The following is a 57,671-nucleotide window of genomic DNA, read 5'->3' as shown; positions in this document are numbered from 1 at the left end:
CAGCAGCTGCGCGGCGCGCTGGCGCTGCTGCCACAGCGGGGTGCGCTTGCCGGGGCTGCGGCGGGGCAGCAGCAGGGCGCGACCGGCGCACTCGCGGAACCGGGAGGCGAACAGCGCCGAGCCGCCGACCTGGTCGGTGACCAGCTGCTCGACCTCGCCCGGGTCGAACAGCGCGGCATCGGCCCCGACCGGCGCCTCGTCGGCCGAGGGCGCGTCAGCTGACGGGAAGTCGAGGAGGTCGGCGTCCGGCAGGCGCAGCACGATGCCGTCGTCGCCGTGCATCACCTGCGGGTCCAGGCCGTGCCGCTCGCGCAGCCGGGCGCCCAGCGCCAGCGCCCACGGGGCGTGCACCTGGGCGCCGAAGGGGGAGTGGATGACGATCCGCCAGTCGCCCAGCTCGTCGCGGAAGCGCTCGACCACGATGGTGCGGTCGTCGGGCAGGTGGCCGGCGGCCTGGCGTTGCTCGGCCAGGTAGCCGAGCAGGTTGTCGGCCGCCCAGGTGTCCAGGCCGGCGCCGGTCAGCCGCTCGCGGGCTTCGGGCTCGGGCAGCGCGCCCAGCTCGCGGACGAAGGCGCCCAGCGCCCGGCCCAGCTCCAGCGGGCGGCCCAGCGAGTCGCCCTTCCAGAACGGCAGCCGCCCCGGCACCCCGGGGGCCGGGGTGACCAGCACCTTGTCGTGGGTGATCTCCTGGATCCGCCAGGAGCTGGTGCCCAGGGTGAAGACGTCGCCGACCCGGGACTCGTAGACCATCTCCTCGTCCAGCTCGCCGACCCGGCCGCCGCCCTTCTTCGCCGCCTTCTCGTCAGCCGCCGCGGAGCCGGCGATGAAGACGCCGAACAGGCCGCGGTCGGGGATGGTGCCGCCGGAGGTGACGGCCAGGCGCTGGGCACCGGGACGGCCGGTCACGGTGCCGGCCACCCGGTCCCAGACGAGCCGGGGGCGCAGCTCGGCGAAGGCGTCCGAGGGGTAGCGGCCGGCCAGCATGTCCAGCACCGAGTCGAAGGCGGACTGCGGCAGCGAGGCGAAGGGGGCGGCCCGGCGGACCAGGGCGAGGAGTTCGGTGACGTCCCAGCTGTCCAGGGCGCAGATCGCCACCAGCTGCTGGGCCAGTACGTCCAGCGGGTTGCGGGGGACGCGCAGCGCCTCGATCCGCCCGGCCCGCATCCGCTCGGTGACCACCGCGGACTGCACCAGGTCGCCGCGGTACTTGGGGAAGACCACACCGGTGGAGACCGCGCCCACCTGGTGCCCGGCCCGGCCGACCCGCTGCAGGCCGGAGGCGACCGAGGGCGGCGACTCGACCTGCACCACCAGGTCGACCGCGCCCATGTCGATGCCCAGCTCCAGGCTGGAGGTGGCCACCACCGCGGGCAGCCGGCCGGCCTTCAGCTCCTCCTCCACCAGGGCGCGCTGCTCCTTGGAGACCGAGCCGTGGTGCGCCCGGGCCAGCACCGGCGGGGCGCCGCCGGCCGCGCCCGAGCCGCCCATCAGCTCGGCGGGGCCGTGCGCCTCGGGCAGCGGGGCGCCGGTGGCCCGCTCGTGGGCGATCTCGTTCAGCCGGTTGCACAGCCGCTCGGCCAGCCGCCGGGAGTTGGCGAAGACGATGGTCGAGCGGTGGGCCTGGACCAGGTCGACGATCCGCTCCTCGACGTGCGGCCAGATCGAGGCGGAGCGCGCCGGGTCCTCGGGGTTGGGGGTGGCGGACAGCTCGCCGAGGTCGGCCACCGGGACCACCACCGACAGGTCGAACTCCTTGGCGGCCGGCGGCTGCACCACGGCCGCGCCGCGCTGCGGGGAGAGGTAGCGCGCCACCTCCTCGACCGGGCGGACGGTGGCCGACAGGCCGATCCGGCGGGCCGGGCGCTCCAGCAGCTCGTCCAGCCGCTCCAGGCTGAGTGCCAGGTGGGCGCCGCGCTTGGTGCCGGCCACCGCGTGCACCTCGTCCAGGATCACCGTGTCGACGCCGCGCAGCGCCTCCCGGGAGGCGCTGGTGAGCAGCAGGAAGAGTGACTCCGGGGTGGTGATCAGGATGTCCGGCGGGTGGCTCTGGAACTTGCGGCGCTCGGCGGCCGGGGTGTCGCCGGAGCGGATGCCCACCTGCACCTCGGGCTCGGGCAGGCCGAGGCGGACCGCGGCCTGGCGCAGGCCGGTCAGCGGGGCCCGCAGGTTGCGCTCCACGTCGACCGCGAGGGCCTTCAGCGGCGAGACGTAGAGCACCCGCAGCCGCTTGCGCGGCTCGGCGGGCGGCGGGGTGGTGGCCAGCCGGTCCAGGGCGGACAGGAAGGCGGCCAGCGTCTTGCCGGATCCGGTGGGGGCGACCACCAGCACGTCGTTCTGCTCGCGGATGGCGGCCCAGGCACCGGCCTGGGCGCTGGTGGGGCCGTCGAAGGCGGCCTCGAACCAGGCGCGGGTGGCCGGGGCGAAGCCGGCCATCGGGTCGGTGGGGAGTTGTGGGTCCGCCATGCACCCATGGTGCCGGGTGGGGCTGACAGCGCGCGGGGAGCCCGGGCGGTGGATGCGACCGGATGGCGGTGGGCGGTTCCTTATAAATGGTCAAATAGGACATTTCGCTCATAGTGTGAGGCCTTGTTGTCCCTGAACGGTCCCCCCGGGAGCGGAGGAGCGCGATGGCCGACGTCCGGCTGGTCTCCCGCCGGCGCCACCGCGGCCTGGTGCTGCGCGGCGCGCCCGCCGCGCTGGCGGCGGCGCTGCTGCTGGGCGGCGCGCTGCCGTACATGGCGGACGGGCCGCGCAGCTACCTCAGCTACCTGGTGCTGGCCCAGCGCACCGACGCGCAGGGCGTCGCGGTGGCGGACGCGGCGGTGCGCTCGGCCGGCGGGCAGGTGGTCCAGGAGTACCCGCAGGTCGGCATGGTGCTGGCGTACGCCGCCGACGGCGCCTTCGCCGCCCGGGTGCGCGCCCGGGCCGGGATCGCGGCGGCCGGCGCCACCCGCACCGCCAGGGTGCCGGGGCCGCCGCGCTCGCTGGACGGGGCGGGGGACTTCCGCCACGGGTCCGGGGACGCGGCGCAGCGGATGGAGGGGGACGCTACGCCGACCGTGCCGGATCCCGGGGAGCGGGCGGGCTGGAACCTGGTGATGATGGGCGCCGCGGCCACGGCCGGCTCGGGCGGGGCGCTGCCGGAGCCGGCGCCCACCACGCCGGTGCAGGCCGCCCGGCCGGAGTCGGCGCTGCGTCAGGTGCTGGTCGCGGTGCTCGACTCGGGGGTCGACGACACCCACCCCGACCTGCGCGACGCGGTCTCCCCGGCCGACTCGGTCTCCTGCGCCGACGGACGCCCGGATGCCCGCTCGGGCGCCTGGCGGCCGGACGCCTCGGTGGCCGAGAGCGGCCACGGCACCCACGTGGCCGGGCTGATCGGCGCCGGGCGGGACGGCCACGGGGTGGTCGGGGTGGCGCCCGGGGTGCGGATCGCGGCGGTGCGCCTGCTCGGGCCGCTCGGGCAGTACTACCCGGAGAACATCGTCTGCGGGCTGCTCTGGGCGGCCGACCGCGGGGCGGTGGCGGTCAACGACAGCTACTTCGCCGATCCGTGGAAGTACAACTGCCCGGAGGACGCGGACCAGGCCGCGATGATCCAGGCGGTCGGCCGGGCGGTGGCCTACGCCCAGCGGCGCGCGCTGGTGGTCGCCTCGGCGGGCAACGACGGACAGGACCTGATGGGCCCGCGCGCCGACCAGCGCAGTCCCAACGACCGGCTCACCGGCTCCGGGGACGACCGGCACCTGGGCCCGGAGTGCATCCGGCTGCCCGGCGAGCTGCCCGGGGTGGTCTCGGTCAGCGCGGTGACCCGGTTGGGCGCGCTGGCCGGCTACTCCAACTACGGCGACGGCCGGATCACGGTGGCCGCGCCCGGCGGCGACCCGGACGGCGGGCCGGACGAGGCGATCGTCTCGGACTGGCCGGGCGGTCGGTACGCGGCGCTGGCCGGCACCTCGATGAGCGCCGCGCACGTGACCGGCGCGATCGCGGTGGCGGCCGCGCTGCACCCGGGCTGGGGTCCGGACCAGCTGCGCGGGCTGCTGCTGGAGCAGGCGCACGCCAACTGCCTGGTCGGCGCCGGGCTCTGCCGCAACCGGGCCGGCTACGGCGCCGGGATCGTCGCGCTGCCGCACTGATCCGGCCGGGGCCGGTGCGGGTGCGGGGGATACTTGGGCGCATGAGGCTGACCGAGTTCTGGCGACTGATGGACGAGCACTTCGGCACCGGGTACGCGGAGTCCTTCGCCCGCGACCACGTGATGAGCGAGCTCGGCAGCCGCACCGTGCACCAGGCGCTGGAGGCCGGCTGGGAGGCCAAGGACGTGTGGCGGGTGGTCTGCCAGGTGATGGGCGTGCCGGCCCGGCTGCGCTGAGGCCCCCGGCCGAGCCGATTCGACCGGGCTCGGGGTCGAACACTGAATCGAACTGGTGTTCCCTATACTGGTTTCCCGGTGAGTTTTCCACAGGCGCAGCCCGTCCGGGGCCGATTGTCGGTGGGACGCGCTAGCGTCGACGACGATGAAGCGCACAGCACAGAACCCGAGGGTGGAAGCCATGGCAGCAGGTACGGACCGCGAGAAGGCTCTTGAGACCGCGCTCGCCCAGATCGAGCGGCAGTTCGGCAAGGGCTCGGTGATGCGCCTGGGCGACCAGGCCCGTGCCCCGATCGACGTGATCCCCACCGGATCCACCGCGCTGGACGTGGCCCTGGGCGTCGGCGGGCTGCCGCGCGGCCGGGTGATCGAGATCTACGGCCCCGAGTCCTCCGGCAAGACCACGCTGACCCTGCACGCGGCCGCCAGCGCGCAGAAGCTCGGCGGCACCGTGGCCTTCGTCGACGCCGAGCACGCCCTCGACCCGGAGTACGCCCGCAAGCTCGGGGTGGACACCGACGCGCTGCTGGTCTCCCAGCCGGACACCGGCGAGCAGGCGCTGGAGATCACCGACATGCTGATCCGCTCCGGCGCGATCGACCTGATCATCATCGACTCGGTCGCCGCCCTGGTGCCGCGCGCCGAGATCGAGGGCGAGATGGGCGACTCGCACGTGGGTCTGCAGGCCCGGCTGATGAGCCAGGCGCTGCGCAAGATCGCCGGTGCGCTGAACCAGTCGAACACCACCGCGATCTTCATCAACCAGCTGCGCGAGAAGATCGGCGTGATGTTCGGCTCCCCCGAGACCACCACCGGTGGCCGGGCGCTGAAGTTCTACGCCTCGGTCCGCCTGGACATCCGCCGGATCGAGACCCTCAAGGACGGCACCGAGGCGGTCGGCAACCGCACCCGGGTCAAGGTGGTCAAGAACAAGGTGGCCGCCCCGTTCAAGCAGGCCGAGTTCGACATCCTCTACGGCCACGGGATCAGCTGGGAGGGCGGCCTGATCGACATGGGTGTCGAGCACGGCATCGTCCGCAAGGCCGGTGCCTGGTACACCTACGAGGGCGACCAGCTGGGCCAGGGCAAGGAGAACGCCCGCAACTTCCTGCGCGACAACCCGGCGCTGGCCGAGGAGATCGAGAAGCGGATCAAGGTCAAGATGGGCGTGCTGCCCGACCCGGACGCGGCCGTCGAGGGCGCCCCGGCCGCCGAGCCGGCAGCGGAGGGCGCGGCCAAGCCGATCACCGCCACCGCCGCCAAGTCCGCGGCCAAGAAGACGGCGGCGGCCAAGGCCTGATCCGGCGATGCGGCAGATGCGGGAGCCGGGTGCGGGGGAGCGCCCGGACTGGGTGGTCGAGGCCAAGGGCGAGGAGGAGGGGGAGCGCCCGGACTGGGTGGTGGACGGGCCGCGCGCCCCCGAGCGACTGGTCGCGCCGGTCGCGGAGCGGCCTGTCCGGACCGACCGTCCGGCGCGAGCCGACCGTCCGGTGCGGATAGAGCTTCCGGCGCGGGCCGCGCGCGCGGAGCGGCCGGCCCGCGCCGTTGCTGCCGACCGTCTGCAGGCCAAGCCCGTTGACCACCCGTCAGCGGCGCCCGGCGGAGACTGGGTGGCCGAGGCGGAGGCCGAGCTGGCCGCGGCCGCCCGCCCGCGCCGCGGCCGCCGCTCCCGGTCCGAACCGCGGCCCCCGGGCGAGCGCCGTGCACCCCGGGCCGCCGAGGCCGAGGGCGATCCCGCCGCCCGGGCCCGGGACATCTGCCTGCGCCTGCTGACCGGCACCCCCCGCACCCGCAAGCAGCTGGCCGACGCGCTGCGCAAGCGGGAGATCCCCGAAGAGGTGGCCGAGGAGGTGCTGTCCCGCTTCGAGGAGGTCGGCCTGATCGACGACGCCGCCTTCGCGGCCGCCTGGGTGGAGTCCCGCCACCACGGGCGCGGGCTGGCCCGCCGGGCACTGGCCCAGGAGCTGCGCACCCGCGGCGTCTCCGGCGCCCTGGTGGAGGAGGCGGTGGCCCAGCTCGACCCGGAGGACGAGGCCGCCGCCGCCCGCACCCTGGTCGAGCGCAAGCTGCGCGCCACCGCCGGTCTGGAACGCCAGGCCCGGCTGCGCCGCCTGGTCGGCATGCTGGCCCGCCGCGGCTACGCCGAGGGCCTGGCCTTCCGGGTGGTCCGCGAGGCGCTGGACGCCGAGGGCGAGAGCGCCGAGGAACTGGACGCCTGGGCCCTCGACGAGGAGTGACGCGGCGTCAGTCAGGGGCTGCCTCGGGTCGGCCGCGATCGGCCGACGGTGCGTCAGGCCTACCGCTCGGCGCCCGCCAGCGGTACGGGGCCGCCACGGGCCCGGGCGGCGAGCTCCTGCAGGTCCTCGGCCCGCGCCCCCTGGGTGACCCCGACCAGGTGGCCGTCCGGGCGGACCAGCAGCACGGTGTGCGCCCCGGCGCCCGGGTACTCCTCGGTGACCAGCACCTCGGCCGGCACCGGCAGCGCCGCCGCCACCTCCGCCAGCCGCGGCATCAGCCCGGCCCCCAGCCAGCGCTCCGCTGACCAGACCGTGGTGCCCGGCGCCACCAGCAGCAGCAGGAAGGTCGAGCCCAACCGGGCGTACAGCCGGTCCGGGGTCCCGTCGGTGGTGAGCACCGGCAGGTCGGGCACCAGCACTCCCGGGGCGGTGGCCGGCAGGCTCTCGGTCAGCGCGGTGCCGCGTCCGGCCCCGCGCTGGGTGGGCACGCCGGAGGGCGCCGCCGGGTAGGCCGGCGCCCCGCCGAACCGCCCGGTCCCGAGCAGCCCGTCGGTCAGCATCGGCGCGTGCTTGCGGAACGAGCCGGTGAGCAGCGAGCGCCGGGTGTGCGCCCAGCCGCGCAGCGGCCGCAGCAGCGGCATCGCCTGGTCCACCGCGCGCAGCCGGGCGCCCACCGCGCCGCGCCGTTCCGCCTCGTAGCCGTCCAGCAGCGAGCCGTCCAGCAGCGAGCCGCCCGGCTGCGGACCGCCGGAGTGCAGATGCCAGGCGCAGGCCAGCCGCCAGGCCAGGTTGTCCACGTCGCGCAGCCCGTCCACCAGGTTCTGCATGCCGAGCGCGCCGTGCAGGTGGGCCGCGTCGCCGGCCAGGAAGCAGCGCCCGCTGCGGAACCGGGCCGCCAGGCGATGCTGCGCGGTGTGGTCGGCGGCGGCCAGCAGTTCGTAGCGCGGCAGCTGGCCGCACCAGCCGGTCAGCGTCGACTTCACCCGGGTGACCAGGGTGTCGCCGGTGACCAGACCGGGCCAGGTGGCGTGCGGGTCGGCCGGGGCGTCGGCGGCCGGCCGGCTCGGCGGCAGCCGCCAGTCCAGCCGCCACAGCCCGTCCGGCAGCGGGCGGGCCGAGGCCTCCCGGTCGCCGCGCCACGGCGGTTCGCGGTGCAGCCGGGCCTCGCCCGCAAACGGCAGGTCCACCCGGACGGTGGCGATGGCGTGCCGGTCCACCGCCGGCCGCCCGGGGAAGCGGATCCCCAGCAGCTTGCGGACCGAGGAGCGGGCGCCGTCGCAGCCCACCAGGTGGCTGGCCCGCCACCAGGTGTCCGAGCCGTCCTGCGAGTGCCGACTGCGCACGCCGACCCCGTCGCGGTCCTGGTCGATCTCCTCCACCCGGGCATGCGGCACCAGCTGGACCAGGGCGGTCGCGGTGGCCGCGTCCCGCAGCCCGCGCTGCAGCCGGTGCTGCGGCAGGTGGAGCACCGGGTGGTCGGCCAGGTCCAGTTGGAGCACCTCCTGGCGCCGCCGCCAGACGCTCAGCCGCTCCCAGCGGGCCGCGTCGGAGGCGGCCCGCGGGTAGCCGAGCCGCTCCAGGAAGGCGGCGGTCTCGGTGCCGATCACGGTGGAGCGCGGTCCCTCGGGGCAGACCCCGCTGCCCTGGTCGAGCACGATGCTCGGCACCTCGTGCCGGGCCAGTGCCAGGGCCATCGCCAGCCCGACCGGACCGGCGCCGACCACGATCACCGGGTCCACGGCGGCCCTCCGTCCCGGGACTCGCGGTGGATCGGCAGTGGGCCGGCGTCGGTGGGGGCGTGGCAGGTCCCGGGTGGTGTCACGAAGAGCAATGCAACAGGTGACCTGGGTGTCCGTCAAGCAGCGGCCGGTGTGCGCCGGTTCGAGCCGCGGCGGCCGCGCGACTCGATCCAGCGGGCGAGCGCGGTCAGTGCGAGGCACAGCAGGATGTAGATCGGCGCGATCACCATGATCACCGGGATGTAGGGGTAGCCGTGCGGGGTGCTGGTGTTGTTGGCGATCAGCTTCCCGATGTAGAGCAGCTCGGTGTAGGTGATCAGGAAGCCCAGCGAGGTGTCCTTGAGGGTGACCACCAACTGGCCGATCATGGCCGGCAGCATCGAGCGGACGGCCTGCGGCAGCAGGATGGTCAGCATCACCTGGCTCTTGCGCAGGCCCAGCGCGTAGGCGGCCTCGTGCTGGCCGCGCGGCACGGCCTGGATCCCGCTGCGGATGATCTCGGCCTGCACCGCCCCGTTGTACAGGGTCAGGCCGAGCACCAGGGCGTACATCGGCTGGGCGCTGAACACCGCCTGGTAGAGCGCGAAGATCATCACCAGCAGCGACATCGCCCGGAAGAACTCGATCAGGGCGGTGGCCGGCCAGCGCAGCCAGCGGTGGTCGGAGAGCCGGCCGGTGGCCAGCAGCGCGCCCCACAGCAGGGAGAAGAGGGCTGCCAGGCCGAAGGCGGTCAGGGTGTCGCGCACCCCGTCCAGGATCCGCTGCTGCACGGTGGTGTACTCGAACGGCGCCCACATCGCCGGGTCGAACTGACCGTTCGAGGCCAGCGCGTCGTAGACGTACCAGCCCAGGCCGGCCAGCACGGCCGCGGCCAGCACGCCGAACAGCTGGTAGCGCCGCCGGGTGCGCGGACCGGGGACCTCGTACAGGACGCTCGCCTGCATGCTCCTCGTGCTCCCGGTGCTCATGCCCCCACCGCCAGCCGGCGCTCGAGGCCGCGGAACAGCAGGCCGACCGTCGCGCTGATGCACAGGTAGGCGAGCGCGATCCAGAAGAAGATGGCGAAGATGGCGTATCCCTGTTCGGAGAGCGTCTGCTGGACGGAGTAGAGCTCGGCCACGTTGAACGCGCCGGCGATCGCCGAGTTGCGCGGCAGCGCGATGAAGACGCTGCTCAGCGGTCCGAGCACGGCCCGGCCCGCCTGCGGCAGCACCACCAGGGTGAGGGTCTGACCGAAGGTCATCCCGAGGCTGCGGGCCGCCTCGGCCTGCCCGATCGGCACCGTGTTGATGCCCGCGCGCAGCACCTCGCAGACGAAGCTGCCGGTGTAGCAGCCCAGCGCCAGCATCGCGCAGACGAAGGCCGACAGGTGGACGTCCACCCGGGGCAGCCCGAAGGTGACCGCGAAGAACAGCAGGGTCAGCGGGGTGTTGCGGAACACCCCGACCCAGCCGGTGCCGAAGGCCCGCAGCACCGGTACCGGGGAGACCCGGCAGGCCGCCAGCAGGGTGCCCAGCACGAGGGCGAGCAGCGCGCTCGCTCCGCTGAGCAGCACGGTCTGCACGAACCCGTGCCAGAACAGCGAGAGGTTGTTCCCCTCGAACGGTATGCCCATGCCGGCGGCTCCCAGGGTGATCAGTGACGTCGGGTCAGGACCGGGCTCAGTAGCGGTCGAGGGCGGGCGGCTGCGGCGCGGCGGAGCCGGACTTGGCGAGGGTGGCGTCGTACGCCTTCTTCCAGTCGCCGTTGGTCTCGTGCGCCTGGAGCGCGTCGTTGACCGCGTCGCGCAGCACCTTGTCGTCCTTGTTCAGGCCGACGCCGTACTTCTCGGTGGAGAACGGCTTGCCGACCACCTTGAGCTGGCCCTCGTTCTTGGCCGCGTAGCCCTTGAGGATCGCGTCGTCGGTGGTGACCGCGTCGATGTCCTTGGAGAGCAGCTTGTCGACGCAGTTGGAGTAGTTGCCGAAGGTGGAGACGTCGGCGCCGTAGGTCTTGATCCGGTCGACCGAGGTGGAGCCGGTGGCGGTGCAGACCTTCTTGCCCTTGACCGAGTCCGGGCCGGTGATGTCGGTGTTGTCCTGGCGCACCAGCAGGTCCTGGCCGGCGATGTAGTACGGGCCGGCGAACGAGACCTGGGCCTTGCGCTTGTCGTTGATGCTGTAGGTGCCGACGTAGTAGTCGATCTGACCGCCCGCCAGCGCGGTCTCCCGGTTGGCCGAGTCGATGGTCTTGAACTCGATCTGGCTCTCCGAGAAGCCCAGGTCGGCGGCGACCATCTTGGCGATCTCGATGTCGAAGCCGGTGCGGGTGCCCGCGGCCACGTCCTCGAAGCCGAGGAAGGGCTGGTCGGCCTTGGCGCCGATGATCAGCTTGCCGCGCTTCTTGGCGGCGGCGACGGTCGGCGAGCCGTCCAGCTTGGCGTCGGCCTTCACCGGGTAGGCGGCGGGCTTGGCCGAGCCGGTGTCGGTGGCGGCGTTCGGCGAGCCGCTCTTGCCGCAGGCAGCGGTGGCGGCCAGGGCCAGAACGGCCAGCACGGCGGCGGGGGTACGGCGGATGCGCATGGCGGGAGATCTCCTAGCGGGAATCTGAGCAGGCGTCAGCGGGGCCGCGGCCGAACGGTGGCCGGGCATGACAGTGCGTCGGGAATGCGGCGGCGGGAAGCCGGAAGTCAGTGGTGGAGGATCTTGGAGAGGAAGTCCTTGGCCCGCTCGCTGCGCGGGTTGGTGAAGAACTCCTCGGGGGTGTTCTCCTCGACGATCCTTCCGTCAGCCAGGAAGAGCACCCGGTTGGCGGCGGAGCGCGCGAAGCCCATCTCGTGGGTGACCACCACCATGGTCATCCCCTCGGCGGCCAGGGCGCGCATCACGTCCAGCACCTCGGTGATCATCTCCGGGTCGAGCGCGGAGGTCGGCTCGTCGAACAGCAGCACCTTGGGGTCCATCGCCAGCGCGCGGGCGATCGCCACCCGCTGCTGCTGGCCGCCGGAGAGCTGGGCCGGGTACTTGTCGGCGTGCGCGGCCATGCCGACCCGCTCCAGCAGCGACCGGGCCTTGGTCTCGGCCTCGGCCCGGGCGGTGCGGCGCACCTTGACCTGGCCGAGCACCACGTTCTCCAGCACGGTCTTGTGCGCGAAGAGGTTGAAGGACTGGAAGACCATCCCGACCTCGGCCCGCAGTCGGGCCAGCTCGCGGCCCTCGGCGGGCAGCGGGCTGCCGGCCACGGTGATCGAGCCGGAGTCGATGGTCTCCAGGCGGTTCACGGTGCGGCAGAGCGTCGACTTGCCCGAGCCGGACGGCCCGATCAGCACCACGACCTCGCCCTGGTGGACCGTCAGGTCGATGTCCTGGAGCACGTGGTGGGCGCCGAAGGACTTGTTGACCCCGCTCAGCACCACCAGCGGGGTGGCCGGACGCTCCGTGGTCGTCTCGGTCATGATCGGCCCTGCCCCCAATGGTCGCGACCGGGGAGAACGACTCCCCCCGGTGTCGGTGCGCTGCGTGGAACTGCGGCCGCCACGTGGGCGGCGGATGCGTCGGGGGCTGGGCCGGCGGAGCTCGCAGCCCCCGACGAAATTTGACCCTAGGTTGGTTGACCGGGCTGCGTCAGTGCATCTGAGCAGAACTTGAGCATCACGAAAGGGCCACGCGCGCCGGGTCGGGCCGGTCCGGGCTGGCCTGGGCGGCCGGGCGTGGGGGAGGATGGCCGCTCCGTCGGGGCCGCCTGCCCCGGCCGGTACCCGATCCAGGAAGGTCTGCCATGCGGCTGCTGCTCGTCGAGGACGACGACCGGGTGGCGGCGGCGCTGGTCGCCGTGCTCGGCCGGCACGGCTTCCAGGTCCGGCACGCGCGCAGCGGGCACGAGGCGCTGGACGCCCTGGTGCCGGACGGCAGCGACCCCTACCGGGTGGTGCTGCTGGACCTGGGCCTGCCGGACCGCGACGGCTTCGAGGTGTGCAGCCGGATCCGGGCCGGATCCGGGGTCCCGGTGATCATGGTGACCGCGCGGGCCGACATCCGGTCCCGGATCCACGGCCTCAACCTGGGCGCCGACGACTACGTGACCAAGCCCTACGACATGGGCGAGCTGCTGGCCCGGATCCACGCGGTGGCCCGGCGCTTCCAGCCGGACCGGGCCGGCGCCGAGCCGGCCGGACCGCAGGCCGCCGGCACCCAGGGCGCGCTGGAGTCCTGGGGGATCAGCATCGACCGGGAGCGCCGCCGGGTCAGCGTGGAGGGGCGGGACGTGCCGCTCACCCGCAAGGAGTTCGACCTGCTGGCGCTGCTGGCGCAGAGCCCGGGGGTGGTCTACCGGCGCGAGCAGATCTTCAGCGAGGTCTGGCGCAGCGGCTGGGAGGGCAACGGCCGCACCCTGGAGGTGCACATCGGCTCGCTGCGCACCAAGCTCGCGCTGCCCGGGCTGGTCGAGGCGGTGCGCGGGGTCGGCTACCGGCTGATCCCGCAGTCCCCCGACCAGCAGCCGCAGGTCCCGGACGCCGCGCGGGCACCGCACCCGCAGGGGAGCGCCGAGTAGGCATGCGTACCCGCCTGCTGGGCATCCTGCTCGCCCTGATGCTCGGAGTGCTGGCCGCCCTCGGCGTGCCGCTGGCCGGTTCGATGGCGGCCGGCGAGCAGAGCCGGGTGGTGATCGACCGGATGGACGACGTCGCCCGGTTCGCCCAGGAGCTGCCCACCCAGGGGCTGCCCTCCGCCGGCGACGGCGTGGACCCCCCGCAACTGCGGGCACTGAAGGCCGAAGTGGCCCGCTACCAGGACCTGTACGGGGTGCGCACCGGCCTCTTCCTGCCCGACGAGACCCCGCTCGCGGTGGCACCGGCCGGCTGGCAGCTGCCCAACTCTGGCCCGGCCGGCCAGGCCGTGCAGGAGGCCAAGGACGGCCGGCGCAGCCACAACCCGCCGCAGGTCTGGCCGTGGACCCCCGAGCGCACGCTGACCATCGCCTCCCCGGTGGTGCGCGACGGCGACGTGGTGGCCGTGGTGGTCACCGAGTCGCCCACCGGCCCGCTGCGGGCCCGGATCCTGCGCCGCTGGCTCTGGCTGGCGGCCGGCGAGTCGGTGGCGATGGCCGCCGCCGTGCTGCTCGCGGTCCGCCTCACCGAGTGGGTGCTGCGCCCGGTGCGCACCCTGGACCGGGCCACCCACGACATCGCCACCGGCCGGATGAACGCCCGGGTCGCCTCCGTCGGCGGTCCGCCCGAACTGCGTCGGCTGGCCGACTCGTTCAACGAGATGGCGGACCACGTGGTGATCGTCCTGGACCAGCAGCGGGCGTTCGTGGCGGACGCCTCGCACCAGCTGCGCAACCCGCTCTCCGCGCTGCTGCTGCGGGTCGAACTGCTCGGCCTGGAACTGCCCGAGGGCCACGAGACCGAGCTGGCCCAGGTACGCGAGGAGGGCACCCGGCTGGCCCGGGTGCTGGACGACCTGCTGGGCCTGGCCACCGCCGAGGGCAGCCGCCCCGAGCCGGAGCCGGTGGACCTGACCGCCCTGGTGCTGGCCCGGGCGGACGCCTGGCGCCCGGTGGCCCGCCAGCGCGGCATCCGGCTGTCCTGCGGCGCGGTGACCCAGCTGAAGGCCTGGACCGACCCGATCGGCTTCGGCAGCGCGCTGGACGCGGTGCTGGACAACGCGCTCAAGTTCAGCCCGTCCGGCGGCACGGTCGCCCTCACCCTGCACAGCAGCCGGCAGGAGGCGATGGTCACGGTGACCGACGACGGCCCCGGGCTGACCGAGGAGGAGCTGGCCCGGGCCGGCGACCGGTTCTGGCGCAGCCCGCGGCACCAGAACGTGGACGGCTCGGGCCTGGGACTGTCGATCGCCCGCACCCTGCTGCTGGCCGGCGGCGGCTCGCTGGAGTTCGCCCCGGCCGACCCGCACGGCCTGGCGGTCACCCTCAGCGCCCCGCGCCAGCAGCGGAGCTGACGACGGGTCGGTCCCGCCAGGGCCCTAGGGTTTGAGCGAGCGGTAGTAGCGGCGGGCGCCCTCGTGCAGCGGCAGCGGGTCGGTGTACACGGCGGTGCGCAGGTCCACCCGCTGGGCGGCGTGCACCTGGCGGCCGATCCAGTCGCGGCTGTCGATCACCGCCCGGGTCAGCCCCTCGACCAGCCGCTGGTCCACGTCGTCGCGGGTGATCAGCAGGTTGGGCACCGCCATGGTGAGCACCGCCGGGTTGTCGGCGTAGATCGAGGCGGGCAGCACCGCGGTGCGGTAGGCGGCGGTGTCGGCGAACTGGCGGTGCAGCGCGTCGGTCAGGTCGCCCAGCGGCACGATCCGCAGCGGCACCCGCTCGGAGAGCGAGGTCAGCGCGGTGGTCGGCAGGCCGCCGGACCAGAAGAAGGCGTCCAGGTCGCCCTTGGCGAGCGCGTCGCCCTCGTCGCCGACGCCGAGCAGGCGGGGCTTGATCCCGCGGTCCGGGTCGATCCCGGCCACCGTGAGCAGCTCCCGGGTGATCAGGTTCACCCCGGACTTCTGCTGGCCCACGCCCACCCGCAGGCCGGCCAGGTCGGAGACCTTCTGGATCGGGGAGCCGGCCGGGACCACCAGTTGCAGGTAGTCGTCGTAGAGCCGGGCTATCGCGCGCAGCCGGCCCTTGGCCGGGCTGGTGAAGTCGGCCACCGCGTCGGCGGTCGCGATGGCGAAGTCGTCCTGGCCGGCGGTCACCCGCTCCAGGTTGTCCACCGAGCCCTGCGAGCCGTCCAGCCGCAGCTCGACCCCCGGCATCGAGGTCTGCAGCGCCTGTTGCAGCAGATTGCCGTACCGGTCGTAGACCCCGTTGGGCACGCCGGTGGCGAAGCCGCGCACGCCCTTGGGGTAGGAGGCGGTGCCGCCGCCGGCCAGCCACCAGCCGCCCAGGGCGCCGGCCACCAGCAGCAGGGCTGCCAGGGCGGGCCAGAGGCGGCGGGCGGAGGTCCAGGTCATGCGGGGGATCCTGCCAGGCCAAGCCGCCGAGCGGGAGGGGCGGGCGCCAAACCGTTGTCCGCGCTGGCCTTACCCTTGCTCCTGTGGGTATGGGAGAGAGCTTGCGAACTTACAAGGTCGTCACGCACGGCTGCCAGATGAACGTGCACGACTCCGAGCGGCTGGCCGGGCTGCTGGAGGATGCCGGGTACGTCAAGGCGGACCAGGGCGGCGACCCGGACCTGGTGGTGTTCAACACCTGCGCGGTCCGGGAGAACGCCGACAACAAGCTGTACGGCAACCTGGGCCAGCTGGCTCCCGCCAAGTCCCGCCACAAGGAGATGCAGATCGCCGTCGGCGGCTGCCTGGCCCAGAAGGACCGCGACACCATCGTGCGCAAGGCGCCGTGGGTCGACGTGGTCTTCGGCACCCACAACATCGGCCACCTGCCGGCGCTGCTGGAGCGGGCCCGGATCGAGCAGCGGGCCCAGGTGGAGATCCTGGAGTCGCTGGAGACCTTCCCCTCCACGCTGCCCACCCGCCGCGAGTCCGCCTACGCGGCCTGGGTGGCGATCTCGGTCGGCTGCAACAACACCTGCACCTTCTGCATCGTCCCGGCGCTGCGCGGCAAGGAGGAGGACCGCCGCCCCGGCGACGTGCTCGCCGAGGTCGAGGCGCTGGTCGGCGAGGGGGTCATCGAGGTCACCCTGCTGGGCCAGAACGTCAACGCCTACGGCTCCGACCTCGGCGACCGCGAGGCCTTCTCCAAGCTGCTGCGCGCCTGCGGCCAGATCGAGGGCCTGGAGCGGGTCCGCTTCACCTCCCCGCACCCGCGCGACTTCACCGACGACGTGATCGCGGCGATGGCCGAGACCCCGAACGTGATGCACCAGCTGCACATGCCGCTGCAGTCCGGCTCGGACACCGTGCTGCGCGCGATGAAGCGCTCCTACCGGCAGGAGCGGTTCCTGGGGATCATCAAGAAGGTGCGCGAGGCGATGCCGGACGCGGCCATCTCCACCGACATCATCGTGGGCTTCCCGGGCGAGACCGACGAGGACTTCGAGCAGACCATGCACGTGGTCCGCGAGGCCCGGTTCACCAACGCCTTCACCTTCCAGTACTCCAAGCGCCCCGGCACCCCGGCGGCGGAGATGGCGGACCAGGTGCCCAAGGCCGTGGTCCAGGAGCGCTACGACCGGCTGATCGCGCTGCAGGAGGAGATCTCCTGGGCGGAGAACAAGAAGCAGGTCGGCCGCCGGCTGGAGATCCTGGTCGCCGAGGGCGAGGGCAAGAAGGACGACCGCACCGACCGGCTCTCCGGCCGGGCTCCGGACAACCGCCTGGTCCACTTCACCCGGCCGAGCGAGCCGGTGCGCCCCGGTGACGTGGTCACGGTGGAGATCAGCTACGCCGCCCCGCACCACCTGCTGGCCGAGGGGCCGACGCTCGGCGTGCGCCGCACCCGGGCGGGCGACGCCTGGGAGAAGCGCACCGCCGCACCCGCGGCCGAGCCGGCTGGGGGCGCCTCCCGGCCGAAGGCGGGGGGAGTGATGCTGGGCCTGCCCTCGATCGGCGCCCCGGCTCCCTCGCCGGCGCCGGTCGGCAACGGCTGCGGCTGCGACTGACCCGAACGGGCCGAAGGCGGCGGCTAGAGTGATCCACATGCTGGTCGCCGCTGCCGTCTGCCCCTGTCCGCCCCTGCTGGTGCCCGAGGTCGCCGCCGGCGCGACCGGTGAGCTGGACGGCCTGCGCGCCGCCTGCGCCGGGGCGATCGGTGCGCTGCTGGCCGCCGGACCCGAGCTGCTCGTGCTGGTCGGCGACGGCCCCCAGGCCGAGGTGTGGATCGAGGGCGGGCTGGGCGGCTTCCACCGCTACGGCGTGCCGCGCGCGGTGCGGCTGCCGGCCGGCGGGATCGAGGGGCCCGAGCTCAGCCCGGCCCTGAGCGTCGGCGCCTGGCTGCTCGAGCAGTCCGGGACCGCCCTGCCCACCCACGCCTGTGCGGTGCCGGCCGACGCACCGGTGGACCGGATGCTGGGCCTGGGCGAGGGGCTGGCGCAACTGGCCGACCGGGTCGGGCTGCTGGTGCTCGGCGACGGCAGCGCACGCCGCTCGGTCAAGGCGCCCGGCTACCTGGACGAGCGGGCCGAGCCCTTCGACGCCGACCTGGCCCGGGCGCTCGGCACGGCGGACACCGGGGCACTGGCGGCCCTGGACCCGGCGCGCTGCGCCGAGCTGCTGGTGGCGGGGCGGGCGCCCTGGCAGGTGCTGGCGGGCGCGGCCCGCGGCGCCGGGCTGACCGGCACGCTGCACTACGACGAGGCGCCGTACGGCGTCGGGTACTTCGTGGCCTCCTGGAACTGACGGCGCGGCGGCGGCCGGGCCGCCGCCGCGCCGCCGCGGGCTCAGCCCTCCTTCGGACCGTCCTCGCCCTGCGGTGCCTGGTCCGGCTTGTCGGCGAAGCCGTCCACCGCGCCCTTGGCCTTCTCGGTACCGCTGCTGATCTTGTCGCTGTACTTGCCCTTGGTGGCCTTGTCGATCGCGTCGCCGGCCTTGTCGACCAGCTCGTCGATCTTCTCGTTGTGCTGGCCGGCCAGCGCGCTCGCCTTCCCCTTGAGGTCGGTGGCGAGCTCCTCGGCCTTGCCCTTCAGGTTGTCCATCAGACCCATGGGTTCGTCTCCTGTGTCGGGCCGCTCGGGTCGGCTCGCGGACTGGGTGTCCTCGGCGGGTTCCGCCTGCTGCGCGACGGCCGCGACCGCCGCCAGCAGTTCGGCGACGTCCGCCAGGCCCTCGGGCAGCGCTCCCGCTGCCGGTGCGGCGGGAGCGTCCTCGGGAGCCGTCCGGGCCCCGGGGACGCCGGGCGCGGCCTCCGGGGCCTCGGCCCCGAGTACCTCGGTGGCGGCCAGGACCGCGACCGCGCCGCCCTGGCCGGCCGCGGCCGACCCGTCGCCCCGGTCGGCCGCCACCGCGGGGGCCGGCACCGCGGCGGTGGCGGGCGCGGTCGTCGTGGTGGCGGTCTCCCGACGGCGGAACCAACTGAAAACACCCATATTTTCTCCCAAAGCTACGCGGTCTGCGGTGGACCCGGCCGCATCCGCGACCGCCAACCGGGCAACGAACCAGGTGGGGGCGGGTCACGTCGCTCGTTCGAGTGGGGGATGGATCTTTGCGAGACTTAGCGGGTGAGCAGCACTGACTCCTTCGTCCCCGTGGTCTCGGTGGTGGGCGCCACCGCCGCCGGCAAGTCCGACCTGGCCGTGGCCATCGCGCGCGAGCTGGGCGGCGAGGTGATCAACACCGACTCGATGCAGCTCTACCGCGGCATGGACATCGGCACCGCGAAGCTGACCGAGGCCGAGCGCGGCGGGATCCCGCACCACCTGCTGGACGTCTGGGCGGTCACCGAGACCGCCAGCGTGGCCGAGTACCAGCGGCTGGCCAGGGCCGAGATGGACCGGCTGATCGCGGCCGGCCGGCCGCCGGTGCTGGTCGGCGGCTCCGGGCTGTACGTGCGGGCGGCGATCGACGAGATGGAGTTCCCGGGCACCGACCCCGAGCTGCGGGCCCGGCTCGAGGCCGAGCTGGCACAGGCCGGACCGGCCGTGCTGCACGCCCGGCTGGCCGCCGCGGACCCGGCCGCCGCGGCCGCGATCCTGGCCGGCAACGGGCGCCGGATCGTGCGTGCGCTGGAGGTGATCGAGCTGACCGGTCGGCCGTTCACCGCCAACCTGCCGAGCAACACCGCGGTCTACCCGGCGGTCCAGATCGGGGTGGCGCTGCCCCGGCCGGAGCTGGACGAGCGGATCACCCTGCGGGTGGACCGGATGTGGCAGGCCGGGCTGCTGGACGAGGTGCGGGAGCTGGAGGGGCGGGGGTTGCGCGAGGGGCTGACGGCCAGTCGGGCGCTCGGCTACCAGCAGGTGCTGGCGCACTTCGCGGGGGAGTGCACCGAAGAGGAGGCTCGCGCCGAGACGGTGCGCGCCACCAAGCGGTTCGCGCGCCGGCAGGAGTCCTGGTTCCGCCGGGACGCGCGGATCCACTGGCTGGACCGGCCGGCCGGCGCCGACCCCGCCGAGCTGCTGGAACGCTCGCTGGAACTGGTCCACCGTCAGTTCTGACGGACCGCTTTCGGCCGCTGCTGCAGCCGGTTCCGGCCATCGGACGGTGCAGCTTCCCAAGCACCTGCAAGTGCACGGCACACCCGCGGTCACGGCCGGATCACGTCCTGGCCACGGATCACTTGGCTACCCGCGTTACGCGCTGTGAGGGCGTTGGGACATGCCATCATCGTGGCAAGAGGGAACGGTCGCGCGGGCCGGACCCACCGTTCGCGGGCGGCGATCGTCCGTGTCGAACCGTCAGGGGAGGCCGCGTGTCCACGGGTCCTGGCCCTGAGACCGAAGAGTTCCCCCGCCATGCCCTGGCCGAGGACGCCTTCACCCTGCCCTCCCTGCTGCCCCCGGGGGAGCTGCTGGTGCCGCTCGACCCGGACGCCCCGCTCGGCCTGCCGGTGGACCCGGTGGTGCTGGAGCGCGAGATCCGTCCGCTGCGGCGGCTGCGCTGGTGGCAGCTGCTCCCGATAGTGGCGATCGGCGTGGTCGGCTCGCTGATGTTCGCCTTCCCGCTCGCCTTCGGCCCGGTGAACGGCGGCTCGATGGTGGCCATGCTCGGCCTGCTGCTCACCTCCGCCTCGGTCGGCTGGGGCGCGATGGCCGCCCGCCGGGCCGGCTACGCCTGGCCCGGGCTGCCCCGGCGCGACTCGGGCCGCCCGGCCCGCTGGCAGGCGATCGCGCTCTACACCCTGATCGCCTGCGCCGCCTTCGGCCTGGCCGTCCTGCGGGTGGTCCGGCTGCGCGGCTGAGCGCCGCCGGTCAGTACCATCGGCAGCGTGAGCAGCGCACCCATTCCCTTCCTCAAGGGCCACGGCACCGAGAACGACTTCGTGATCATCCCCGATCTGGACGGCCTGCTGGAGCTCTCCGCGGCCCAGGTGGCCAAGCTCTGCGACCGCCGGGCCGGGATCGGCGGCGACGGCCTGCTGCGGGTGGTGCGGTCGGCCAAGGACCCGGCCGCCGTGGGGCTGGCCGACCGCGCCGAGTGGTTCATGGACTACCGCAACTCCGACGGCAGCATCGCCGAGATGTGCGGCAACGGGGTGCGGGTCTTCGCCCGCTACCTGGTGCACGCCGGGCTGGTCGAGCCGGGCCCGCTGGCCGTGGCCACCCGGGCCGGGGTGCGGCTGGTGGAGATCGCCGAGCCGGACGCGGACGGGGCCCCGGGCGAGGTCACGGTGGACATGGGCCGGGCGCTGCTGCCGGGCCCGGACGGCATCGAGGTCGCGGTGGACGAGCACCGCTGGCCGGCCCGCAACGTCAACATGGGCAACCCGCACGCGGTGGCCTTCGTCGCCGACCTGGACCAGGCCGGCAGCCTGTTCACCGCTCCCCTGGTGACCCCGCCGACCGCCTACCCGGACGGCGTGAACGTCGAGTTCGTGGTGGACCGCGGCGAGCGCCACGTGGCGATGCGGGTGCACGAGCGCGGTTCGGGCGAGACCCGCTCCTGCGGCACCGGCGCCTGCGCGGTGGCGGTGGCCGCGGCCCGCCGGGACGGGGTGGACCCGGCGGTGACCGGCGCACCGGTGAGCTACACGGTGGACGTGCCGGGCGGCCGGCTGGTGATCACCGAGTACCCGGACGGCCGGGTGACCAAGACCGGCACGGCCGTGATCGTGGCGCACGGCGAGCTGGAGCCGGGCTGGCTCTGACGGCCCGTCGGCCGCTGCGGCCCCGCTGACGGGGTGTCAGCGGGGCCGCCCTCTTTCCCCGTTCCTCCCGGCGGCGAATCCGCCCGTTCGAGTGATCCCTTGCACAGAGCGGAAGCGGGGCCTCGCGGAACGTGGTCTGCTCGGTAGCATGGACCACCGGGGCAGTCGCAGCTCCGGTGCTCGCTGCCGGAGGTTGCCATGACCGTCGAGACCGGCCGGCCCCCCGGCCAACGCCCTGACCAGCCCGCTTCGGAGTCGCCCGGGCGCCGCCTGCTGGGCCGGGCCGCGCTGGGCCGGGCCGGGCGGGCCGCCCTGCTGGCCACCGGCCGGCCCCCGGTGCCGGATGCGATCGAACCGATCGTCCAGGTGCACCGCCGTCACCACCCGCAGGCCGACCTGGCGTTGCTCGGCCGCGCCTACCGGCTGGCCGAGGCCAGCCACCGCGGCCAGAAGCGCAAGAGCGGCGAGCCGTACATCACCCACCCGCTGGCGGTGACGCTGATCCTCGCCCAGCTCGGCGCCGAGACCACCACCTTGGTGGCCGCCCTGCTGCACGACACCGTCGAGGACACCGAGGTGACGCTGGACCAGGTCGCCGCGGACTTCGGCCCCGAGGTCGCCTACCTGGTGGACGGGGTGACCAAGCTGGAGAAGGTGGACTTCGGCGCCGCGGCGGAGGCCGAAACGTTCCGCAAGATGCTGGTCGCCACCGGGGACGACGTCCGGGTGATGGTGATCAAGCTGGCCGACCGGCTGCACAACATGCGCACCATCCGGCACATGAAGCCGGCCAGCCGGCTGCGGATCGCCAAGGTCACCCGGGACGTGCTGATCCCGCTGGCCGAGCGGCTGGGCATTCAGGTGGTGAAGACCGAGCTGGAGGACATCGTCTTCGCCACCCTGCACCCCGAGGAGTACGCGCGCACCCGGGCTCTGATCACCGCTCAGGAGGCGACCGGCCAGGAGCCGTTCACCGCCTTCGCCGAGCTGCTGGCCCGTCAGCTGGCCGAGTCCGGGGTGGCCGCCGAGGTCACCGCCCGGCCGCGGCACTGCGTCTCGGTCCACCGCGAGCTGCTGCGCCGCGGCCGGGGCGGGCGCCCCGGCGAACTGCACCCGGTGGACCTGGCCCGGCTGCTGGTGGTGGTGGAGGAGCCGGCCGACTGCTACGCGGTCCTCGGCGAGCTGCACACCTGCTGGACCCCGCTGCCCGGCGAGTTCAAGGACTTCGTGGCGGCCCCCAAGTTCAACCTGTACCAGTCGCTGCACACCGCCGTCACGGTGGACGGCGTGGTCTTCGAGGTGCTGGTGCGCACCCCTCGGATGCACCGGGTGGCCGAGTTCGGGGTGGTCGCGCTGGGCAGTCCGCAGCCGGCCGAGCCGCAGTCCGGCGAGGAGCTGGACGGCACCGACCCGGCCCGCCCCGGCTGGCTGCGCCGACTGCTGGAGTGGCAGCAGGAGACCCCGGACCCGGACGCGTTCTGGTCCACGCTGACCGCCGACCTCTCCGACGACGCGGAGATCACCGCGGTCACCGAGGAGGGCGAGACCCTGGTGCTGCCCTCCGGTGCCAGCTGCGTGGACGCGGCCTACCTGCTGGGCGAGGAGATCGGGCACCGGTGCATCGGCGCCCGGGTGAACGGCCGGCTGGTGGCGCTGTCCAGCACGCTGGCCGACGGGGACGTACTGGGCGTGCTCACCGAGGCCCCGGCGCTCCCCGGCGGCCCCGAGCCCTCCGGCCCCAGCCCGCGCTGGCTGGAGTTCGCCCGCACCCCGGGCGCCCGGATCGCCATCGAGCGCTGGCTGGCCGGCCACCCCGCCCCGGTCGAGCCGCTGCCGGAGCCAGGTCCGGCCGCCCCGCGGGCGCCGGGCCTGCCCGCCCCGGCGCGCACCGGACCCCCGGGCCGGGGCCGGCTGGTGGTCGCTCCCGGGCATCCGCACGCCGCCGTCCGGCTGGCCCGCTGCTGCACCCCGGTGCCGCCGGACCGGGTGACCGGCTTCCAGATCCGCGGCGGCTCGATCGCCGTGCACCGGGCCGACTGCCCGACCGGGGAGCGGATGCGCGGTGCCGGGCGCGGGCCGGTCCAGCTGGACTGGGCGCCGCAGGTGGCCGCCGGGCCGCAGGCCGCGGCCGGGTTCCGGGTCACCCTGCAGGCCGAGGCGCTGAACCGGCCGAGCCTGCTGGCCGACCTCACCGCCGCGATGTCGGCGGCCGGGCTGGACATCGTCTCGGCCGTGGTCGAACCGCCCGAGCAGCTGCGGGTGCGGCACACCTACACCGTCGAGCTGCCGAGCGCAGCGGTGCTGCCGGTGGTGATGCGGGCGATGCTGCGGGTCTCGGGGGTCTACGATGTCCGCCGCCCCGGTCTGGAGGCTCCCCGGCCGCCCAGACTGCGGCCGTACGCGCGTTCTGCCGGAAATGCGGATGACCCCGGCGCCGGCCGCGTGCGACCATCGGAGGGAATTCGGGACCGGTCCGCCGCGTTAGGCGCAGTGGACGGTAGTGCCGAATCCGCCCAGTAGTCCCACGACCTTAAGGACACGATGACCTCCACGTTCGAAGACCGCGAATTTTCCAGCGAGACCGCCGGCCGCAACCCCCGCCGTCCCGCTGACCTCCGGGCCGAAGCCCTGATGGACGAGGACCTCGCGGCGCTCGACGAGGACTTCGCCCAGCAGTTCGACGGGGACCAGTACGACCGGAGCGAGCGCGCCGCGCTGCGCCGTGTCGCCGGTCTGTCCACCGAACTCGAGGACGTCACCGAGGTCGAGTACCGCCAGCTGCGCCTGGAGCGCGTGGTGCTCGTCGGAGTGTGGACGGACGGCACGGTCGAGGAGGCCGAGAACTCCCTGGCCGAACTCGCCGCGCTGGCCGAGACGGCCGGCTCCGAGGTGCTCGACGGGGTGATCCAGCGCCGCGACAAGCCGGACGCCGCCACCTACATCGGCTCCGGCAAGGCCAAGGAGCTGCGCGACATCGTCGCCGCCACCGGTGCCGACACCGTCGTCTGCGACGGCGAGCTCACCCCGGGCCAGCTGATCCACCTCGAGGACGTGGTCAAGGTCAAGGTGGTCGACCGGACGGCCCTGATCCTGGACATCTTCGCCCAGCACGCCAAGTCCCGGGAGGGCAAGGCGCAGGTCTCGCTCGCGCAGATGCAGTACATGCTGCCCCGGCTGCGCGGCTGGGGTCAGTCGCTGTCCCGGCAGATGGGTGGTGGCGGCGCGGGCTCGTCCGGCGGCGGCATGGCCACCCGTGGTCCCGGTGAGACCAAGATCGAGACCGACCGGCGCCGGATCCGGGAGAAGATGGCCAAGCTCCGCAAGGAGATCGCCGAGATGAAGAAGGGCCGGGACACCAAGCGCCAGGAGCGCCGGCGCAACCAGGTCCCCTCGGTGGCCATCGCCGGGTACACCAACGCCGGCAAGTCCTCACTGCTCAACCGGCTCACCGGAGCCGGCGTACTGGTGGAGAACTCGCTGTTCGCCACCCTGGACCCGACCGTGCGCCGGGCCCAGACCCCGTCCGGGCGGGTCTACACCCTGGCCGACACGGTCGGATTCGTCCGGCACCTGCCGCACCACCTGGTCGAGGCGTTCCGCTCGACCATGGAGGAGGTGGCCGACGCCGACCTGATCCTGCACGTGGTGGACGGTTCGCACCCCGAGCCGGAGACCCAGCTGGCCGCGGTCCGCGAGGTGATCGTCTCGGTCGAGGCACAGAACGTGCCGGAGATCGTGGTGATCAACAAGGCGGACGCCGCCGACCCCGAGGTGCTGCAGCGGCTGCTGCGCCGCGAGCCGCACGCGATCGTGGTCTCGGCCCGGTCCGGCCAGGGCATCGAGGAGCTGCTCACGCTGATCGACGAGGAGCTGCCGCGCCCTGCCGTCGAGGTGCGTGCGCTGGTCCCGTACACCCGTGGCGACCTGGTCTCCCGGGTGCACGGCGAGGGCGAGCTGCTCTCCACCGAGCACACCGCCGAGGGCACCCTGCTGCACGCCAAGGTGGCGGCCGAGCTGGCCGCCGAGCTGGAGCGGTTCGCGGTGGCCGTCCAGCACTGAGCACCGAGCACCGAACCGACCGGGCCCGGCCCCCTCTGCGAGAGGGAGCCGGGCCCGGTCGTCGTGCGGAGCGCGGTCAGGGCTGCGGCAGCGTGGTCATCTGCTGGAACATGCCCTGCGCCTGGTGGTCCAGCTCGGGCCCGGCCAGCCAGGCCGAGGGGGTCGGGCCGATCGAGGTGTTGCTGACCAGCACCACCTTGCCGCTGGGGTCGCGGGTCAGCCAGCCGCCACCGCTGGAACCGGCCGTCATGGTGCAGCCGATGGTCAGCATGGTGGGCCGCTGCGGGTCGAAGGAGAGCCGGGACGGCGCGCCGCCGTCGCAGTACTCCAGCTCCTGGCCGTCGAACGGGCGGGCGGACGGGAAGCCGTAGGCGGTGATCGCGTGGACCTGGTTGCGCGGGGCGTCGAACCAGACCGGCACCGAGCCGCCGACCACTTCCTCCAGCGACTTGCCGGGCAGGTCCGGGTTGGTGACCTGGATGATGCCGGAGTCGTACTGGCTGACCGGACCGCCGGTCTCGCCGCCCTCGTCGATCCACTGCGGGGCGACCATCGCGTAGTCGGCCCACCAGCGGCCGTACGGGGCGACCTGCTCCAGCGTCACCTGCTTGCCGCCGCTGGCCGCGCCGGAGCGGTTGTAGGAGGGGACGAAGGCGATGTTCTGCAGCCAGTCGCCGCCCTTGCCGCCGTGCAGGCAGTGGCCGGCGGTCCACACCAGGTTGCTCCTGCCCGGGTGCGCCGGGTCGGAGACCACGGTGCCGGAGCAGACGTAGGTGCCCTTGGGGCTCTTCATGAAGAGCTTGCCGAAGACGGCCATGTTGCCGGTGTAGGGGTGGCGCTCGCCCTTGGCCTGCACCGGGCCGGGCAGCGGGTCGTTCTGGGTGGTGTCGGTGCCGAGCTTGTCGGTCGGCTTCATCGCGTCGGTCGGGGTCGCCTTGTTCATGGCGTCCAGTGACCACAGGTCCTTGACGATCTGGTTCTTCAGGGCGTGCTGCTTGGCCCAGCCGGCCCAGTCGGCGGCCTTCCACTTCTTCAGGTCCTGCAGGCTGCCGGGCAGCCCGGGCTTGGCGTCGGCAGTCGGCGCGGCGCCGGCCGAGGCAGCGTCGCCACCCGGCACCTCGTCCGGGCCGCAGGCGGCCAGGCTCAGCGCCAGCGCGGCGACCACCACGCCGGCCACGCCGGCCAGGCCGGTCCGGCTGGATATGCGGTACGACATGTTCGGTTCCCCGTCGGTTCTCACGGGCTGACCGGCGGTCAGCCCTTCTTGGCGATGTAGTCGAGGGCGTGCGCGGCCACGTCGTCCAGGTACGGGCCCGCCAGCCAGGAGCTGTTCTCCGGGCCGATCGAGGTGTTGCTGACCAGCGCCGGCTTGCCGTCCTTGACGCTGAACCAGCCGCCGCCGCTGGAACCGGCGGTCATGGTGCAGCCGATCACGTCCATCGGCGGGCGGGTCTTGTCGAAGGAGAGCCGGGACGGCTTGCCTGCCTCGCAGCGCTCCATCTCCATGCCGTCGAACGGCGGGGCGGACGGGTAGCCGACCGCGGTGATCCGCAGCTGGTCGCGCGGGGCGTCGAACCAGACCGGCACCGAGCCGCCGACCGTCTCCTCCAGCGACTTGCTGCCGGTCTCCGGCTGCACCCGCAGGATCGCGAAATCGTACTGGCTGGCCGCGCTGCCGTACTCGCCGCCCTCGGCGGTCCACTGCGGCGAGGTGATCGCCTGGGTCGCGTCCCAGATGCCGAACGGCGCGAACTGGTCAGGAGACTTGGCGGTCTGACCGTGGCTCACCGCGCCGGAGCTGTTGAAGGCGGGCACGAAGGCGAGGTTGGTGTACTGCTGACCGCTCTTGCCGGAGGTCAGGCAGTGGCCGGCGGTCCACACCAGGTTGCTCTTGCCCGGGTGTGCCGGGTCGGAGACCACGGTGGCCGAGCAGACCGCGTGCTTGCCGCCGCCGACGTCGAAGAAGACCTTGCCGTCCACCCCGTACTGCGGGGTGTACGGGTGGGCCATCGCCTTGGCCTGGATCGGCGCGGGCAGCGGGTCGTTGCCGTCGTCGGTGGGCTGCTGCGGCGGGGCCACCGGGGTGGTCGGCTTGGCCTGCAGCATCTTCTGCAGGTCCCAGAACCCCTTCGTGGCCGGGGTGATGACGTGCTGCTTGGCCCAGTTGTCCCAGTCCGCGAACTTCCACTTCTTCAGCTCGTCCAGGCTGGGCAGGCCGGCCGGCAGGCCCTTGCCGGCCGGGTCGGCCGAGGGCGAGGTGGCGGCGGGCGAGGAGGCGGCCGGCGGCGGGTTCTTGGTCTCGTCCGGGCCGCAGGCGGTTGCCGTGAACAGGGCCAGCACCACGGCTGCGGTGCCGAGTGCGGCGGCCGGCCTGCGCCGGGCACGGCTGATCGGTGACATGTGCTCAGTTCCCCCGTGTGGTTTCGAACATCAGGGAGTCTCCCACGGTCCTTTGACGGTGGCCGCCCGGGCCCAGTTGCACCGGTGGGAGACGGTCACCAAGCTGTGACCCGGGCATGCCCCGCTCGTTAGGCCAAGCGGATGTCTCCGCATCCACCTTGCGCACCGAGGAGCTGCCTTGAGCACCGCCCTGACCGGAGCCCCGGCCACCGTCCCCCGACAGCTGGACCAGTCCGCCGAGGCCGACCCGCTACTGCACCAGGACGCCGCGGTGGCGGCCGAACAGGCGGCGGTGGAAGCGCTGTTGCGCTGCTGGTGCCGGGAGACCGGGAGCCGCCCCGATCCGGACGGCCTGCTGCGGATCCCGCTGCTGGGTGGCGCGGCCCGGCTGCTGGCCGACGTGCGTCACTGGTCCGACTGCGGCTGGCACCGGTTCGGGCCCGCGGTGCTCGCCGTCGGTGAGGCCGAGGGCGGCGCCCCGCTGGACGCGGTGAGCGCGGCCGCGCTGCTGGCCAGGGCGGCCGCGGCCCGGCCCGAGCAGGTCGCCGACCTGGCCGGCCGGGTGGCCGACTCGGTGCAGCGCACCGCCGACCTGCTGCAGTACCGGCGCGCGCACCCGCGGCCCGCACCCGGCACCAGTGGCTTCCTGCTCGGCGAGCAGGCGCTGCTGCTGGGCCACCCGCTGCACCCCACGCCGAAGAGCCGGGACGGGCTGGCGCCGGCCCAGAGCGCCGCCTACTCGCCCGAGTTGCGCGGCCGCTTCGCGATGCACTGGTTCGCGGTGGACCGCTCGCTGCTGGCCGCCGGCTCGGCGCTGCTGGTCGGCGCCGACCAGCTGACCGCGGAACTGCTGGGCGCCCCCGGCCTGCTGCCGCCGGACACCGCGGCGCTGCCGGCCCACCCCTGGCAGGCCCAGGAGCTGCTGCGCCGCCCGGAGATCGTCGACCTGCTGGAGCGGGGCGCGCTGCACGACCTCGGCACGCACGGCGACCCCTGGTACCCGACCTCCTCGGTGCGCACCGTGCTGCGGCCCGGCAGCCCCTGGATGCTCAAGCTCTCGCTCGGCCTGCGGATCACCAACTCCCGCCGGGAGAACCTGCGCAAGGAGCTGCACCGGGGCCTGGAGGTGCACCGGCTGCTGAGCGCGGGCCTCGGCGCCCAGTGGCAGGCCGCCCACCCCGGCTTCGACATCGTGCGCGACCCGGCCTGGATCGGCCTGGACCTGCCCGGCGCCGAGGGCCGGGAGCGGCCCAGCGGCCTGGACACCGTGCTGCGCGAGCAGCCGTTCGCCACCGCCGACCGGGTGCGCTGCGTGGCCGGCCTGGTCGCCGAACGGCCGCTGGGCGAGCAGGTGCCCGGGGTGCCCTCCGAGCTCGGCGACCTGCTGCGCGCGCTGGCCCGGCGCACCGGCCGCTCGCTGGCCACGGTCTGCGCCGAGTGGTTCCTGCGCTACCTGGACGCCGTGGTGCTCCCGGTGCTCTGGCTGGACGGCCGGGCCGGGATCGCGCTGGAGGCGCACCAGCAGAACAGCCTGGTGCTGCTGGACGAGGACGGCTGGCCGAGCGGCGGGCGCTACCGGGACAACCAGGGCTACTACTTCCGGGCCTCGCACGCCGACCGGCTGGAGCAGCAACTGCCGGGCCTGGGCCGGGACAGCGACACCTTCGTCGAGGACGCGGTGGCCGACGAGCGGTTCGCCTACTACCTGGGGATCAACCACATCCTCGGCCTGATCGGCGCGTTCGGCTCGCAGCACCTGGCCGAGGAGCGGGTGCTGCTGGCCGCGCTGCGCTCCTTCCTCGGCTCGGCGCCGGTGCAGGCCACCGGCTCCGCGCTGCCCGAGCTGCTGCTCACCGCGCCGACACTGCGCTGCAAGGCCAACCTGCTGACCCGGCTGCACGGGCTCGACGAACTGGTCGGACCGGTGGCCGAGCAGTCGGTCTACGTGACGATCGGCAACCCGGTGGCCGCGTGATCGCCGCCGACACCGGCGCCGGCGGCCTACTGCTTCGCCCGGTCACCGAGGCGGACCTGCCGCTGCTCACCGGGTGGATGAACGACCCGGCGGTGGACGCCTTCTGGGAGCTGGCCGGGCCACCGGAGCGGACCGCTGCGCACGTGCGCCCGCAGCTCGCACCGGGCGGGCCGAGCCGGGCCTACCTGGGGGAGCTGGCCGGGGAGCCGGTCAGCTACTGGGAGGTCTACCAGGTGCTGGAGGACCGGCTGGCCGACTACTACCCGGCCGAGCCCGGCGACCTGGGCGTGCACCTGCTGCTCGGGCCCCCCGGCGCACGCGGCCGGGGGCTGGGCGCGGTGCTGATCGACGCGGTGGCCGGCGCCCTGCTGACCGGGACCGGGTGCGAGCGGGTGGTGGCCGAGCCGGACGTGCGCAACACGGCCAGCCTGCGGGCCTTCGCCCGGGCCGGCTTCCGCATCGAACGGGAGATCCGGCTGCCCGAGAAGCGGGCGGCGCTGATGGTGCGTGGACGAGAGCCGAGGAGGGGCTGATGGAGAGTCAGGACCGTGACGACTACGACCTGCTCGGGGTGGGCATCGGGCCGTTCAACCTGTCGCTGGCGGCGCTGGCCGACCAGGTGCCCGGGCTGCGGGCGGTGTTCTGCGACAGCCGGGCCGAGTTCCGCTGGCACCCGGGCATGCTGGTGCCCGGTGCCCGGATGCAGGTGCCGTTCCTGGCCGACCTGGTCTCGCTGGTCGATCCGACCAACCCGTGGTCCTTCCTCAACTACCTGCGGGACCAGGAACGGCTGTTCCCGTTCTACTTCGCCGAGCGGTTCCAGCTGCCCCGCCAGGAGTACGACCACTACTGCCGCTGGGCGGCCGAGCGGCTGGCCGGCTGCCGGTTCGGCACCGAGGTGGTCGCGGTCCACCCCGACCGCGCGGGCTTCGCGGTGGTGCTGCGCGAGGGCGGCGCCGAGCGGCGGGTGCGGGCGCGCAACCTGGTGCTCGGGGTCGGCACCGCGCCGAGCCGCCCACCTGCCTTCGCGGCGCTGGCCGGGCATCCCGCCGTCTTCCACTCGGCGGAGTACCTGAGCCGGGCCGAGGTGCTGGCCGGCGCCCAGGACATCACCGTGGTCGGCTCCGGCCAGTCCGGTGCGGAGGTCTTCCTGGACCTGCTGCGCGACCGGGGCACCGACGGCACCCGGCTGCGCTGGCTGACCCGGACCAGGGCGCTGGCCCCGATGGAGTACTCCAAGCTCGGCCTGGAGCACTTCACCCCCGACTACACCCGGTACTTCCACGCGCTGCCCGAGGCGGTGCGCGACCGGCTGGTGACCGAGCAGTGGCAGCTGCACAAGGCCGCCAGCGCCGAGACCCTGGCCGACATCCACGATGTGCTCTACGAGCGGACCATCGGCCGTCCGCTCACCGAGGCGCCGGCCGAGATCACCCCGGGCACCGAGGTGACCGCGGCCCTGCCCGGCCCCTGCGGCGGCCTGGAACTGCGCTGCCTGCACCGGGACTCGGGGGTGCGCAAGGTGGTGCGCACCGACGCGGTGGTGCTGGCCACCGGCTACCGGGCCGAGCGGCCGCAGCTGCTGGCGCCGCTGACCGAGCTCATCGACTGGGACGAGCAGGGCCGGTTCCGGGTCGACCTCGACCACCGGGTGGCCACCGTCCCCGGGCTGGCCGGCGGACTCTACGTGCAGAACGCCGAGCTGCACACCCACGGGGTGGGAACCCCCGACCTCGGGCTCGGCGCGCACCGGGCGGCGGTGATCCTCAACGCCATCACGGGGCGGCCGGTGCACCGGCTGCCCGCCCGCACCGCCTGGACCAGCTTCGCCCCGGCCGCCCTGCCCGCCCAGTCGACCGCCCACCCCGAGGAGTCGCACCGTGCCCCGTCCGTCCACCGCTGAGACCGCCGCCGCGACCACCGGGCTGCCCGCCGAAGAGCTGCTGACCCCCGAGCGCTGGCAGCGGGCCGGCCGGGCGCTGCTGGCCAAGCTGCTCGGGGAGTTCGCCTACGAGGAACTGCTGCGGCCCGAACCGGCCGGGCCGCCCGGCGGGTACCGGCTGCGGCTCGGGCCGCAGGGTCCCGAGTACCGGTTTCGGGCCCGGCGCGGGGCGTACGGGAGCTGGCAGGTGGACCCCGACTCGGTCGAGGCCACCGACCCGATCGGCTTCCTGCTGGCGGCGCGCGGCTTACTCGGCCTGGCCGGGGACACCGTCGGCCACCTGGTGCGCGAGCTGACCGCCACGCTGGTGGCGGATGTGCGGGTGGCGAGCGGGGCGCTGGCCGCGGCGGAGCTGGCCGAGCTGGACCACACCGCGCTGGAGGGGTACCAGGGCGGGCACCCGTGGATCGTCCTCAACAAGGGGCGCCTGGGCTTCTCGGCCCGGGACGCGGCCGGCTGGACGCCGGAGGCGCGCCGACCGCGGCCGCTGGAGTGGCTGGCGGTCCACCGGGAGCTGGCCCGGTACCGGGGTACGGGTGAGCTGGCGGACGCGGAGCTGCTCTACCGGCAGGAGCTGGACGCCGAGGTACTGGCCGACTTCCGGGACCGGCTCGCCGCGCGCGGCCTCGACCCGGCCCAGTACCTGCTGCTGCCGGTGCACCCCTGGCAGTGGGACGAGGTGGTACTGCCGCTGTTCGCGCCGTGGGTCGCCGACCGACGGATCGTCAAACTGCCCGCCGACCCGGACCTCCGGCTGCCACAGCAGTCGATCCGGTCCTTCTTCAACGTCAGCAGTCCGGCCCGACGGACCGTCAAGTTGCCGCTCTCGGTGCTCAACACGCTGGTCTGGCGCGGGCTGCCGATCGAGCGGACGCTGGCCGCGCCCGCCGTGACGGCCTGGATCCACCGCCTGCGCGACCAGGACCCGTTCCTGCGGGAGGAGTGCCGGGTGGTGCTGCTCGGCGAGGTCGCCTCGGTCACCGTCGAGCACCCCGGCTACGCGCAGCTGCCCGAGGCGCCCTACCAGTACAAGGAGTTGCTGGGCGCGATCTGGCGCGAGCCGCTGGGGGCGCACCTGCTGCCGGGGGAGCGCGGGCGGACGCTGGCCGCGCTGCTGCAGACGGGTGCGGACGGGCGCAGTCTGGTGGAGGAGCTGATCGCCCGCTCCGGCCTGGGCGCCCGGGACTGGACGGCCCGGCTGTTCGCGGTGATGCTCCCGCCGCTGCTGCACTTCCTGTACAAGTACGGCACGGTCTTCTCGCCGCACGGGGAGAACGCGATCCTGATCTTCGACCAGCGGGACGTGCCGGTGCGCCTGGCGGTCAAGGACTTCGTCGACGACGTCAACCTCAGCGACCAGGACCTGCCGGAGCTGCGCACGGTGCCGCCCGAGGTGGCCCAGGTGCTGCTGCGCGAGGCTCCGCAGGGGCTCTGCCAGTTCCTGCACGCGGGGTTGTTCATCGGTGTCTACCGGTTCCTGGCACCACTGCTCGAGTTGCGCTGCGGCCTGCCCGAGGGCGAGTTCTGGGCACTGCTGCGCGAGCAGATCCTGGCCCACCAGCGGCGGTTCCCGGAACTGGCGCAGCGGTTCGCGCTCTTCGACCTGTTCGCGCCCGAGATCGACCGGCTCTGCCTGAACCGCAACCGGCTGCTGCTGGACGGCTACCGGGACGCCCCGCACCGCCCGCACGCGGCCGTGCACGGGCGGGTGGCCAACCCGCTGGCGGTCGGTTCGGCGGTCCTGCCCGGTCCGCGCGGAGGCGTTGTCACTCCCGCCCCGTAGGGTGGGAGCGCCATGACGAACGACTCCGCAACCCAGCTGCCGACCGACGAGTCCGGTGCCGACACCGCCACCGCCGTCCAGGACGGCGCCGACCGCATCCCCGAACTGCTGCACGCCGCGGTGACCGCGGTCGGCGGCGTCGAGCGGCCCGGCCAGATCAGGATGGCCGAGGCCGTCGCCGCCGCGATGGAGGGCGCCGAGCACCTGCTGGTGCAGGCCGGCACCGGCACCGGCAAGTCGCTGGCCTACCTGGTCCCGGCGCTCGCGCACGGCGACCGCGTGGTGGTGGCCACCGCCACCCTGGCGCTGCAACGCCAGCTGGTCGAGCGGGACTTGCCGCGCACGGTGGAGGCGCTGCACCCGCTGCTGCGCCGCCGCCCGCTGTTCGCCATGCTCAAGGGGCGGTCCAACTACCTGTGCCTGCACCGGGCCAACGAGGGCACCCCGGGCGACGAGGGCGAGGGCCTGTTCGATCCGGCCGAGGCGCTCGGCGGCGCGAGCAGCAAGCTCGGCCAGGACATCCTGCGCCTGCGCGACTGGGCCGGCGAGACCGAGACCGGCGACCGGGACGACCTGACCCCGGGCGTCTCCGACAAGGCCTGGGCCCAGCTCGCGGTCACCTCCAAGGAGTGCCTGGGCGCCTCCCGCTGCGCCTACGGCCAGGAGTGCTTCGCCGAGAAGGCCCGGGAGCGGGCTAAGCTGGCCGACGTGGTGGTGACCAACCACGCGCTGCTGGCGATCGACGCGATCGAGGGCGCCCCGGTGCTGCCCGAGCACGAGCTGCTGATCATCGACGAGGCGCACGAGCTGGTGAACCGGGTGACCGGCGCGGCGACCGCCGAGCTGACCGTCGGCGCGGTCAACCGCGCGGTGAAGCGGGCCGCCCGGCTGGCCAACGAGAAGGCGGTGGACGCGCTGCAGGCGGCCGCCGAGAGCTACCACGGGCTGATGGAGACCGCCCAGCCCGGCAAGGTCGACGAGTTGCCCGAGTACCTCGGCTACGCGGTCGCCGCGATCCGGGACGCCAGCCGCCAGGTGATCACCTCGCTCGGCGAGACCAGGGACAAGAGCCTGACCGACGAGGACGTGGTCCGCAAGCAGGCGATGGCCGCCGCCGAGACGCTGCACGAGACCACCGAGCGGCTGCTCTCCGAGTCGCCGTACGACGTGGTGTGGATCGAGCGCAACGACCGGTACGGCCTGGTCCCCGCCTCGCTGCGGGTGGCGCCGATGACGGTTTCCGGGCTGCTGCGGGAGAACCTCTACGGCGAGCGCTCGGTGGTGCTCACCTCGGCCACCCTCAAGCTGGGCGGCGACTTCGCCGGGGTGGCCGCCTCGGTCGGCCTGCCGGCCGAGGGACGGCTGCCGGACGAGCGCGCGGCCGCCGAGCCGGCCCGCAAGGGCGGCGAGGACGCGCCGCCGTACTGGCGCGGGCTGGACGTGGGCTCGCCGTTCTCCTACCCCAAGCAGGGCATCCTGTACGTCGCCAAGCACCTACCGGCCCCCGGCCGGGAGCCGGAACGGCCGCAGATGCTGGACGAGTTGGCCGAGCTGATCGGTGCGGCCGGCGGGCGAACCCTGGGCCTCTTCTCCTCGATGCGGGCCGCCCAGCTGGCCGCCGAGCAGCTGCGCGAGCGCCTTGACGTGCCGATCCTGCTGCAGGGCGAGGACACCCTGGGCGAGCTGATCCGGGCCTTCGCCGGCGATGCGCGGACCTGCCTGTTCGGCACCCTGTCGCTCTGGCAGGGGGTGGACGTGCCGGGCTCGGCCTGCCAGTTGGTGGTGATGGACCGGATTCCGTTCCCGCGGCCGGACGACCCGCTGATGAGCGCCCGGCAGAAGGCGGTGGAGGAGGCCGGCGGCAACGGCTTCATGGCGGTCGCCGCCACCCATGCGGCGCTGCTGATGGCGCAGGGTGCCGGGCGGTTGGTCCGGGCCGCGGAGGACCGCGGCGTGGTGGCGGTGCTGGACCCGCGGCTGGCCACGGCGCGCTACGGCGGGTTCTTCCGGGCCTCGATGCCGGACTTCTGGTACACCACCGACCGCAACCAGGTGCGCCGCTCGCTGGCGGCGATCGACGCGGGTGCCCCGCCGGTGCGCCCGGTGGCCAAGCGGGCCTGAACCGGCAGGTGCCCCGGTCCGGGAGCGGACAGGGGCACCTGCGAGGGACGCCGTGACGGGGGGAGGGTCAGAGCCGGCGCAGCACCGCGACGACCTTGCCCAGGATGGTGGCGTTGTCGCCCGGGATCGGCTCGTAGGCGGGGTTGTGCGGCATCAGCCAGATCCGGCCGTCCTCGCGCTTGAGGCGCTTGACGGTGGCCTCGCCGTCGATCATCGCGGCCACGATGTCGCCGTTCTCGGCGACCGGCTGGCGGCGCACGGTGACCCAGTCGCCGTCGCAGATGGCGGCCTCGATCATCGAGTCGCCGCGGACGGTGAGCGCGAACAGCTCGCCCTCGCCGACCAGCTGACGGGGCAGCGGGAAGACGTCCTCGACGGTCTGCTCGGCCAGGATCGGGCCACCGGCGGCGATCCGGCCGACCAGCGGGACGTAGGAGGTGGAGGGGCGGCCGGCGGCCTCGGCGGTGTTCGGGCGGCTGACCTCGACGCCGCGCACCTCGTAGGCGCGGGGGCGGTGCGGGTCGCGGCGCAGGAAGCCCTTGCGCTCCAGGGCCATCAGCTGGTGGGCCACCGAGGAGGTGGAGGAGAGCCCGACCGCCTGGCCGATCTCCCGCATGCTCGGCGGATAGCCGCGGCGCTGCACCGAGTCGCGGATCACGTCGATCACCCGGCGCTGGCGCTCGGTCAGCCCGGCCTCGTCGGTGCGGATGCCGGGCGGGCGGCCGGGCATCGAGCGGACCTGGCCGTTCGGCAGGCCCAGCGGCACGTCCTGCACCGGGGCGTGCTCGACCGACTGGTCGCTGAGGTAGCCCGGCGCACCGGTGGGGCGCTGGCTGTCGCTGCGGTCCATGCTCCTACGGTCCTCCTGCACGGGGATGCCGCGGGTGTCGGCGATGTTGTTCTGGGTGGCGGTGGGACTGCTGCTACTGGTCTGTACGGCGCTCACGGTGGCCCCTCTCGACGGGCGGTTCCCCTTGCTTGCCCAGCCCAACGGCAGCACCTATCGAAAGGTTGCGCCAAACACACGTTCGAGTGAATTATTTCGGAGTCGGCTGACTCGATCAAGGCTTTGGGTGTATGTCGATTAAATGTTCGAGCCAGAGGATTCTAGCCTGCTTCCCGCGGCTGTCCGGGTGAGTTCGCGAAATGCCCCTCCGGGCTGACCAGTGGGGATGGCGGCGCGTGCATCGGCGGCTACGAATCACCGGCGTGTTGCCCGGTGCGTTTTCCCAGATCTAGTGGTTGGATGCTGCTCGCGCCCCACAGGTTGTGGTCTGTGTCGGCGGATCATGGTTCAGTGTCCTAGACTGTGGTCCTTGCCCGCCATGGCCCGGCCGTGGTGGTCCTCGCTCGCCGTCCGCCTCCGGAAGGAAGTCGTCCTGTGCACTGCCCCTTCTGTCGGCACAGCGACAGTCGTGTCGTGGACAGTCGAACGACGGACGACGGGAGCTCGATCCGTCGGCGGCGCCAGTGCCCCGACTGCGGCCGGCGCTTCACCACGGTGGAGACGGCCGCGCTGATGGTGATCAAGCGCAGCGGGGTGACCGAACCGTTCAGCCGGGAGAAGGTGATCTCCGGGGTCCGCAAGGCCTGCCAGGGCCGACCGGTCACCGAGGACGCGCTCGCGCTGCTGGGCCAGCGGGTCGAGGAGTGCGTGCGGGCCAGCGGCAACGCGGAGCTGTCCACCCACGACGTGGGGCTGGCCATACTCGGCCCGCTCAAGGACCTCGACGTGGTCGCGTACCTGCGGTTCGCCTCGGTCTACCAGGCGTACGACGGGCTGGCGGACTTCGAGGCCGCCATCACCGAACTGCGCGGTGCCGAGCGGTCCGCCCTGGCGGAGGAGGACGGCGCGTGCGCCGTCCCGTCCCCCGCCACGACGCCCTGAGGTAGCAGGGTCCACCGGCCCTGGCCCCCTTGGGGCATCCGTGCGCCCGAAAACGGCGCACATTCCAGACAAATGGTGCGAACCGGTCGGCATTCCCGGCCCGCCCGCCCATCAGGAGAAGCGAAGCAGCGGTACCCCAGCGGCGACAATTGGGGTATTCGGGGCACATGCCCAGGAGGAGGAGAGCAGTGACTGACACGACGAGCGGCAGCGCGCGCGGGTCGAAGTCCGACAAGGCGGCCCGGGGGGCCAAGGCACCCAAGGGCGGTCTGCGGATGGAACGCATCTACACCACTCCTGGGGTGCACCCCTACGACGAGGTCACCTGGGAGCGGCGCGACGTCGTCATGACCAACTGGCGCGACGGCTCGATCAACTTCGAGCAGCGCGGCGTCGAGTTCCCCGACTTCTGGTCGGTCAACGCGGTCAACATCGTCACCTCCAAGTACTTCCGCGGCGCGGTCGGCACCCCGCAGCGCGAGTGGAGCCTGAAGCAGATCATCGACCGGGTGGTGCTCACCTACCGCGCGGCCGGTGAGAAGAACGGTTACTTCGCCACCGCGGCCGACGCCGAGGTCTTCGAGCACGAGCTGACCCACGCCCTCCTCCACCAGGTGTTCAGCTTCAACTCGCCGGTCTGGTTCAACGTCGGCACCAAGCAGCCCCAGCAGGTCAGCGCCTGCTTCATCCTGGCCGTCGACGACTCCATGGAGTCGATCCTCGACTGGTACAAGGAAGAGGGCATGATCTTCAAGGGCGGCTCCGGCGCCGGCCTGAACCTCTCCCGGATCCGCTCCTCCAAGGAACTGCTCTCCTCCGGCGGCAACGCCTCCGGCCCGGTCTCCTTCATGCGCGGCGCCGACGCCTCGGCCGGCACCATCAAGTCCGGCGGCGCCACCCGCCGCGCGGCCAAGATGGTCGTGCTGGACGTGGACCACCCGGACGTCGAGGCCTTCATCGAGACCAAGGTGAAGGAGGAGGAGAAGATCCGCGCGCTGCGCGACGCGGGCTTCGACATGGACCTGGGCGGGGACGACATCACCTCGGTCCAGTACCAGAACGCCAACAACTCGGTCCGGGTCTCGGACGAGTTCATGACGGCGGTGGAGAACGGCAGCGAGTTCGGCCTGCGGGCCCGGATGACCGGCGAGGTCATCGAGACCGTCGACGCCAAGAAGCTGTTCCGCAAGATGGCCGAGGCGGCCTGGGCCTGCGCCGACCCGGGCATCCAGTACGACTCCACCATCAACCACTGGCACACCTGCCCCGAGTCGGGCCGGATCAACGCCTCCAACCCGTGCTCCGAGTACATGCACCTGGACAACTCCAGCTGCAACCTCGCCTCGCTGAACCTGCTGAAGTTCCTGCGCGAGGACGACACCTTCGACGCCGAGACCTTCGCCAAGGTGGTCGAGCTGGTCATCACGGCGATGGACATCTCGATCTGCTTCGCCGACTTCCCGACCGAGAAGATCGGCGAGACCACCCGGGCCTACCGCCAGCTGGGCATCGGCTACGCCAACCTGGGCGCGCTGCTGATGGCCACCGGCCACGCCTACGACTCGGACGGCGGCCGCGCGCTGGCCGGTGCGATCACCTCGCTGATGACCGGCACCGCCTACCGTCGCGGCGCCGAGCTGGCCGGTGTGGTCGGCGCCTACGACGGCTACGCCCGCAACGCAGTCCCGCACCAGCGGGTGATGAAGCAGCACGCGGACGCCAGCTCGGCCGTCGTGGCGCTGGACGAGCTCGACGCCCCGATCTGGGCCGCGGCCAACGAGACCTGGCAGGACGTGCTGCGGCTCGGCGCGCAGAACGGTTTCCGCAACGCCCAGGCCTCGGTGCTGGCCCCGACGGGGACCATCGGCCTGATGATGGACTGCGACACCACCGGCGTCGAGCCCGACCTGGCGCTGGTCAAGTTCAAGAAGCTGGTCGGCGGCGGCTCGATGCAGATCGTCAACAACACCGTGCCGCGGGCGCTCGGGCGCCTGGGCTACCACGGTGAGTCGGTGGAGGCGATCGTCGCCCACATCGCCGAGCACGGCAACGTGGTCGACGCCCCCGGCCTGAAGCCGGAGCACTACGAGGTCTTCGACTGCGCGATGGGCGAGCGCTCCATCTCGCCGATGGGCCACGTGCGGATGATGTCGGCGATCCAGCCGTGGATCTCCGGTGCGATCTCCAAGACGGTCAACATGCCGCAGGCGGCCACCGTCGAGGAGATCGAGGAGATCTACTTCGAGGCGTGGAAGCTGGGCGTCAAGGCGCTGGCGATCTACCGCGACAACTGCAAGGTCGGGCAGCCGCTGTCGGCGAAGACCAAGACCCCGGCGGCCGAGTCGGCCGCGGCAGCGCCCGCCGCGGAGAAGGCGGTGGAGAAGGTGGTCGAGTACCGCCCGGTCCGCAAGCGCCTGCCCAAGGGCCGTCCCGGCATCACCACCTCCTTCACGGTGGGCGGCGCCGAGGGCTACATGACCGCCAACTCCTACCCGGACGACGGTCTCGGCGAGGTCTTCCTGAAGATGTCCAAGCAGGGGTCGACCCTGGCGGGCATGATGGACGCCTTCTCGATCGCGGTCTCGGTCGGCATGCAGTACGGCGTGCCGCTGGAGACCTACGTCTCGAAGTTCACCAACATGCGCTTCGAGCCCGCCGGTCTGACCGACGACCCGGACGTGCGGATGGCCCAGTCGATCGTCGACTACATCTTCCGCCGCCTGGCGCTGGACTTCCTGCCCTTCGAGACCCGCTCCGCGCTGGGCATCCACTCGGTGGAGGAGCGCCAGCGGCACCTGGAGACCGGCTCCTACGAGCCGCTCGAGGACGAGCTGGACGTCGAGGGCCTGGCCCAGTCGGCGCCGCGGACCGCCGAGCCGGCGGCGAAGGCCGAGCCGGCCGCGCCGGCCCTGCCGGCCGCCGGTGCAGCGGCGGCCCGCCCCGTCGCGCACAGCTCGACCGAACTGCTGGAGATCCAGCAGGGCCTGAACGCCGACGCGCCGCTCTGCTTCTCCTGCGGCACCAAGATGCGCCGGGCCGGCAGCTGCTACCTCTGCGAGGGCTGCGGCTCGACCAGCGGCTGCAGCTGATACCAGCGGCTGCCGCCGGTCACCGGTCGCGGTGCGGCGGTGACGGTGGGGTGAGCGACTGAGGGGCGGTCGGTCCGGATGATCCGGACCGACCGCCCCTTCGGCGTCCGGCAGACCGCTCGTCGTTCGTGCCCGGAACTGGCGGACGGGCCGAGGCTTGCTGGACATCACGTCAACTGGCCGGTTGAGTGCGTCTTCTGAGTCGATATGATCTATTGACCGCGTGAACTGATCATGCAGCTCCGGGCTGCCGGAGGCTGGTGCGCTGTCGCCTGCCCTGCCTCCCGCCCGTCCGAGGAACCGCCCATGACCGCACGCTCCCGCCTGTCCGGCAGACTCTCCGGCAGATCCGCCGGCCCGGGGAGATCAGCGACCCTGCCCGCCGCGTTCGCCGCGCTGCTGGCGGCCGCGGCCGCCGTGGCCGTCGCCACCGCCGCGGCACCGGCGGCCCGGCGGTGGGTGGTCGCGCTCTGGGCGGGGGTCGGCGCGCTGGCCTGGTGCGCCGCCGTCGGCGTTGCCCTGGCCCAGCGCCGCCGGGCGCGCCAGCTGGCCGCGGAGCTGGCCACCGCCCGGAGCAAGGGCGAGGCCGCGGTGGCCGCCGTGCTGCGCGCCGAGTCCGCCACCGCCACCGCGGTGGCCGAGGCGCAGGCCGCCCGGGCCCGGGCCAACGCCGCCCACACCGACGCCGAAGCCGCCCGGGTCGAGCTGCTGGCCGCCCGGGCCGAAGCCGTGGAGGCCCGCGCCGAGGCCGCTGCCACCGGTGCCGCCGCCGACGACGAACGGGCCGAGCTGGTCCGGCTGGCCGAGGTCACCATCCCCGAGGTGGTCCGCCGGCTGCGGGCCGGGGCCTCGGTGGAGACCGTGCTGGTCGCGCACCGGCAGACCGCCCACGAGAAGCTGCTGGGCCTGCTGGCCCGGGAGATCGCCTTCGGCGAGCGGCAGCGGGCCGCTGCCCTGGCCGTCTGCGCGACCGCGGCGGGCCGGGTCCAGGCGCTGGCCACCAGCATGCACGCCGAGCTGCGCGAGATGCAGCACCGGCACGGCGAGGACGTGCTCGGCGACCTGCTGCTGCTCGACCACAGCACCGCCCAGGCGGGCCGGCTGGCCGACAGCATCGCGGTGCTCACCGGTGCCCGCAGCGGTCGCCGCTGGGCCCGGCCGATCCCGGTGGAGAGCGTGCTGCGCGGGGCGCTCGGCCGGATCGGCGCCTACCAGCGGGTGCGGCTGCACTCGGCCAGCACCGCCGCGGTGGCGGGCTACGCGGCCGAGGGCGTGATGCACGTGCTGGCCGAACTCATGGACAACGCCGCCAACTTCTCCGCGCCGCCGGCCGAGGTGCACGTCTACGTGGAGGAGTTGCACTCCGGGCTGGCGATCACCGTGGAGGACGGCGGGCTCGGGCTCTCCGAGGTCTGGCTGCGCCGGGCCGAGCAGGCGGTCTCGGGGGAGCCGCTGGACCTGACCACGCTCTCGGCCGGGACCCGGCTGGGCCTCGCGGTGGTCGGCGCGCTGGCGCGCAAGCACGGGCTGGCGGTCTCGTTCCGGCCGTCCTCGCGCGGGGGCACCGGCGTGGTGGTGCGGGTGCCCGAGCAGCTGATCACACATCAGGCACTTGAGCCGTCCGCGGAGCTGACGAGGGGTCCGGCAGCGGTGGCCCAGAGCCCGGTGTACCCGGCGCCGGCCGAGCCGGCGGCGCGGCCGCCGGCACTGGAGACCGAGGCCGGGTTGCCGAAGCGGCGGCGCGGGCAGACGCTGGCCGCGGCGACGGGCCTGCCGCCGGCCGGTGCCCGGACGGCGACGGCTTCGCCGGTGACGGGCGCCGCGGCGGCCGGTGGTGATCGTGATGCGCTGCCCGCCGTGCGGGCCCGGGCGGCGGAGTCGGCGGGACGGTTCGGCGCGTTCCGCCAGGCCGCCCGCGGCCCGCACCCCACTGCTCCCACCCCATCTGCTGGATCTTCCTCGAAGGACGACGCCTGATGAGCAGCACCACCGACCGCTCCCTCGACTGGCTGCTGGAGAACCTGCTGGTCCACACCCCCGACAGCCGGCACGCGCTGGTGCTCTCGGCGGACGGCCTGAAGCTCTGTCACAGCGCCGGGCTGACGGAGGACCAGGCTGACCAGTTGGCGGCCATCGCCTCCGGCATCCAGAGCCTGGCCCACGGAGCCTCGATCGAGTTCGGCGACGGCACCGGCGGCGTGCGCCAGTCGATGACCGAGTTCCACGGCGGGATCCTGTGCATCGTCGAGGCGGGTCAGGGCGCCCACCTGGCGGTGGTGACCGACGAGAGCGCCGATGTCGGCCTGGTCGGGCACAACATGCACGGCCTGGTGGAGCAGATCGGCGAGTTCCTGAGCGCGCCGCCGCGCGGGGACGACAGCACCGGGGACGGGAACGACACCACCGCCGACGCATGAGCCGCCCGCCGCGGCAGCACCGGGCCGAGGAGGGGCCGGACCGGCTGTACACGGTGACCCGCGGCCGGAGCCGGGCCGCCACCGACGCCTTCGACGTGGTGACCCTGATCGTCGCGGAGCAGGCGCCGGTGCCCGGGATGCAGTCCGAGCACGCCCAGATCCTGCGGCTGTGCGAGTCCCCGACCGCGGTGGTGGAGGTGGCGGCCGAACTGCGGCTGCCGATCAGCGTGGTCAAGATCCTGCTCGGCGACCTGCTGGAGGCCGGCCAGATCACCGCCCGCCACCCGCGCTTCGTCCCGCAGGCCGCGCTGCCCGATCTCGACACGTTGAAGCAGGTGTTGCATGGACTCGAACGGCTCTGACGGGTCGGTGGCCGCTGCCGGCGGGCGCACCGCGCTGCGCAGCACCGCCGACCGGGCCTGGAAGATCGTGGTGGTCGGCGGCTTCGGCGCGGGCAAGACCACGATGGTGGGCTCGGTCAGCGAGATCCGGCCGTTGACCACCGAGGAGGTGATGACCCGGGCCGGGGTCGGCATCGACGACCGCTCGGCGGTGGCGCAGAAGCGGTCCACCACGGTGGCCTTCGACTTCGGGCGGATCACCCTGTCCGAGGAGAGCGTGCTCTACCTGTTCGGCGCGCCCGGGCAGCAGCGGTTCTGGTTCCTCTGGGACCGGCTGTTCCGCGGCGCCCTGGGCGCGGTGGTACTGGTGGACCCGCGCCGGCTGGCCGACTCCTGGTACGCGATCGACCGGCTGGAGCAGCACGGACTGCCGTTCGTGGTGGCCCGCAACAACTTCGGGGACCCGGCGCACACGCTCGACCAGGTGCGCGAGGCGCTCGACCTGGCGCCCGGGGTCCCGCTGCTGGACTGCGACGCACGCGACCGCGAGTCCAGTAAGCAGGTGCTGATCGGACTGGTCCGGCACCTGACGGAGCTCGCCGTCGCCGCGGCCCCCGCCGTTGATCCCGCCGCTGATCCCACTGCTGATTTGGAGAACGCCCCGTGACCGAGCCGCTGCCCTCCCCGCCACCGGGCTGCCCGGCGCACCGCGCGGCCGCGCCGCTCTACGGGCCGCGGTTCCAGACCGACCCGGGCGGGATCTACCGCGAGCTGCGGGCCGCCCACGGGCCGGTGGCGCCGGTGGAACTGCCCGGCGGGGTCTCCGCCTGGCTGGTGATCGGCTACCGGGAGCTGCAGCTGGTGACCAGTCAGCCCAAGCTGTTCGGGCGCGACTCCAGCCGCTGGAACGCCTGGCCGACCATCGCGCAGGACTGGCCGCTGCGGCCGATGATGGCCCCGGTGCCGTCGATCCTGTACACCGAGGGCGCCGAGCACCAGCGGCGTTCGGCCGCGATCACCGCCGCGCTCGGTGCGGTGGACCCGTACGAGCTGAAGACCTACTGCGAGCGGGTCGCCGACCGGTTGGTGGACGAGTTCGCCGGCCGGGGCGAGGCGGACCTGGTCGCCGACTACGCGCACCGGATGCCGCTGCTGGTCCTGTGCTGGATGCTCGGCCTGGACTCCGAGCAGGTGCCGGAGATGATCCAGGCACTGCTGGACATGCTGGACGGCGGTGCCAACGCGCAGCAGGGCGCGCAGCGGCTGCTGGCGATGACGCTCGAGCTGGTGGAGTCCAAGCGGACCGAGCCCGGTGCGGACATCACCTCCCGGCTCCTGGTCCACCCGGCCGGACTGACCGACGACGAGGTGATGCGCGACCTGCGGGTGCTGCTGATCGCCGGTCACCAGCCGACCGCCTACTGGATCACCAACGCGCTGCGCCTGATGCTGACCGACGACCGGTTCGCGGCCTCGTTCTCGGGCGGCCGGCGCAGCGTGGGGCAGGCGCTCACCGAGGCGCTCTGGGAGGACACGCCGACCCAGAACTTCGCCGGGCGGTGGGCCACCCGGGACACCCAGTTGGGCGGGCAGCGGATCGCGGCGGGGGACCTGGTGCTGCTCGGGTTCGCCGGGGCCAACGCCGACCCGGCGGTGCGGCAGCCGAACGGGGCCGCGGCCGAGGGCAACCACGCGCACCTGAGCTTCTCGCACGGGGAGCACCGCTGCCCGTTCCCGGCCCAGGAGGCGGCCGAGGTGATCGCCGCGACCGCGATCGAGGTGCTGCTGGACCGGCTGCCGGACCTGCGGCTGGCGGTGGCCGAGAGCGCGCTGGTCTGGCGGCCGTCCGCCTGGGTGCGGGCGCTGGTGGCGCTGCCGGTGGGCTTCACCCCGGCGGCGACGAGTGGAGGAGTGTTCGGATGAGCGGGATCCGTTCGGTGGGGGACGACGTGGTGGTGCTGGACCCGCTGGCGCGGGACAACGCCCGGGAGGGCGCGCTGCTGCGGGCGGCCGGGCCGGTGGCCCGGGTGGAGCTGCCCGGTGGGGTGGCCGCCTGGGCGGTCACCCGGCACGGGGCGGCCCGGGAGCTGCTGACGGACCCTCGGCTGGTGAAGGACGCCGCCCACTGGGCCGCCTACCAGCGCGGCGAGGTCCCGAAGGACTGGCCGCTGATCGGGCTCGCGGTGCCCGGGCCCAGCATGGTGACCACCGACGGGGCCGAGCACCGGAGGCTGCGCGCCCTGGTGGCGCAGGCGTTCACCCCGCGCCGGGTCGAGCTGATGCGTCCTCAGGTGGCGGCGATCACCGCCGGGCTGCTGGACCGGCTGGCGGCCGGCGGGCCCGAGGTCGACCTCAAGAGCGAGTTCGCCTTCCCGCTGCCGATGACGGTGATCGGCTCGCTGCTGGGCGTCGACCCGGCCGACCACGACCACCTGCGCGAACTGTACGAACGCTTCTTCAGCAGCGTGCCGGACCCGGCCGGGATCCAGGCCACCGTGGCCGCGCTGAACGCCTTCGTGAACGGCCTGGTCCGCAGCCGCAGGGAAGCGCCCGGCGAGGACCTGACCAGCGCGCTGCTGGCCGCCGACCTGTCGGAGGCGGCGGAGCCGGGCAGCCCGGCCCGGCCGCTGTCCGATGCCGAGGCGGCGGCCACCCTGCGGGTGATCATCGCGGCCGGCCACGAGACGACGGTCAACCTGATCACCAACGCGGTGCGGGCGCTGCTGACCCACCCGGACCAGTTGGCGCTGGTGCGCTCGGGGGAGGTGAGCTGGGCCGCGGTGGTGGAGGAGTCGCTCCGGTGGACCCCGCCGACCAGCAACTTCCTGTTCCGGTTCGCCGCGGCGGACGTGCCGGTGGCCGGTGGCGGGGCGGAGGTGGTGATCCCCGCCGGGGACCCGGTGCTGATCTCGTACAACGCGATCGGGCGGGACCCGCTGCAGCACGGGGTCACCGCGGAGCTGTTCGACGTCACCCGGGACCCGCTGCGCCACCTCTCCTTCGGGCACGGCCCGCACGTCTGCCCCGGTTCGCCGCTGGCCCGGTTGGAGGCGCAGGTGGCGCTGCCGGCGCTCTTCGAGCGGTTCCCGACCCTGCGGCTCGCCGTGCCGGACGCGGAACTGCGGCCGGCCGCCTCGCTGGTGGTCAACAGCCTGCGGGAGCTGCCGATCCGGCTCTGGTGAGGCGGGCGGGCCCCCTCGTGCGGTAGCGGCGTGGGAAGTCGGGACGGCCGACTTCCCACGCCGTTGGCGTGCTCAGGCCCAGACGGGGTAGGTATCCGCGGACCTCAGCAGCACGGGGAGGTCACGACTGGAACACCAGGCGATGAAAGATGAACGCGTCCCTTGGCGTCCGATGACCGTTGCGTTAACGTCTTCACGCCTAGTCACCGTCGACCTGGCCGCGGCAGGTGCTGCCGCGGCTTTGTTCTGCACGCTGTCCCTCCCGTCCGCCGCCTCGTCCGCTGCCCGTACTGCCTGTCCGCCGCCCGCCTGTTCGCCGCCGTGCCGGGGGGGCACCGTGCCCGCCGCGGGTGGGCACGCTCCCAGAGTTGCCCAGGTCGCGGGCTCGTGGCGGCAACGGCTGTTCGTGCCAGTCGTTCGTTCCGTCGTTCGCTCAGCTCAGGCCGCAGGAGAACGCATTGAACATCAGATTGAATGTCCGGCTTCGCAATCGGCTCTTGGTGGTTCCGGCGGTGCTGGGGCTCAGCCTCGCCGCGGCCTGCTCCAACAGCTCGAGCGGCGGTGGCGGGTCCACCGGGGCGGCCACGCTGTCGGGGTCGTGCGCCAAGTACCAGCCGTACGCCGGGCACGCCGGGACCAAGGTGACCATGTTCGCCTCGATCCTGAGCCCCGAGTCGGACTCGTTGGAGAAGTCCTGGGCTGAGTTCAGTTCTTGTACGGGGATCAAGATCTCCTACGAGGGGTCGAACGACTTCGAGTCCCAGCTCCCGGTGCGGGTGGGCGGCGGTAACGTCCCGGACTTCGCGATCATCCCGCAGCCGGGGCTGCTCGCCCAGATGGTGAAGACGGGCAAGGTGGTCAAGCCGCCGGCCCAGACCGTGGCCAACGAGAACCAGTGGAACCCGGTCTGGAAGTCCTACGGTTCGGTCAACGGCACCTTCTACGCCGCCCCGATGAGCGCCAACATGAAGTCGCTCGTCTGGTACTCGCCCAAGGCGTTCACCCAGGCCGGGTACCAGGTGCCGAAGACCTGGGCCGACCTGATGGCACTCAGCGACAAGATCGCGAAGGCCGGCGCCAACGGCGGCAAGCCCTGGTGCGGCGGCATCGGTTCCGGCACCGCGACCGGCTGGCCGGCCACCGACTGGCTCGAGGAGGTCGTGCTCGGCAGCCAGGGCGGCGACGTCTACGACCAGTGGGTGAGCCACAAGGTCAAGTTCGGCGACCCGCAGATCGCCCAGGCGATGCAGACCGTGGCCGGCTGGATGCAGAACCCGGCCTGGGTCAACGGGGGCATCGGCGACGTGAAGTCGATCGCCACCACCACCTTCCAGGACGCCGGCGCGCCGATCCTCACCGGCAAGTGCTCGATGCTCCAGCAGGCCTCGTTCTACGAGGCCCAGTGGCCCAAGGGCACCAAGATCGCGCCGGACGGCGACATCTTCGCCTTCCAGCTGCCGGCCGTGAACCCGTCGGTGGCCACCCCGGTCGAGGGCGGCGGCGAGTTCCTGGCCGCCTTCTCCGACCGGCCCGAGGTGCAGGCGGTGCAGAACTACCTGTCCACCGCGGACTGGGCGAGCAGCCGGGTGAAGGTCGCCAGCGGCTGGGTCTCGGCCAACCAGGGCGTCGACAAGAGCCTGTACACCGACCCGATCGACCAGCTCTCGGCCAACGCGCTGACCAACCCGGCCGCCACCTTCCGGTTCGACGCCTCCGACCTGATGCCCGCAGCGGTGGGCTCGGGGCAGGAGTGGAAGTCACTGACCGCCTGGTTCGCGGAGGGGAAGTCGATCCAGCAGGTGAGTTCGGACATCGACGCGGCCTGGCCGCAGTAGGCGGAGTGTCCGCCAGGTAGCGGCCCGCCCGGCGGCGGGCCGCTACCTGGCGGCCCAGTGGTCCGGGGTCTGTCGGAACGTCATCAGGAAGGACACCGTTCGAATGCTGCTTACCGGGGCCACCCAGCTCGCGGGCTCCGGCTCGGCCGGCGCGCTGCTGGCCGACTCGGGGTGGAACGACGTCGCGGTCAAGCTGGGCAACAGTGTCGGTGCGATCGCCGGTTTCCTCGGTGTCCTCCTGGTGGTCTTCTTCGCGGCGGGCCGCGCCACCGGGCGGTTCGGCCGACCGCTGGCCATCGGGATCTTCCTCGGGCCCGCACTGCTCCTACTGCTGGTGGGCCTGGTGGTGCCACTGGTCCGGACGGTGTTCCTGAGCTTCTACAGCGACGACAGCAAGCGCTTCCTCGGCGGCAAGAACTACTCCTGGGCGCTGACCACCGACTCGGTCCACCAGGTGCTGCTCAACACCCTGCTCTGGCTGGTGGTGGCCCCCTTCCTGGCCACCGGGCTGGGGCTGCTGCTCGCGCTGTGGGTGGACCGGATGCGCGGGCAGACCGTCTACAAGTCACTGATCTTCATGCCGATGGCGATCTCCCTGGTCGGCGCGAGCATCATCTGGAAGTTCGTCTACGACGCCCGCGACTCCGCGCAGAACCAGATCGGCCTGCTCAGCCAGACCGTGATCTGGCTGGGCTGGAAGCACCCGCCGAACTGGATCCTGTCCCATCCGCTGAACAACTTCCTGCTGATGGCGGTCATGATCTGGGTGCAGACCGGATTCGCCATGGTGGTGCTGTCGGCGGCCATCAAGGCCATTCCCGACGAGGTGACCGAGGCGGCCCGGCTGGACGGCGCCGGCGGCCTGCGACTGTTCTGGTACGTCACGGTGCCGATGATCCGCACCACCCTGGTGGTCGTCCTGACCACCGTCATGATCGTCACCCTGAAGGCCTTCGACATCGTCCGGACCATGACCGGCGGCAACTTCGGCACGCAGGTGCTGGCGAACGAGATGTACTCGCAGTCCTTCGTCCAGTTCAACGTCGGCCGGGGGAGCGCGCTCGCGGTGATCCTCTTCCTCGCGGTGCTCCCGCTGGTCGGCTACAACATCGTCCAGCTGCGCAAGGAGCGGGCCACCCGATGAGCAGCCAACTGATGGATCGTCAGCCGCAGCCGTCGGAAGCGCCGCTGCCGCCGGCCAAGGCCGTCCGCAAGGCCTTCAGCAGCCCGTTCAGTTCGCTGCTGGTCGTCGTGCTCACGGTGCTGTGGACCATTCCCACGCTGGGGCTGCTGGTCACCTCGGTGCGTCCCAAGCAGGACGTGGCCGACAGCGGATGGTGGACCTTCTTCACCCACCCGGACGCGACGCTCGCCAACTACCACACGGTGCTCTTCGAGGGCGGGTTCGGCGTCAGCGGCGGCCTCATGCCGTACCTGGTCAACTCGCTGGCCATCTCGGTCCCCGCCACGGTCTTCCCGCTGGTGATCGCGGCGATGGCGGCCTACGCGCTGGCGTGGGTGCCGTTCCGGGGGAGCGACACCCTCTTCTTCCTGATCTTCGCCCTGCAGGTGGTCCCGCTGCAGATGACCCTGATCCCGCTGCTGCAGCTGTTCTCCGGGGGTGCCCACGTCGGCGGGGCGACCATCGTGCCCGCCCTCAACCTGAGCGGGACCTACGCTCCGGTCTGGCTGGCGCACACGATGTTCGCGCTGCCGCTGGCGACGTTCCTGCTGCACAACTTCATCTCCCAGCTGCCCCGCGACCTGATGGAAGCGGCGGTGGTGGACGGCGCCTCGCACTTCAAGATCTTCCGGTCGATCGTGCTGCCGCTCTGCACCCCTGCGCTGGCCTCCTTCGCGATCTTCCAGTTCCTCTGGGTGTGGAACGACCTGCTGGTCGCCCTCACCTTCGCCGGCGGGACGCCGGAGGTGGCGCCGATGACCGTGCGCCTCGCGCAGCTCTCCGGCTCCTTCGGCGGCCACTGGGAACTGCTGACCGCCGGTGCCTTCCTCTCGATGATCGTTCCGCTGCTGGTCTTCTTCGCTCTGCAGCGGTACTTCGTGCGGGGGTTGCTGTCCGGGTCGGTCAAGGGGTGACGTCGGTGCTGGTGGGCCGGGCGGCTTGACCGGTCGGTCGGTCGGTCGGTCGGTCGGACGGTCGGACGGTCGGTCGGACGGTCGGACGGGCTGGTCGGGCTGGTCGGGCTGGTCGGCCCGGTCGGGGGGCGGGCGGTCGGACCGGTCCGCCGGTCGCCGTAGGCTGGGGGCGGGGTGGTCGGCCGTGCTGCACGGCCAGCCCCGCCCAACCCCGAGTCCCGTGCACCGACCTGCCCAGCCGAAACGGATCACCGCCATGCCCTACCAGCCGCCGACCCACCGCGTGGAGCGTTCCCTGCGCCGGACGGGTGCCGGCGTGGTGGTCGGCCTGGACGAGGTGGGGCGCGGTGCCTGGGCCGGCCCCGTGACGGTCGGCGCCGCGATCACCGGTCAGCGGCGCCCGCCGGAGGGCCTGACCGACTCCAAGCTGCTCACCCCGCGCCGGCGCGAGCAGTTGGCGCCGGTGCTCGCCGACTGGGTCACCGCCTACGCGCTGGGCCAGGCCAGTGCCCTGGAGTGCGACGAGCTGGGCATGACGGCGGCGCTGCGGCTCGCGGCGACCCGCGCGCTGGAGGCGCTGCCGGTGCGTCCGGACGCCGTGATCCTTGACGGCAAGCACGACTACCTCGGCGGTCCGTGGCGGGTCCGCACCGTGATCAAGGGAGACCAGAGCTGCGTCTGCGTCGCGGCCGCATCGGTCCTCGCGAAGGTCCACCGGGACCGCCAGATGTCCGAACTGGCCCCGGAGTTCCCCGGCTACGCCTTCGAGGACAACGCGGGATACCCCTCGCCCGTGCACCGCGCCGCGCTGGAGGAGCTCGGTCCGACCGCGCACCACCGCCTCTCCTGGGCGTACCTGGACGCGTTGCCGAGGTGGCGCCACCTCAAGCGCACCCGCGAGACGGGCGACGGCGAGCAGCTCACCCTGGGCTTCTGAGGGGTTGGCGGACTCTGGCCCGAACGATGGCCGGCAACCTCCTGAGTGATCGTCAGAAACGTTCGGACGGGGCACATTCCGCTGAACGAAGTGACGGCATGTCGCCCACCTGGTGGGGCGCCCGTGCGCACTCGATCGGCATTTGATAGATATCCGGGTATGCCTGCCTTCCCCGAGGAGCCGGAGATTCACGAGAGCATCCCGGGCCCCGGCGTTCCCTTCCCCCGCGAGTCGGACGCACCAGCCCCCACCCCGCCCGCCGCGAGCGGAGCCGCCCGCCCCGGTCCCACTGCCACCCCGTTGCCCGGCCCCCGGCCGGGTCCGCCGCGCCCGGCTCCGCGACCTGGTCCGCCACGTCCCGTCGCGCGTGCCGCGCAGCCGGCCGGACCTGGTCCGCGGCCGGGGTCGCGGCCGGGGCCTGCCGGCCCGCCGATCCGGTTGCTCCCCGCCCGGCCGGGTGCCGCGCTGGAGCGGGCCGACGAGGCGGTGGACCTCCTGCTGGATGCCGGCCGGGAGCCCGGCGAGATTTTGGTGCTGACCAGCGGTGAGCCGCATCCGTGGCAGCAGCACGAACTCTCCTTCGGCGAGGAGCGCTACTGGGCGCAGCTCGCCGAGGGCGGCGATGTCTTCTACGCCGGCCTCGAACTGGGCCGTCCGGCCCGCCGCGAGGTGGTGGTCCTGGTGCTGGAGACCACCGACGCCGGCAGTGCCGTACTCGCGGTGGAGCGGGCCCGCGGCCACGCCGTCTCGCTGCTGCTCGTCTGCGGCGCGACCGGTGGGCTGGCCGGCGACTTGACCGGCGACTTGACCGGTGAGGTGGCCGGTGGTGAGTTGGCTGGGCTGGTGACTGGTGCGCACGCCGCGGGCGGGCAGCCGGCGCTGGTGTAGTACGGGCCCGCGGCTCACGGGCCTGCGGGCCCGCGGGCGGTGCTCTTGGTGTCCCGGTGGACGGGCTCAGCGTGCCGCCTGCCGGGCCGCTGCCTGCCTGGCCGACTCCGGACGCAGTGGTTCGGCGGCGGCGCTCGCCGTGCTGACGGTGCTGACGGCGTTCCAACCTCGGCCGGGGCGGCCGTAGTCCTGCAGCGGTTGCACAGCGGGAGCCTCGCGGGCCGGCAGCTCGGAGACGGTGTGCAGCGGCCGCTCTGCCCACGACCCCGAGTGCGGGGTACGGCCGGAGCGTCCGTCACCGAAGACGTGCCAGCCGCCCGGGGTCAGCGTGAGGTAGGCGCCGCAACGCAGTCCGTGCAGGGAAGCCGCGTCGTGCAGTGCCCACATCCAGGCGCCGTCCTCCTCGGTCCAGCCCGGGACGCCCTCACGGCAGTGCAACAGGACCGCGGTGCGGCGCGGCACGGCCAGGCGCAGGTCGTGCGGGGTCACCCGGCGCAGTTGGTTGAGCAGTGCATTGCGGTGCTGCCAGCCGTCGGTGACGTGCGGTCGGGCGCTGACGGAGGCCGAGGCGACCACCCGGTGCTCGCTGTCCAGCACCGCGAGGACACTGGTGCCGGGTTGGGGGAGGTGGCGCTGCTGCAGGTCGGTGACCAGCTCACGGGGGTCGCGCAGCAAGGGGATCCCGGCGCTGTCCCAGCCCTCCAGGTCGATGGACCTCCCCGTGGCGTATGAAGGCCGACCGCGGTCAATACCGTTCATGGTCCTCCTTCCCGGCCCGGGAAAAATCGCGGGCACGTGTGTACGCCGAAGTCAGGTCCGCAGGACCGGTGACTGGGTACGCTGCAATTCTCACGTCAGATGGCGCGAGCGGCAACGATGAAATGATGAATGCTGCCCGAAAGCCGTGGATCTGCCGGATATATTCCCCGGATGGCGGTGGGTCAGCCGGGTGCGGCGTGCCCGGAAGGACCACAGCGGTCAGGCCATCACCGACACCGTGCACCGCATCCGATCAAGCCTGCACCGCCAGGACCAGTGGCAACACCGCTTCGGCCCCGGCCCGGCGAAGCAGCCGGGCCGCCACGGTGACCGTCCAGCCGCTGTCGACCAGGTCGTCGACCAGGAAGACCGGACCAGGGTTGGCCGCCAGTGCCTGTGCCAGCTCCGGTGGCAGCACCAGGGCGGAGGCCAGCGAGCGCAGTCGCTGGGCGCTGTTGCTGCGGGCGCCGTGCGGCGGCTCGCCGTTGTCGTACTCGATCCGGCCGAGCAGCGGCAGCCGGCCCACCTCCGCGATCCGGGCGCCGAGACTGGCCACCAGCTGGGGCCGCCCGGCCGAGGACATGGTCACCACGCCGACCGGGCGGGCGGTCTGCGCGGCCGGACCCGCCCAGCCGTCGGACCCGCGGGCCCAGTCCGCCAGCACGGTGACCATGGCGTCCAGCACGTCCTGAGGGATCGCCAGATCCGGTGCCCCGTCGGCCAGCATGGTGCGCAGGCGACCGCCCCAGCCGATGTCGGACAGGCGGCCGAGCGCGCGGCCGGGCAGGGCCTGCTCGTCGGCGGGGATCTTCCCCTTCAAGGGGACGCCCAGGGCTTCCATGCCGGTGGGCCACAGCCGACGCGGCTCGAAGGAGACCCCGGGACGCCCGAGCGCGGCGCGGGCCGCGTCCAGCGTGGCGGGCGAGACCTCGGTGCTGTGCCGTTGACCTGAACAGACGTCACACCGGCCGCACGGGGCGGCCTGCTCGTCGTCCAACTGCAGCCGGAGGAACTCCATCCGGCAGCGCCGGCCGTCGGCGTACTCCCTCATCGCCTGCTGCTCGGCAGACCGGGCGCGGGCCACCTTGGCATAGCGCTCGGTGTCGTAGGCCCACGGCTCACCGGTGGCCAGCCAGCCGCCGCGGACCCGCCGGACCGCGCCGTCCACGTCGAGGACCTTGAGCATCGTCTCCAGCCGGGCCCGGCGCAGGTCAACCCGGGTCTCCAGCGCGGCGGTGGACAGCGGGCGGCCGGCCTCGGCCAGCGCGTCGATGGTGCGCCGGACCTGCTCCTCGGGCGGGAAACCGAGCGAGGCGAAGTAGCGCCAGATCGCCTCGTCCTCGCGGCCCGGCAGCAGCAGCACCTCGGCCCGGTCGACCCCGCGGCCGGCTCGGCCGACCTGCTGGTAGTAGGCGATGGGCGAGCCGGGTGAGCCGAGGTGCACCACGAACCCGAGGTCCGGCTTGTCGAAACCCATGCCGAGCGCGGAGGTGGCGACCAGCGCCTTCACCCGGTTGGCCAGCAGATCGGCCTCGGCGGTGCGGCGCTCCGCGTCCTCCGTCCGGCCGGAGTAGGAGGCGACGGTGAAGCCCTGGTGGCGCAGGAACTCGCTGACCTCCTCGGCGGCGGCCACCGTCAGCGTGTAGATGATGCCCGATCCCGGCAGGTCGACGAGGTGGTCGGCGAGCCAGGCCAACCGGTGGGCGGGGTCGGGCAGCTGGAGCACGGACAGGCTCAGGCTCTCCCGGTCCAGCGGCCCGCGCAGCACCAGCGCCCGGCCGTCGGTGCCGCTGGTGCCCAGCTGTTCCGCCACGTCCTCGGTGACCCGGGCGTTGGCGGTGGCGGTGGTGGCGAGCACCGGGACGCCTGGCGGCAGGTCGGCCAACATGGTGCGCAGCCGGCGGTAGTCGGGGCGGAAGTCGTGGCCCCAGTCGGAGATGCAGTGGGCCTCGTCCACCACGAGCAGGCCGGTCGCGGCGGCCAGCTTGGGCAGCACCTGGTCGCGGAAGTCGGGGTTGTTCAGCCGCTCCGGACTGACCAGCAGGATGTCGACCGTGCCGGCCGCGATCTCCGCCTGGATCCCGTCCCACTCCTCGGGATTGGCGGAGTTGATGGTGCGTGCGTGGATTCCCGCGCGGGCTGCGGATTCCACCTGATTGCGCATCAGGGCGAGCAGCGGGGAGACGATGACGGTCGGGCCCGCGCCGACGGCGCGCAGCAGCGAGGTGGCGATGAAGTAGACCGCGGACTTGCCCCAACCGGTGCGCTGGACGACCAGGGCCCGCCGGCGGTCGACCACCAGCGCCTCGATGGCCGTCCACTGGTCCTCGCGCAGGCTGGCGCCCGGCCCGGCGAGCGCACCCAGCACCGCCTCGGCCCGTCGGCGCACGGCGGCGCGGTCGGGGTCGGTGGCGGGCTGGTGGCCCTGGGGCAGATCGGGGGTGGTGATCGGCTGGTCCATGGCCCCTATGTAACCCTGTCCGGCCGACAGCGGGCGAACGAACGGCCCAGCCTGTGGACAACTGCCTGACAGCTGCCTCGGTGGCTCCCAAGTTATCCACACCCCCCGGGTTGTCCACAGGAAACCAGGAGGTGCTGTCGGGCGGGAGCGATCGGTCGCACTCTTCCGGCATGACGTACGACGACGCAACCAACCCCGCCCCCACGTCCACCGGCCGCCTCCGCGGCTTCCCGCTGCTGCGGATGCGCGGCCCGGCCGACATGGCCGCCATGCTCCCGTACCTGCTGGGCTTCTACCCCGACGACAGCATCGTCGTCGTGCCCCTGCACGGCCCCGCGCTCCAGCAGGTCGGCGCAATCCGCCTCGACATCCCCGAGGACCCGGGGGACTGGGCGCCGCTGGCCACCGAGGTGGCCCGCACCCTGGTCGAGCTGTCCGCCGAGCGCGCCAAGCCGGCCGAGGCGGTGCTGATCTACCTCTGTCGTGATCCCGAGCCGGAGGGGCCGTCGGCCCTCTCCGCGCTGCGCCCGCTGGCCGACCAGTTGCTGCGGGCCTTCCGCGAGCTGGACTTGGCGGTCAAGGAGTCGTTGTGCGTCTCCGCCGGGCGCTGGTGGTCCTTCCTCTGCGCCGATCCGGACTGCTGCCCGCCCGACGGCGTCCCGGTCGACTCGGCCAGGGACCCGCGCGCGGTGGTCGCCGCCGCCACCGTGGCCGGGCTCGCGCCGCGGGGCAGCCGCAAGGCGATCGCGGCGGCCTTCGCCCCGATCGGTCCGCCGCACAGCGAGCGGCTGCGCCGGGCCCTGGAGCTGCAGATGGCCCGGGTGGTCCGCGACCTGGCCAAGCCCAACGGGCCCGCCCGGGTCCTGCAGGCCAACGTCGAGCTGATCGCCGAGGCGATGGCCGAGTCCAGCCTCGGCCCGCCCCTGCTCGACGACGAGCGGGCTGCCCGGCTGATCGTCGCGCTCCAGCACCGGGTCACCCGCGACCGCGGCGCCGAGTACGCCGAGCCGCGTGAACTGGCGGCGGCGCAGCGGCTGTGGCGGTTCCTGACCCGCCGTTGCGTGGCGCCCTACGAGGAGTACGCCAAGGCCCCGCTCACCCTGCTGGCCTGGACGTCCTGGCTGGCCGGCGACACCGCGACCAGTCGGGTGGCGCTGGGCAGGGCCCTGGAGCTCGACCCGGACTACACGCTCGCCGAGCTGCTCTACCTCTCGCTCAACGGCGGCCTCCCGCCGGACGGCCTGCGCGAGATCATCCGCACCGAGCGGGCGCGCCGAGCCGCCGACGAGGCCGCCCCGGCCGGGGAGGGGGCCGCCGGGGAGCAGGTGGCCGGGCCCGAGGACAGCCCTGACCGTGCGGAGCCGGGCGCCGCCGCGCCGCAGGCCCGGGCCGTCGAAGGGGCGGACGCCTCGCCGGACGTCCAGCCGCCGCGGGAGTCCGAGCCGGGTAGGCCACTCCCCGGCCGGGTCGGTGCCCGGCAACTGCCCGCCGGGGCAGCGGACGGTCGGTCGGACCCCGCGGGCCAGGCCGCGCCGTCGGCCGAGGCCCCCGAAGCTGACCTGATCCCGCGTCAGCGGGGCAAGGCTGGCCCGCCGCCCGGCCCGCTCGCGTCCGGTGCCACCGAACCGGAACCGAGCCGGCCGCCGGAGCGCGGGGCGCCGCGGCTGCCGGCCCGTGGCCGGTTCGGCCGGCTGGCCAGGCGGGGGCGGCACCGCCGGAGCAGCAGCAGCGACCGCACGATCGGAGCCTGACATGAAGCTGCCCACGCCCCGTCACCGCACCTCACCTGCGCGGGCTTCAGAATCCGGGGTCTCCGGATCCCAGGGCCGCGGCGCACCCGGGGCCGCGAGCGGCGGCCGACTGGCTGCGGGCGACGGCGGCCCGGGCGGTCGACCGCAGCCCCGGCTTCGGGTCAGCCCGCGTCGATCGCCGGTGCCCGCGCACACTGGAGCCGGGGCAGGCCGGCTCAGCCTCGGCGGGGCCCTGCCCCGCTCCGGGCAGGCCATCGAACACCCGCCCGGGCCGGGCCGCCCCCGCGTCCGGGGCCGCCGCCAGCCGCGGGTCCGGCGCCGCGCGCCCGGCGGCCGCCGGTTGGGCGCCGGCCGAGAGCGGCTGACGCGCTGTCGGCTGACGCGTTGTCGGGCCCGATGGCGGGCGGTGACCGCCCTAGTACTACAGGGCTAGATCTGCATCATCTGGCGGCGCATGCGCCTGCGGAAGTGGTGCCTTCTGGCCTCAACTTGGTGACGGCGGCGGAATGTCGACCAGCGCAAGGCGTTCTGGATCTCGCGGATGGGGCGGCCGATGAGGTTGAACAGGCGGCGGGCCTCCGCGAGGGAGACCCGTATGCCCGGGCGGAGTCGGGGCTGTCCGGGCGGGGCCGGCTCAGGCCGGTTCCGAGGGTCCGTCCGTGCGGTTCCGGGAAGTTGTCCACAGGCCGCGGTACCCCTTTTGACGCGCTTGGC

The 57,671-nt window shown here is 73.5% G+C and carries 45 protein-coding genes (1 of these 45 running past the window's edge); 32 read left to right on the top strand and 13 right to left on the bottom strand.

Translation table 11 applies throughout. The features are described from left to right. A protein-coding gene (locus C7C46_RS20800; RefSeq protein WP_110671391.1) for an ATP-dependent helicase crosses the window boundary here: on the bottom strand, window positions 1–2,463 show its 5' portion. The gene continues 2,181 nt to the left of window position 1, outside the view; 2,463 of the gene's 4,644 nt are visible here — the first part of the coding sequence; its start codon is at window positions 2,461–2,463; the stop codon falls past the left edge of the window. A gap of 164 nt (window positions 2,464–2,627) precedes the next feature. Between C7C46_RS20800 and C7C46_RS20795 the strand changes: the two genes are divergently transcribed. From C7C46_RS20795 to recX, 4 genes are all read left to right on the top strand, one after another. Then, a complete protein-coding gene (locus tag C7C46_RS20795; protein WP_110671390.1) occupies window positions 2,628–4,139 on the top strand; it encodes a S8 family peptidase in 1,512 nt (503 codons plus the stop codon). Window positions 4,140–4,180: 41 nt separating this feature from the next. After that, complete coding sequence (locus C7C46_RS20790) at window positions 4,181–4,375, top strand: DUF3046 domain-containing protein (RefSeq protein WP_110671389.1); 195 nt, start codon at window positions 4,181–4,183, stop codon at window positions 4,373–4,375. Window positions 4,376–4,556: 181 nt separating this feature from the next. Continuing rightward, a complete protein-coding gene (recA, locus tag C7C46_RS20785; protein WP_110671388.1) occupies window positions 4,557–5,675 on the top strand; it encodes a recombinase RecA in 1,119 nt (372 codons plus the stop codon). Window positions 5,676–5,985: 310 nt separating this feature from the next. Next, window positions 5,986–6,612 carry a recombination regulator RecX gene (recX, locus tag C7C46_RS20780; RefSeq protein ID WP_181442443.1) on the top strand — a complete coding sequence of 209 codons (627 nt, stop codon included), beginning with the start codon at window positions 5,986–5,988 and terminating at the stop codon, window positions 6,610–6,612. A gap of 59 nt (window positions 6,613–6,671) precedes the next feature. Here recX and C7C46_RS20775 read toward each other — a convergent pair whose 3' ends face one another. The 5 genes from C7C46_RS20775 to C7C46_RS20755 form a co-directional block, all read right to left on the bottom strand. Next, a complete protein-coding gene (locus C7C46_RS20775) occupies window positions 6,672–8,351 on the bottom strand; it encodes an FAD-dependent monooxygenase (protein ID WP_110671387.1) in 1,680 nt (559 codons plus the stop codon). 116 nt (window positions 8,352–8,467) lie between these two features. Then, window positions 8,468–9,319, bottom strand: a complete 852-nt coding sequence (locus C7C46_RS20770) for an amino acid ABC transporter permease (protein WP_245984614.1) — start codon at window positions 9,317–9,319, stop codon at window positions 8,468–8,470. Further along, window positions 9,316–9,966 carry an amino acid ABC transporter permease gene (locus C7C46_RS20765; protein WP_110671385.1) on the bottom strand — a complete coding sequence of 217 codons (651 nt, stop codon included), beginning with the start codon at window positions 9,964–9,966 and terminating at the stop codon, window positions 9,316–9,318. The genes C7C46_RS20770 and C7C46_RS20765 overlap by 4 nt, the downstream gene beginning before the upstream one ends. Window positions 9,967–10,012: 46 nt before the next feature. Then, on the bottom strand, window positions 10,013–10,912 hold the full coding sequence (locus C7C46_RS20760) for a glutamate ABC transporter substrate-binding protein (RefSeq protein WP_110671384.1): 900 nt from the start codon (window positions 10,910–10,912) through the stop codon (window positions 10,013–10,015). Between the two features lie 107 nt (window positions 10,913–11,019). Next, the gene (locus C7C46_RS20755) at window positions 11,020–11,784 is read right to left on the bottom strand and encodes an amino acid ABC transporter ATP-binding protein (RefSeq protein ID WP_110671383.1); all 765 of its coding nucleotides are present in this window, start codon (window positions 11,782–11,784) and stop codon (window positions 11,020–11,022) included. 323 nt (window positions 11,785–12,107) lie between these two features. Here C7C46_RS20755 and C7C46_RS20750 point away from each other — a divergent pair, with 323 nt between their 5' ends. Together C7C46_RS20750 and C7C46_RS20745 are read left to right on the top strand one after the other, a co-directional pair. Then, the gene (locus C7C46_RS20750) at window positions 12,108–12,881 is read left to right on the top strand and encodes a response regulator transcription factor (RefSeq protein ID WP_245984612.1); all 774 of its coding nucleotides are present in this window, start codon (window positions 12,108–12,110) and stop codon (window positions 12,879–12,881) included. 2 nt (window positions 12,882–12,883) lie between these two features. Beyond that, window positions 12,884–14,290, top strand: coding sequence for a sensor histidine kinase (locus C7C46_RS20745; RefSeq protein WP_110671382.1), 1,407 nt, complete (start codon window positions 12,884–12,886; stop codon window positions 14,288–14,290). Between the two features lie 24 nt (window positions 14,291–14,314). On the opposite strand, the gene C7C46_RS20740 is transcribed toward C7C46_RS20745, so the two are convergent. Next, window positions 14,315–15,286: a TAXI family TRAP transporter solute-binding subunit gene (locus C7C46_RS20740; RefSeq protein ID WP_110671381.1), complete on the bottom strand. Its 972-nt coding sequence runs from the start codon at window positions 15,284–15,286 to the stop codon at window positions 14,315–14,317. Window positions 15,287–15,375: 89 nt separating this feature from the next. Here C7C46_RS20740 and miaB point away from each other — a divergent pair, with 89 nt between their 5' ends. Together miaB and C7C46_RS20730 are read left to right on the top strand one after the other, a co-directional pair. Further along, the gene (gene miaB, locus C7C46_RS20735) at window positions 15,376–16,893 is read left to right on the top strand and encodes a tRNA (N6-isopentenyl adenosine(37)-C2)-methylthiotransferase MiaB (protein WP_110671380.1); all 1,518 of its coding nucleotides are present in this window, start codon (window positions 15,376–15,378) and stop codon (window positions 16,891–16,893) included. A gap of 37 nt (window positions 16,894–16,930) precedes the next feature. Next, complete coding sequence (locus C7C46_RS20730; RefSeq protein WP_110671379.1) at window positions 16,931–17,629, top strand: class III extradiol dioxygenase subunit B-like domain-containing protein; 699 nt, start codon at window positions 16,931–16,933, stop codon at window positions 17,627–17,629. Between the two features lie 41 nt (window positions 17,630–17,670). Here the strand turns inward: C7C46_RS20730 and C7C46_RS36675 are convergent, their stop codons facing one another. Further along, complete coding sequence (locus C7C46_RS36675; RefSeq protein ID WP_245984610.1) at window positions 17,671–18,315, bottom strand: antitoxin; 645 nt, start codon at window positions 18,313–18,315, stop codon at window positions 17,671–17,673. Window positions 18,316–18,447: 132 nt separating this feature from the next. On the opposite strand from C7C46_RS36675, the gene miaA reads away from it, so the two are divergent. From miaA to hflX, 5 genes are all read left to right on the top strand, one after another. Next, complete coding sequence (gene miaA / locus C7C46_RS20720) at window positions 18,448–19,383, top strand: tRNA (adenosine(37)-N6)-dimethylallyltransferase MiaA (RefSeq protein ID WP_110671378.1); 936 nt, start codon at window positions 18,448–18,450, stop codon at window positions 19,381–19,383. 254 nt (window positions 19,384–19,637) lie between these two features. Further along, on the top strand, window positions 19,638–20,126 hold the full coding sequence (locus C7C46_RS20715; protein ID WP_110671377.1) for a hypothetical protein: 489 nt from the start codon (window positions 19,638–19,640) through the stop codon (window positions 20,124–20,126). Between the two features lie 27 nt (window positions 20,127–20,153). Beyond that, complete coding sequence (dapF, locus tag C7C46_RS20710; protein ID WP_110671376.1) at window positions 20,154–21,032, top strand: diaminopimelate epimerase; 879 nt, start codon at window positions 20,154–20,156, stop codon at window positions 21,030–21,032. Between the two features lie 198 nt (window positions 21,033–21,230). Next, window positions 21,231–23,552, top strand: a complete 2,322-nt coding sequence (locus C7C46_RS20705; RefSeq protein WP_110671375.1) for a RelA/SpoT family protein — start codon at window positions 21,231–21,233, stop codon at window positions 23,550–23,552. A 21-nt stretch (window positions 23,553–23,573) separates the two neighbouring features. After that, complete coding sequence (hflX, locus tag C7C46_RS20700) at window positions 23,574–25,091, top strand: GTPase HflX (RefSeq protein WP_110671374.1); 1,518 nt, start codon at window positions 23,574–23,576, stop codon at window positions 25,089–25,091. Window positions 25,092–25,167: 76 nt separating this feature from the next. On the opposite strand, the gene C7C46_RS20695 is transcribed toward hflX, so the two are convergent. Then, window positions 25,168–26,307, bottom strand: coding sequence for a trypsin-like serine peptidase (locus tag C7C46_RS20695; protein WP_110671373.1), 1,140 nt, complete (start codon window positions 26,305–26,307; stop codon window positions 25,168–25,170). Between the two features lie 38 nt (window positions 26,308–26,345). Continuing rightward, window positions 26,346–27,491, bottom strand: a complete 1,146-nt coding sequence (locus C7C46_RS20690) for a trypsin-like serine peptidase (RefSeq protein WP_110671372.1) — start codon at window positions 27,489–27,491, stop codon at window positions 26,346–26,348. Between the two features lie 151 nt (window positions 27,492–27,642). Here C7C46_RS20690 and C7C46_RS20685 point away from each other — a divergent pair, with 151 nt between their 5' ends. From C7C46_RS20685 to C7C46_RS20665, 5 genes are read left to right on the top strand one after another with little or no spacing between them, the layout of a single operon-like run. Beyond that, window positions 27,643–29,466 (top strand): IucA/IucC family protein, encoded by a 1,824-nt coding sequence (locus tag C7C46_RS20685; RefSeq protein WP_110671371.1) that lies wholly within the window; start codon window positions 27,643–27,645, stop codon window positions 29,464–29,466. After that, a complete protein-coding gene (locus C7C46_RS20680) occupies window positions 29,463–29,999 on the top strand; it encodes a GNAT family N-acetyltransferase (RefSeq protein WP_342775419.1) in 537 nt (178 codons plus the stop codon). The genes C7C46_RS20685 and C7C46_RS20680 overlap by 4 nt, the downstream gene beginning before the upstream one ends. Further along, window positions 29,999–31,369 (top strand): lysine N(6)-hydroxylase/L-ornithine N(5)-oxygenase family protein, encoded by a 1,371-nt coding sequence (locus C7C46_RS20675; protein ID WP_110671370.1) that lies wholly within the window; start codon window positions 29,999–30,001, stop codon window positions 31,367–31,369. Before C7C46_RS20680 ends, C7C46_RS20675 begins: the two co-directional genes overlap by 1 nt. Continuing rightward, entirely contained in the window at window positions 31,347–33,191 is a 1,845-nt protein-coding gene (locus C7C46_RS20670; protein WP_181442440.1) for an IucA/IucC family protein, read from the top strand. The genes C7C46_RS20675 and C7C46_RS20670 overlap by 23 nt, the downstream gene beginning before the upstream one ends. Window positions 33,192–33,203: 12 nt before the next feature. Continuing rightward, window positions 33,204–35,312, top strand: a complete 2,109-nt coding sequence (locus tag C7C46_RS20665) for an ATP-dependent DNA helicase (RefSeq protein WP_110671369.1) — start codon at window positions 33,204–33,206, stop codon at window positions 35,310–35,312. 67 nt (window positions 35,313–35,379) lie between these two features. Here the strand turns inward: C7C46_RS20665 and lexA are convergent, their stop codons facing one another. Then, entirely contained in the window at window positions 35,380–36,042 is a 663-nt protein-coding gene (lexA, locus tag C7C46_RS20660) for a transcriptional repressor LexA (RefSeq protein ID WP_245984627.1), read from the bottom strand. 651 nt (window positions 36,043–36,693) lie between these two features. On the opposite strand from lexA, the gene nrdR reads away from it, so the two are divergent. The 13 genes from nrdR to C7C46_RS37580 all read left to right on the top strand — a co-directional run bounded on the left by nrdR (window position 36,694) and on the right by C7C46_RS37580 (window position 51,986). Continuing rightward, a complete protein-coding gene (gene nrdR / locus C7C46_RS20655) occupies window positions 36,694–37,200 on the top strand; it encodes a transcriptional regulator NrdR (RefSeq protein WP_110671367.1) in 507 nt (168 codons plus the stop codon). Between the two features lie 188 nt (window positions 37,201–37,388). Then, the gene (locus C7C46_RS20650) at window positions 37,389–40,289 is read left to right on the top strand and encodes a vitamin B12-dependent ribonucleotide reductase (RefSeq protein ID WP_110671366.1); all 2,901 of its coding nucleotides are present in this window, start codon (window positions 37,389–37,391) and stop codon (window positions 40,287–40,289) included. A 306-nt stretch (window positions 40,290–40,595) separates the two neighbouring features. Further along, window positions 40,596–42,266 (top strand): sensor histidine kinase, encoded by a 1,671-nt coding sequence (locus C7C46_RS20645; protein WP_110671365.1) that lies wholly within the window; start codon window positions 40,596–40,598, stop codon window positions 42,264–42,266. After that, window positions 42,266–42,706 (top strand): roadblock/LC7 domain-containing protein, encoded by a 441-nt coding sequence (locus tag C7C46_RS20640; protein ID WP_110671364.1) that lies wholly within the window; start codon window positions 42,266–42,268, stop codon window positions 42,704–42,706. Before C7C46_RS20645 ends, C7C46_RS20640 begins: the two co-directional genes overlap by 1 nt. Continuing rightward, the gene (locus C7C46_RS20635; protein ID WP_110671363.1) at window positions 42,703–43,068 is read left to right on the top strand and encodes a DUF742 domain-containing protein; all 366 of its coding nucleotides are present in this window, start codon (window positions 42,703–42,705) and stop codon (window positions 43,066–43,068) included. The genes C7C46_RS20640 and C7C46_RS20635 overlap by 4 nt, the downstream gene beginning before the upstream one ends. Next, on the top strand, window positions 43,049–43,714 hold the full coding sequence (locus C7C46_RS20630) for a GTP-binding protein (protein ID WP_110671362.1): 666 nt from the start codon (window positions 43,049–43,051) through the stop codon (window positions 43,712–43,714). Before C7C46_RS20635 ends, C7C46_RS20630 begins: the two co-directional genes overlap by 20 nt. After that, entirely contained in the window at window positions 43,711–44,970 is a 1,260-nt protein-coding gene (locus C7C46_RS20625; RefSeq protein WP_110671361.1) for a cytochrome P450, read from the top strand. Before C7C46_RS20630 ends, C7C46_RS20625 begins: the two co-directional genes overlap by 4 nt. Beyond that, window positions 44,967–46,229: a cytochrome P450 family protein gene (locus C7C46_RS20620; protein ID WP_110671360.1), complete on the top strand. Its 1,263-nt coding sequence runs from the start codon at window positions 44,967–44,969 to the stop codon at window positions 46,227–46,229. The genes C7C46_RS20625 and C7C46_RS20620 overlap by 4 nt, the downstream gene beginning before the upstream one ends. A 500-nt stretch (window positions 46,230–46,729) precedes the next feature. Then, window positions 46,730–48,064, top strand: a complete 1,335-nt coding sequence (locus C7C46_RS20615; protein WP_245984625.1) for an ABC transporter substrate-binding protein — start codon at window positions 46,730–46,732, stop codon at window positions 48,062–48,064. A 103-nt stretch (window positions 48,065–48,167) separates the two neighbouring features. Further along, window positions 48,168–49,208 carry a carbohydrate ABC transporter permease gene (locus C7C46_RS20610; RefSeq protein ID WP_110671358.1) on the top strand — a complete coding sequence of 347 codons (1,041 nt, stop codon included), beginning with the start codon at window positions 48,168–48,170 and terminating at the stop codon, window positions 49,206–49,208. Beyond that, window positions 49,205–50,161, top strand: a complete 957-nt coding sequence (locus tag C7C46_RS20605) for a carbohydrate ABC transporter permease (RefSeq protein WP_245984608.1) — start codon at window positions 49,205–49,207, stop codon at window positions 50,159–50,161. The genes C7C46_RS20610 and C7C46_RS20605 overlap by 4 nt, the downstream gene beginning before the upstream one ends. Before the next feature lie 256 nt (window positions 50,162–50,417). Next, a complete protein-coding gene (locus C7C46_RS20600) occupies window positions 50,418–51,098 on the top strand; it encodes a ribonuclease HII (protein WP_110671357.1) in 681 nt (226 codons plus the stop codon). Window positions 51,099–51,536: 438 nt separating this feature from the next. After that, window positions 51,537–51,986, top strand: coding sequence for a hypothetical protein (locus C7C46_RS37580; protein WP_342775418.1), 450 nt, complete (start codon window positions 51,537–51,539; stop codon window positions 51,984–51,986). Between the two features lie 66 nt (window positions 51,987–52,052). Here the strand turns inward: C7C46_RS37580 and C7C46_RS20590 are convergent, their stop codons facing one another. Together C7C46_RS20590 and C7C46_RS20585 are read right to left on the bottom strand one after the other, a co-directional pair. Further along, a complete protein-coding gene (locus C7C46_RS20590) occupies window positions 52,053–52,745 on the bottom strand; it encodes a hypothetical protein (RefSeq protein ID WP_181442439.1) in 693 nt (230 codons plus the stop codon). A 253-nt stretch (window positions 52,746–52,998) separates the two neighbouring features. Then, window positions 52,999–55,206: a RecQ family ATP-dependent DNA helicase gene (locus C7C46_RS20585; protein ID WP_110671356.1), complete on the bottom strand. Its 2,208-nt coding sequence runs from the start codon at window positions 55,204–55,206 to the stop codon at window positions 52,999–53,001. A gap of 170 nt (window positions 55,207–55,376) precedes the next feature. On the opposite strand from C7C46_RS20585, the gene C7C46_RS20580 reads away from it, so the two are divergent. Then, complete coding sequence (locus tag C7C46_RS20580; RefSeq protein ID WP_110671355.1) at window positions 55,377–56,957, top strand: DUF4192 domain-containing protein; 1,581 nt, start codon at window positions 55,377–55,379, stop codon at window positions 56,955–56,957. The last annotated feature ends 714 nt before the right edge of the window (window positions 56,958–57,671 follow it).

It is taken from the genome of Streptomyces tateyamensis (genome assembly GCF_003205575.1).
Classification (GTDB): Bacteria; Actinomycetota; Actinomycetes; order Streptomycetales; family Streptomycetaceae; genus Kitasatospora; species Kitasatospora tateyamensis.
Note: the sequence above shows the minus strand (reverse complement) of the source record. Positions and strands in the feature narration are given on the sequence as shown.

Bases quoted from the DNA above. Each gene is read 5' to 3' on its own strand.
- C7C46_RS20795 (WP_110671390.1), top strand. From the start codon at position 2,628: ATGGCCGACGTCCGGCTGGTCTCCCGCCGGCGCCACCGCGGCCTGGTG.
- C7C46_RS20790 (WP_110671389.1), top strand. From the start codon at position 4,181: ATGAGGCTGACCGAGTTCTGGCGACTGATGGACGAGCACTTCGGCACC.
- recA (WP_110671388.1), top strand. From the start codon at position 4,557: ATGGCAGCAGGTACGGACCGCGAGAAGGCTCTTGAGACCGCGCTCGCC.
- C7C46_RS20770 (WP_245984614.1), bottom strand. From the start codon at position 9,319: ATGAGCACCGGGAGCACGAGGAGCATGCAGGCGAGCGTCCTGTACGAG.
- C7C46_RS20765 (WP_110671385.1), bottom strand. From the start codon at position 9,966: ATGGGCATACCGTTCGAGGGGAACAACCTCTCGCTGTTCTGGCACGGG.
- C7C46_RS20760 (WP_110671384.1), bottom strand. From the start codon at position 10,912: ATGCGCATCCGCCGTACCCCCGCCGCCGTGCTGGCCGTTCTGGCCCTG.
- C7C46_RS20755 (WP_110671383.1), bottom strand. From the start codon at position 11,784: ATGACCGAGACGACCACGGAGCGTCCGGCCACCCCGCTGGTGGTGCTG.
- C7C46_RS20750 (WP_245984612.1), top strand. From the start codon at position 12,108: ATGCGGCTGCTGCTCGTCGAGGACGACGACCGGGTGGCGGCGGCGCTG.
- C7C46_RS20745 (WP_110671382.1), top strand. From the start codon at position 12,884: ATGCGTACCCGCCTGCTGGGCATCCTGCTCGCCCTGATGCTCGGAGTG.
- C7C46_RS20740 (WP_110671381.1), bottom strand. From the start codon at position 15,286: ATGACCTGGACCTCCGCCCGCCGCCTCTGGCCCGCCCTGGCAGCCCTG.
- miaB (WP_110671380.1), top strand. From the start codon at position 15,376: ATGGGAGAGAGCTTGCGAACTTACAAGGTCGTCACGCACGGCTGCCAG.
- C7C46_RS20730 (WP_110671379.1), top strand. From the start codon at position 16,931: ATGCTGGTCGCCGCTGCCGTCTGCCCCTGTCCGCCCCTGCTGGTGCCC.
- C7C46_RS36675 (WP_245984610.1), bottom strand. From the start codon at position 18,315: ATGGGTGTTTTCAGTTGGTTCCGCCGTCGGGAGACCGCCACCACGACG.
- C7C46_RS20705 (WP_110671375.1), top strand. From the start codon at position 21,231: ATGACCGTCGAGACCGGCCGGCCCCCCGGCCAACGCCCTGACCAGCCC.
- hflX (WP_110671374.1), top strand. From the start codon at position 23,574: ATGACCTCCACGTTCGAAGACCGCGAATTTTCCAGCGAGACCGCCGGC.
- C7C46_RS20695 (WP_110671373.1), bottom strand. From the start codon at position 26,307: ATGTCGTACCGCATATCCAGCCGGACCGGCCTGGCCGGCGTGGCCGGC.
- C7C46_RS20690 (WP_110671372.1), bottom strand. From the start codon at position 27,491: ATGTCACCGATCAGCCGTGCCCGGCGCAGGCCGGCCGCCGCACTCGGC.
- C7C46_RS20675 (WP_110671370.1), top strand. From the start codon at position 29,999: ATGGAGAGTCAGGACCGTGACGACTACGACCTGCTCGGGGTGGGCATC.
- C7C46_RS20665 (WP_110671369.1), top strand. From the start codon at position 33,204: ATGACGAACGACTCCGCAACCCAGCTGCCGACCGACGAGTCCGGTGCC.
- lexA (WP_245984627.1), bottom strand. From the start codon at position 36,042: ATGCCCGGCCGCCCGCCCGGCATCCGCACCGACGAGGCCGGGCTGACC.
- C7C46_RS20645 (WP_110671365.1), top strand. From the start codon at position 40,596: ATGACCGCACGCTCCCGCCTGTCCGGCAGACTCTCCGGCAGATCCGCC.
- C7C46_RS20640 (WP_110671364.1), top strand. From the start codon at position 42,266: ATGAGCAGCACCACCGACCGCTCCCTCGACTGGCTGCTGGAGAACCTG.
- C7C46_RS20635 (WP_110671363.1), top strand. From the start codon at position 42,703: ATGAGCCGCCCGCCGCGGCAGCACCGGGCCGAGGAGGGGCCGGACCGG.
- C7C46_RS20630 (WP_110671362.1), top strand. From the start codon at position 43,049: ATGGACTCGAACGGCTCTGACGGGTCGGTGGCCGCTGCCGGCGGGCGC.
- C7C46_RS20620 (WP_110671360.1), top strand. From the start codon at position 44,967: ATGAGCGGGATCCGTTCGGTGGGGGACGACGTGGTGGTGCTGGACCCG.
- C7C46_RS20610 (WP_110671358.1), top strand. From the start codon at position 48,168: ATGCTGCTTACCGGGGCCACCCAGCTCGCGGGCTCCGGCTCGGCCGGC.
- C7C46_RS20605 (WP_245984608.1), top strand. From the start codon at position 49,205: ATGAGCAGCCAACTGATGGATCGTCAGCCGCAGCCGTCGGAAGCGCCG.
- C7C46_RS20600 (WP_110671357.1), top strand. From the start codon at position 50,418: ATGCCCTACCAGCCGCCGACCCACCGCGTGGAGCGTTCCCTGCGCCGG.
- C7C46_RS20590 (WP_181442439.1), bottom strand. From the start codon at position 52,745: ATGAACGGTATTGACCGCGGTCGGCCTTCATACGCCACGGGGAGGTCC.
- C7C46_RS20585 (WP_110671356.1), bottom strand. From the start codon at position 55,206: ATGGACCAGCCGATCACCACCCCCGATCTGCCCCAGGGCCACCAGCCC.
- C7C46_RS20580 (WP_110671355.1), top strand. From the start codon at position 55,377: ATGACGTACGACGACGCAACCAACCCCGCCCCCACGTCCACCGGCCGC.